The sequence below is a fragment of the Paenibacillus sp. EB106-05-06-XG162 genome, from assembly GCF_058791655.1.
This window is the reverse complement of record NZ_JBYTDT010000029.1, coordinates 1-43,206: the sequence shown is the minus strand read 5'-3', so window position 1 is coordinate 43,206 and position 43,206 is coordinate 1. Positions and strand designations below refer to the sequence as shown.

General features: G+C 46.7%; 31 protein-coding genes and 1 pseudogene. 26 read left to right on the top strand and 6 right to left on the bottom strand.

Features of this window, described 5'->3' with window-relative positions:
- The first annotated feature begins 637 nt into the window (after window positions 1–637).
- The 7 genes from AC3WU2_RS30210 to AC3WU2_RS30180 all read left to right on the top strand — a co-directional run bounded on the left by AC3WU2_RS30210 (window position 638) and on the right by AC3WU2_RS30180 (window position 13,280).
- A complete protein-coding gene (locus tag AC3WU2_RS30210; RefSeq protein WP_492458531.1) occupies window positions 638–1,435 on the top strand; it encodes a phosphotransferase in 798 nt (265 codons plus the stop codon).
- Window positions 1,436–1,899: 464 nt separating this feature from the next.
- Window positions 1,900–2,355, top strand: a complete 456-nt coding sequence (locus tag AC3WU2_RS30205) for a DUF4871 domain-containing protein (protein ID WP_492458530.1) — start codon at window positions 1,900–1,902, stop codon at window positions 2,353–2,355.
- Window positions 2,356–2,820: 465 nt separating this feature from the next.
- Window positions 2,821–4,002 carry an MFS transporter gene (locus tag AC3WU2_RS30200; protein ID WP_492458529.1) on the top strand — a complete coding sequence of 394 codons (1,182 nt, stop codon included), beginning with the start codon at window positions 2,821–2,823 and terminating at the stop codon, window positions 4,000–4,002.
- A 63-nt stretch (window positions 4,003–4,065) separates the two neighbouring features.
- Window positions 4,066–5,289 (top strand): amidohydrolase, encoded by a 1,224-nt coding sequence (locus AC3WU2_RS30195; protein ID WP_492458528.1) that lies wholly within the window; start codon window positions 4,066–4,068, stop codon window positions 5,287–5,289.
- Window positions 5,290–5,472: 183 nt separating this feature from the next.
- Window positions 5,473–7,536, top strand: a complete 2,064-nt coding sequence (locus tag AC3WU2_RS30190; RefSeq protein WP_492458527.1) for an alpha-galactosidase — start codon at window positions 5,473–5,475, stop codon at window positions 7,534–7,536.
- A 241-nt stretch (window positions 7,537–7,777) separates the two neighbouring features.
- Complete coding sequence (locus AC3WU2_RS30185; protein WP_492458526.1) at window positions 7,778–10,873, top strand: discoidin domain-containing protein; 3,096 nt, start codon at window positions 7,778–7,780, stop codon at window positions 10,871–10,873.
- Between the two features lie 88 nt (window positions 10,874–10,961).
- Complete coding sequence (locus AC3WU2_RS30180) at window positions 10,962–13,280, top strand: glycoside hydrolase family 95 protein (protein ID WP_492458525.1); 2,319 nt, start codon at window positions 10,962–10,964, stop codon at window positions 13,278–13,280.
- A gap of 89 nt (window positions 13,281–13,369) precedes the next feature.
- Here the strand turns inward: AC3WU2_RS30180 and AC3WU2_RS30175 are convergent, their stop codons facing one another.
- Window positions 13,370–14,263 carry a carbohydrate ABC transporter permease gene (locus AC3WU2_RS30175; RefSeq protein ID WP_492458524.1) on the bottom strand — a complete coding sequence of 298 codons (894 nt, stop codon included), beginning with the start codon at window positions 14,261–14,263 and terminating at the stop codon, window positions 13,370–13,372.
- 20 nt (window positions 14,264–14,283) lie between these two features.
- Window positions 14,284–15,255, bottom strand: coding sequence for an ABC transporter permease (locus AC3WU2_RS30170; protein ID WP_379349577.1), 972 nt, complete (start codon window positions 15,253–15,255; stop codon window positions 14,284–14,286).
- A 178-nt stretch (window positions 15,256–15,433) separates the two neighbouring features.
- Between AC3WU2_RS30170 and AC3WU2_RS30165 the strand changes: the two genes are divergently transcribed.
- The 4 genes from AC3WU2_RS30165 to AC3WU2_RS30150 all read left to right on the top strand — a co-directional run bounded on the left by AC3WU2_RS30165 (window position 15,434) and on the right by AC3WU2_RS30150 (window position 22,641).
- On the top strand, window positions 15,434–16,984 hold the full coding sequence (locus AC3WU2_RS30165; protein ID WP_492458523.1) for a response regulator: 1,551 nt from the start codon (window positions 15,434–15,436) through the stop codon (window positions 16,982–16,984).
- The gene (locus AC3WU2_RS30160; RefSeq protein WP_492458522.1) at window positions 16,962–18,722 is read left to right on the top strand and encodes a histidine kinase; all 1,761 of its coding nucleotides are present in this window, start codon (window positions 16,962–16,964) and stop codon (window positions 18,720–18,722) included. Before AC3WU2_RS30165 ends, AC3WU2_RS30160 begins: the two co-directional genes overlap by 23 nt.
- Before the next feature lie 146 nt (window positions 18,723–18,868).
- Complete coding sequence (locus AC3WU2_RS30155) at window positions 18,869–20,488, top strand: ABC transporter substrate-binding protein (protein WP_492458521.1); 1,620 nt, start codon at window positions 18,869–18,871, stop codon at window positions 20,486–20,488.
- A 47-nt stretch (window positions 20,489–20,535) separates the two neighbouring features.
- On the top strand, window positions 20,536–22,641 hold the full coding sequence (locus tag AC3WU2_RS30150) for an alpha-galactosidase (protein WP_492458520.1): 2,106 nt from the start codon (window positions 20,536–20,538) through the stop codon (window positions 22,639–22,641).
- A gap of 36 nt (window positions 22,642–22,677) precedes the next feature.
- On the opposite strand, the gene AC3WU2_RS30145 is transcribed toward AC3WU2_RS30150, so the two are convergent.
- Window positions 22,678–23,571: an AraC family transcriptional regulator gene (locus tag AC3WU2_RS30145; RefSeq protein ID WP_492458519.1), complete on the bottom strand. Its 894-nt coding sequence runs from the start codon at window positions 23,569–23,571 to the stop codon at window positions 22,678–22,680.
- A gap of 163 nt (window positions 23,572–23,734) precedes the next feature.
- Between AC3WU2_RS30145 and AC3WU2_RS30140 the strand changes: the two genes are divergently transcribed.
- From AC3WU2_RS30140 to AC3WU2_RS30120, 5 genes are all read left to right on the top strand, one after another.
- A complete protein-coding gene (locus AC3WU2_RS30140; protein ID WP_492458518.1) occupies window positions 23,735–27,064 on the top strand; it encodes a DUF5107 domain-containing protein in 3,330 nt (1,109 codons plus the stop codon).
- A gap of 15 nt (window positions 27,065–27,079) precedes the next feature.
- Entirely contained in the window at window positions 27,080–28,021 is a 942-nt protein-coding gene (locus tag AC3WU2_RS30135; RefSeq protein WP_492458517.1) for an aldose epimerase family protein, read from the top strand.
- 275 nt (window positions 28,022–28,296) lie between these two features.
- A complete protein-coding gene (locus tag AC3WU2_RS30130; protein WP_492458516.1) occupies window positions 28,297–29,799 on the top strand; it encodes a UDP-N-acetylmuramoyl-L-alanyl-D-glutamate--2,6-diaminopimelate ligase in 1,503 nt (500 codons plus the stop codon).
- Between the two features lie 419 nt (window positions 29,800–30,218).
- Window positions 30,219–30,767 carry a sugar O-acetyltransferase gene (locus AC3WU2_RS30125; protein WP_492458515.1) on the top strand — a complete coding sequence of 183 codons (549 nt, stop codon included), beginning with the start codon at window positions 30,219–30,221 and terminating at the stop codon, window positions 30,765–30,767.
- 101 nt (window positions 30,768–30,868) lie between these two features.
- Window positions 30,869–31,384 carry a GNAT family N-acetyltransferase gene (locus tag AC3WU2_RS30120; RefSeq protein WP_492458514.1) on the top strand — a complete coding sequence of 172 codons (516 nt, stop codon included), beginning with the start codon at window positions 30,869–30,871 and terminating at the stop codon, window positions 31,382–31,384.
- A gap of 416 nt (window positions 31,385–31,800) precedes the next feature.
- Here AC3WU2_RS30120 and AC3WU2_RS30115 read toward each other — a convergent pair whose 3' ends face one another.
- Both AC3WU2_RS30115 and AC3WU2_RS30110 read right to left on the bottom strand, forming a co-directional pair.
- Window positions 31,801–32,772, bottom strand: coding sequence for an S-layer homology domain-containing protein (locus AC3WU2_RS30115; protein ID WP_492458513.1), 972 nt, complete (start codon window positions 32,770–32,772; stop codon window positions 31,801–31,803).
- Between the two features lie 244 nt (window positions 32,773–33,016).
- The gene (locus tag AC3WU2_RS30110; RefSeq protein ID WP_492458512.1) at window positions 33,017–33,694 is read right to left on the bottom strand and encodes a hypothetical protein; all 678 of its coding nucleotides are present in this window, start codon (window positions 33,692–33,694) and stop codon (window positions 33,017–33,019) included.
- A gap of 382 nt (window positions 33,695–34,076) precedes the next feature.
- Here AC3WU2_RS30110 and AC3WU2_RS30105 point away from each other — a divergent pair.
- From AC3WU2_RS30105 to AC3WU2_RS30085, 5 genes and pseudogenes are all read left to right on the top strand, one after another.
- A pseudogene (locus AC3WU2_RS30105) lies at window positions 34,077–34,220 on the top strand (helix-turn-helix domain-containing protein); the annotation flags it as partial.
- Window positions 34,221–34,232: 12 nt separating this feature from the next.
- The gene (locus AC3WU2_RS30100) at window positions 34,233–35,132 is read left to right on the top strand and encodes a tetratricopeptide repeat protein (RefSeq protein ID WP_492458511.1); all 900 of its coding nucleotides are present in this window, start codon (window positions 34,233–34,235) and stop codon (window positions 35,130–35,132) included.
- Between the two features lie 2 nt (window positions 35,133–35,134).
- Window positions 35,135–35,905 carry a CPBP family intramembrane glutamic endopeptidase gene (locus AC3WU2_RS30095; RefSeq protein WP_492458510.1) on the top strand — a complete coding sequence of 257 codons (771 nt, stop codon included), beginning with the start codon at window positions 35,135–35,137 and terminating at the stop codon, window positions 35,903–35,905.
- A gap of 15 nt (window positions 35,906–35,920) precedes the next feature.
- Window positions 35,921–36,847, top strand: coding sequence for an alpha/beta hydrolase family protein (locus tag AC3WU2_RS30090; protein WP_492458509.1), 927 nt, complete (start codon window positions 35,921–35,923; stop codon window positions 36,845–36,847).
- Between the two features lie 280 nt (window positions 36,848–37,127).
- Entirely contained in the window at window positions 37,128–38,027 is a 900-nt protein-coding gene (locus AC3WU2_RS30085; protein WP_492458508.1) for a copper amine oxidase N-terminal domain-containing protein, read from the top strand.
- A 315-nt stretch (window positions 38,028–38,342) separates the two neighbouring features.
- Here the strand turns inward: AC3WU2_RS30085 and AC3WU2_RS30080 are convergent, their stop codons facing one another.
- Window positions 38,343–39,542 (bottom strand): IS110 family RNA-guided transposase, encoded by a 1,200-nt coding sequence (locus tag AC3WU2_RS30080; RefSeq protein WP_492458507.1) that lies wholly within the window; start codon window positions 39,540–39,542, stop codon window positions 38,343–38,345.
- Between the two features lie 396 nt (window positions 39,543–39,938).
- Between AC3WU2_RS30080 and AC3WU2_RS30075 the strand changes: the two genes are divergently transcribed.
- The 5 genes from AC3WU2_RS30075 (at window position 39,939) to AC3WU2_RS30055 (ending at window position 43,023) form a co-directional block, all read left to right on the top strand.
- On the top strand, window positions 39,939–40,283 hold the full coding sequence (locus tag AC3WU2_RS30075) for a VOC family protein (RefSeq protein WP_492458506.1): 345 nt from the start codon (window positions 39,939–39,941) through the stop codon (window positions 40,281–40,283).
- A 176-nt stretch (window positions 40,284–40,459) separates the two neighbouring features.
- Window positions 40,460–40,726 (top strand): hypothetical protein, encoded by a 267-nt coding sequence (locus AC3WU2_RS30070; RefSeq protein ID WP_492458505.1) that lies wholly within the window; start codon window positions 40,460–40,462, stop codon window positions 40,724–40,726.
- Window positions 40,727–41,027: 301 nt separating this feature from the next.
- A complete protein-coding gene (locus AC3WU2_RS30065; RefSeq protein ID WP_492458504.1) occupies window positions 41,028–41,579 on the top strand; it encodes a GNAT family N-acetyltransferase in 552 nt (183 codons plus the stop codon).
- Between the two features lie 171 nt (window positions 41,580–41,750).
- On the top strand, window positions 41,751–42,470 hold the full coding sequence (locus tag AC3WU2_RS30060) for an SDR family NAD(P)-dependent oxidoreductase (RefSeq protein ID WP_492458503.1): 720 nt from the start codon (window positions 41,751–41,753) through the stop codon (window positions 42,468–42,470).
- Between the two features lie 175 nt (window positions 42,471–42,645).
- Entirely contained in the window at window positions 42,646–43,023 is a 378-nt protein-coding gene (locus AC3WU2_RS30055; RefSeq protein WP_492458502.1) for a hypothetical protein, read from the top strand.
- Window positions 43,024–43,206: the final 183 nt, after the last annotated feature.

The window sequence follows — 43,206 nt, the reverse complement described above, 5'->3', positions numbered from 1 at the left end:
AAATACGGCGTCGTGAACTGATGCCCCCCCCCCCCCCCAAACATTTTAAGGCATCCGGATTCTTGATGGGTGCCTTTTCTCAGCAAATAGGCAGTTTAATGCATATGTCGGTATCTCATTAAGTGCCACGTAAATCGCGGCTTCTTTGGGTTTAGTGGAATAAAGTTGTTGTCGGGTTAGAGATTAAACTAACGGGCAGAATACTTGAAAACTAAGTTATGTGAGGTTTTGAAAAAATGGGTTATTCGTTATCCTCGTGCAGGTCTAAGAGTCAGCTGCGACCAAGATAATGATGTTTTTGAGCGGTCTTTTTTGATTTTTTCAACTAAATAGCAAAATAATAGTCTTTTCTTAGTTGGTAGCCCCTGGTAATATCTAATTTAGAGATGTAAAGAGAGGGGAATCTATACTTATGTGGAATACCTTGAAATGATTATTTAATTGGATAGAGACAGTGGCGGTCCTTGGTTCTTAAGGATGCGTTTATTTGTCTATCTTAAATCATTCAAGAGATACATGGTGTGGACAATTAATTTCCCATTGCCGAGCAGATACCTTTGTATATCTACTTTTATTTATGGGAAAAAATACATCTCTATTGACACAATCATAGAGTCCCGAAATTGGGGGAATTTTAATGAAAAGCCAGTACGAAAAAGAAGAAGCACTAACTGGAGGGAATGTCTCCAGTGTATATCGTTTGGGAGATACGGTTCGACGAGAATTAAAGCCTGATAGTGTTAAAATTCATACATTGTTAAAGCACCTTGAAAGCAAAGGCCTACATGGCGTGCCAAAGTTTCTAGGTATTGATGAAAAAGGGAGAGAGATCTTATCCTTTATCGAAGGAGAAGCTGGCAATTATCCGTTAAAAAAATACATGTGGTCGGATGAGTCTTTAAAAGAGATCGCAAAAATGCTTCGTCTCTATCATGATGCGGTGAGTGATTTTCCAATGGAAGAACGTTGGCAACCCATTGATAACACCCCGCAGCCATTTGAGGTGATGTGCCATAATGATTTTGCCATCTATAATATTATTTTTAATCGCGAAGAACCAGTAGGTGTGATTGATTATGATTTGGCTGCTCCTGGTCCAAGACTTTGGGATATCGCCTATACGCTTTACACTTGCGTTCCTTTAAGTAGGCTTTATCATACGGAAGCAGGCGAAGCCATTTATTATGATTCGTTAAAGGATGCTGAGCGAATCAAACAAAGGGTTAAATTGTTTTTTGATTCCTATGGTATGGAGGGAATAGATAAAGGGTTTTTAGAGATGGTATTGCTACGAGTAGAAGGATTATGTAAAACTATGCAAAGGAAAGCCAAAGAAGGCGATATGGCGTTTCAAAAAATGATCGACGAGGGACATTATGATCACTATCAAGAGGAACTTCGATTTATTCGTGAACACGGAAAAGAGTGGAATTAAGAGACAAGTCTTGGTGAACCAACGGAGTGTAAGCGTGAAAAAAGAGACCATCTTTTGAGAGTCCACTGAAAAGTAAAACGTGAGGCCTTCCCCGACTTTCAGTCGGGGAAGGCCTCACTGTTTTTGTGTATGGTTGTATCAACTTAAGGTGGTGTGTCTCTTGCTTCCAAGCCCTGGTGAACAAATACGTTAATCCAGTCCTTATTTCGTTATCTATGATATTGTGGTGCTTAAAGACAATGTGCTTCGTCAAATCAAAGAACTTGTAGATTTCAGTAAGCACCTATTCGATTGAACTAAAGGGACACGTTAGTAAACGAAACAAGGAGTAGATTGCCGCGGCAGCTGCTCCTTGTTTTATTAAGCTATTGGGCAGGTTAGTTTAACAAATACTAAAATAAATCTCCTCTTCGAAACCATAAATGGTAAGATTAAGTAAATGATTCGAAAGGAGATTAGTTGAAATGATTTATCCTAAAATTGTATTGATGGCAGTATTGTTGTTACTGGCAGGATGCTCAGCAGAAAAACCTATTCCCGAGAACAAGGATTGGAAAGTCAGCCATCTGTTTAAATCAGGTGCCTATACGATGATTGGACAAGAAGGAAAATTGGGGTTTATTTATGATGATGGTGAAGTAGTCCGTTTTTACCCGAATAAAAAACAAAAATATATGTGGCACTTCTGGGGAAAACCTGAAGAACTACAAGGTTCATTAAAAGTAATGGGTATTAGCAAAGAAACAGGAGATAAAATCACTGTAATTGAAGCCTTAGCATTAGGTGGACCTAATAATGGAGCTGACGAACACACTCCTTCACAAATGACATTACCATCACCTGGTCTTTGGAGATTAGATGCTTATATCGGTGAAAAACTTTTTGACAGTATTACGGTTCAAGTACACGATCAAAAATGAAGAATATCGTTACGCTAACGGGACACGTTAGTTGAACAGGGCGAGGAGCAGTTTGCTACGGCAGCTGGCTCCTTGTTTTTATTAAGCTAAAGGGCAGTTTTGCATGGGCGGGTGTTGTTGAGAACAGATTGGTTGAGGCTATTCCTGGTTATGAGTTAATACGCCTCTGGTTGTTTCTGATTGTAAAAGCAGTAAAGACATGATCTTGAACAAAATACAGAAACGCACCGAGCCACTGTAAAATATCTTTAATGGCGCTAGCCGTTTCTCATTTGATCGGGCGTCAGACTTAGATGCTTACGGTTGTAAACGAATAGAAACCAAAAACTGTCGCATTTGCGGCAGTTTTTGTTTCACGCATCTAGTATATGAAAAACATTCGTTTCTTAAAGCTTTTACATATTTCCCATACCGTTCGGATGTATGTTAGCATGGACTTGGCATTAGAAGGAAGGAGCTCTCATCATGGTATCGAAGTCAGCATTCCCACTATTACTACTCAATATGTTTCTCGCAAATTTAAGTATGGGTCTCGTTATTCCCATTCTCCCCGAGCTCCTTACATCGTTTCAGGCAGGTGGACAAGCGGCTGGATACTTGGTTTCCTGTTTTGGACTAACCCAATTTCTGTTCTCGCCGGTTGCAGGCAATTTGTCAGATCAACGCGGGCGAAAACCTATGATAATTATAGGGTTGATTCTATTTGCTTTCTCGAATCTATTAGCCGCCTTAGCTGGCGATCTATCCTTATTGTTCGTCTCAAGATTGATTGGCGGAATCGGTTCAGCAGCGCTTATTCCAGCCATTATCGCGTACGTTGCAGACATTACGCCGGATCAAGAGCGCAGTAAGGCGATGTCTTGGTTAGGGGCATCCATGACATCGGGATTCATCATCGGACCCGGGGTGGGCGGATTACTGTCTGAGCTAGGCATCAAGGCGCCATTTTATGCTTCTGCGCTGGTCGGACTGATCGCCATGATTTGTAGTCTGCGGATGCTGCCAGAATCGTTAACGCCAGACATTCGCCGGTTGCGCCAGCAAGCGAAGGAGAATGTCTTTCAGCAAATTGGCCGATCCATTCACTCACGCTATTTCATTTTATTACTTATTGTTTTTGCGATTTCCTTCGGCTTGACCCATTTTGAAGCGATATTCCCACTCTTCGTCGTGCAGAGCTACGGATTCACGACACGTGACATATCGATCCTGCTGACCGTATGTTCGTTAATCGCTACCGTCAACCAACTTGTGCTTACAGAACGAATCGCCCGTCGATTCGGGGAGAAACGGGTCATTGCAGCCATGCTCATGTTGTCCGCAGTAACATTAATCGGTTTGATCTTCTCAGGTAATTTCTTGTATGTCATGATCGTGACGATGTTATTCTTTACGTTCAACAATATTCTGCGGCCCATGATGAACAGCATGCTGTCCAGGGAAGCAGGGGATGAACAAGGTTTCGTCGCGGGTATGAACAACGCCTATACGAGTCTTGGCACCATCTTCGGACCGATGCTCGCAGGAATTCTATTCGATGTTCATATCAATTTGCCTTACCTATTCGGTGCCTTCGTCTTGGTGCTGAGCTGCTTCGTGTCGTTAACACGACTTCGTAGTCAAAGTTATCGCACATCGCACGAATAGGGTACGAGGCTGGGATTACGCAAGGTGAAAAAAAGCGAATCTAACCATGGAGGGACAACAATCATGCAAGAGATGTATTGGCTTACCAATGTGAGATTAGAAAATGGACACATCGTTCAAGAGGGCAACGTCGTAGGAACGAAAACGGAGTTGTACCATTTGCAAATTCAAGCGGGAAAGATATCGAACATCTTGCCTGCGACAGAACCTTTACCTAATGATGAAGGGCCTCGGAAGGATGCGAAAGGCTTGCTCGCATTGCCGTCCTTCATAGAGAAGCATTGTCATCTAGACAAGACGCTGCTTGGCGACCGCTGGCGCCCCGTTCAACCGGCTGCTTCCATTATTGAGCGATTCGAAATGGAGAAGAATACGATTCCTACGCTTGCAACGACGATGAAGGAACGTGCCGAGGCGTTGCTTCACGTTCTACTCCAAGCCGGGTCAACCCATGTCCGCACGCATGTTGATATTTATCCCGAGGTCGGACTGCGTCACTTGGAGACGATCCAAGAAGCGTTCGCTGCATTCGATGGCAAAATGTCTTATGAAATCGTTGCTTTTCCTCAGCACGGACTCCTGCGGACACAATGTTATGATCTCATCAAAGCTGCGGTACGTCAGGGCTGTGGCCTGGTCGGAGGCGTAGATCCGCATCATGTAGACGGAGACATGGAAAAATCACTGCATCAGATGATGGAGCTGGCTGTCGAAGGAAATGCCGATATTGATCTGCATCTGCATGACGGAGGACGGATCGGGTTAGATACGATCAAACGGCTGGCACAGCTGACGGAGCAAGCAGGATGGCAAGGACGCGTATCTATTAGTCATGCATTTGCACTAGGCGATATGGAAGGACAAGAAGCAGATGAACTCGCCTATCTATTAGCTGAGAATGGTATGACGATCATTACAAGCGTGCCGCTTGCCAGAACGATGCCGCCGGTTCCTTTTCTTCACCAGCATCGTGTGCCGGTAGCCGTAGGTTGCGATAATATTTTTGATTCGTGGTCTCCTTTTGGCAACGGGGATGTGCTTGAGCGTGCCGGCCGATTGGCAGAACGGTTCGGAAGCAGAACGGAGCTGGATTTGGCACGAACACTACATTTTATTACTGGAGGCAAGACCCCATTAGATGAAGAAGGTTATCAAGTATGGCCTAAAATGGGTGATGAAGCGAGCATCGTATTTGTCGAGGCAAGCTGCTCGGCAGAGACGATCGCTAGAAGATCGAAACGCCCAGCCGTGATGTATCAAGGCAAGATCGTATCTGGATCGTTGTAGGCATGGGATCATTTATAACACATTTAAGCTCGTCAAAGCGCACAAGCTGTTATTATACCTCCTATAACTTCGGCGCTTTGCGCTATCAATCGAGACATTGTTGCATGGAGTGTATGCTATCCCTCTCTTATACTGTTCGTAGATAGGTTCAATCTAGCTACACACAAGGAGGCAGACAGTGGCATGAAGTGCAGCAAGGAGAATACCGTAAGTTGGAGCAATGAAGTGAACAATGTCTATGTTGCGGATAACGGGCGCATCCGTGTCGAGATCGACTTGGCGCATGGAGTATATGCTTGTATGCGGCCAGGTTTTTTTGAACTTAGCGAGGTATACAGCGCCTTTCGTTGGCAGGGTCGGGAATATCATTCCGGGCTTTATGACCGCCATGTGCTTCAAGCTGAGCCCCAGGCGATTGAAGATGCGTTCGGCCGAGGCATCCATTGGACGATTCGGCATGAGTCGTCAACGATTCCAACGATGGAGCAGCATTTCTATGTATACGAGGATCATGCGTTTTTCTTGACGAAAGCTGTTATCGCGAGTACAGAGGAGACGCAGGTTCGGCGCATTTCAGTCTTGAAGACGAACAAGTTGACGGCAGCGCAGCCATCCTCGCCGCAAGACGAGCTGCATGTGCTCCGCGTGCCTTACGACAATGACAAGTGGGTGCGTTATACGGCAAGACCGTTCCCGCTGGAGACGGAAAGCTACGAGGTGACGGTCTTGTTCCGCCCCGCGTGCCGGAACGGGCTTCTCATCGGTTCGATTACGCATGATGTCTGGAAATCAGGCATTCGAATCAAAGGGGAACACGCAGGTCAGGTCGATGAGCTTGAATTCTATGGCGGAGCGGCCGGTGAAATGACGCGAGACGTGCTGCCTCACGGTTATGTGATCGGCACGCGCATTGAATCTCCACTTGTGCTGGTCGGCTTTTATGAGGATTACCGGGATGGCCTCGAGGAGTATGGATGGGCGAATACATGCGTTACGGCTCCGCTGCCTTGGGCTGGCGGTGTACCGTTCGGATGGAATAGCTGGGCTGCGGCCATGAGCAATCTGGATTATGACTTGTATACTTCAACGAGCGACTTCTTGAAACATGAGGTGCAGCCGCTAGGGTTCGAGAATGACCAGACGCTCTATATCAATTTCGACGCATTCTGGGATCGGTTCACCAAGGAGGAGATGGAGGATGCGCTGCGAAGAGTCCGGAACAATGGACATTTAGCAGGAACCTACTGGACGCCTTTTGCGTTCTGGGGCAGCGTGACGCAATTCCAAGACACCGTCGAAGGAACGAATGGGCAGTATACCTATGCAGATATCCTGCTGAGGGATGATGCAGGGGAAGTCGTCGCGGACATAGCAGGCGGGCTCGCGATCGATCCGACGCATCCAGGAACCCTTGCGCGAATCGACTGGTTCACGCAGAAGATGATTGCCGAAGGCTTCTCCTACGTGAAGCTTGATTTCATGGCACATGGTGCGCTGGAAGGCAGGCACTACCATCCGGAGATTACGACTGGGATTGCCGCCTATAATTACGGGCTCTCGCATCTAGCGAAGAAGCTGTCACCGGAAGCCGCAGGCCGAGACATCTTTGTTAATCTATCGATTGCGCCGATGTTCCCTTACGCCTACGCGCATAGCCGGCGAATCTCCTGTGACGTGTTCGGGACGATTCAAGATACGGAGTATCTCTTAAATTCCGTCACGCATGGTTGGTGGATGAATCAGTCGTTGTACCGCTACAATGATCCCGACCATGCGGCCATTTACCGAAGCTGCAACCAGGAGCCGACGTCATGGCATGAAGGGAGAAGCCGGTTTACGGCATCGGTGATCGCCGGCACGGTACTGCTTCTTGGCGATGATTACCGCAACCCGGAAGCCGCAGAGCGGGCGAAGGCCTGGCTTGGGAATCGCGAGATTAACGGGCTTGCGCAGTTAGGTAGAACGTTCAGGCCGGTCGAAGGGAATTTCGGAGATCGCGCTTCGGATGTCTTCGTGCTGGATCGATTAGAAGATTCATCCGTCATCTATCTGGCGGTGTTCAACTTCAGCGACAAGGAAGTCGCGCATAAGTCGATATCGCTAGAGCGGGTTGGCTTGGAGTCGAATCAATCCTATTGTGTTTGGGATATATGGGAAGGCGTGGAGCAAGAGACGGCGAAGGTGCTGCAAATAACTTTGGAGCCTGCCGAGTCTAAAATCTATAAAATTACGCAAAGCAAGGCATGACGGACGAATTCATCTGAAGCTGAAAAGACCATTTCCCGCAGTGGGGAATGGTCTTTTCCTTAGATGCAGCTAAGATCGAAGTCGATCCGGTTACCGGATTGGATCGCTTCCTCCATGGGCATTGTTGAGCAAAAAAATCTATGAAAGACGTTTTCAACTATGAAACGTAACTATGCGTTATAGATCGTTCGGACATGGCTCCTTACAATAGGACGTAAGTACAGTTCGAGGAGGCAATAGGATGATCAATCGGATTCAAACGAGGTATTTGGCCATGCTCCTGATTATGGTATTAGGCAGTTCATTATGGCCTGTATGGAGTTCTGCGGAGTCTGCAAGTGCGCAATCTGAAGCTCTTTTCACGAACAAGAATAAGAAGGTAAAAGTCACTAACGGCAAATATGAACTGAGTTATGATCTTACGACGGGTACAGGCGATTTCTCGTGGTCTGGCACGACGATGGTCAGAGGATTTCATTCGGAAGTGAAGCTAGCGGAGCGTGAAGAGCGATTAAGCTCATTAGATGCCGTGACCCGCACCGCCGAGTGGAGTTCACTTCAGAATGATGCTTACGGGAAGCATGGGAAGAAGCTGACGGTGATCAATACGTTCGCTTCCGGCATAACGATGGATGTGAACTTTTACGTCTATCCGAAGTCATCTTACATTCTTGTCGATATGCAAGTTCATGATGACAATCAGCTAACTGTCGAGATCCTGGAACCGATTACAGCCGATAACCTGGATATCGGCGCAGGTAAGGACAAGCGGATCTTCACGACGCCGTATACGAATAACTTCGACTTTGGGGTAGCACCCGTCGATCAATTCGGTCACAGTCAGAATGGCGCGGACCGCTTCCATGGCGAGGAATTGACATGGGAGAAGTTCAATGGGATTAGCCATTGGGTCGCATCGATGTTCGATAACACGGACAAGCAAGGCATCGTTGCGGGCGCGGCGACCGTGAAGCAATGGAAGAGCAGCCAGAAGCTCGGGGAAGCGGCGTCGAAGAATGGCGCGTTAACCGCGTTCTCCTTGTATAACTGGGGCGGATCAATTCACGGCAAGACCGTTGCTTCGGACAAGTTCTTCCTTGGGTTTTATGAGGATTATCAACAAGGCTTAGAGGAATACGGAAGCGTATACAACATGGGAGAACCGCATATGGAATGGCAGGGTGAAGTGCCGATGGGGTACAACACCTTCTATTCGCACGACAGCTACGCAACCGCCGAAGCGATGTATCCGATGGTCGATTATGTGGCAGAGCATTTGAAGCCGCTTGGTTATCAATACTTCAATTTGGATGGGGGATTCCAGCCTGAAGGCGGAATGCCGTTCGAGGATGCGATGGCCAAGTTCGCCGATTATGTTCACGCCAAGGGATTGAAGGTCGGAGGCTATTCGACCCCGTTCACGATTTATGAGGGATGGCTGGACTTGCCGGTGGAAGGCTCGAATTTGACCCATCGGGATATCTGCCTGCGCGATGAGCAGGGCAATTTAATCAAGACCTATTTGAATACCTACGCGCTGGACGCAACGCATCCTGTCGCGCAGCAAGTGATTAAGCGCAACGCCCAACAATATATTGCATGGGGCTTTGACTATTTGAAGCTGGATTTCATCGATATGGGCATGTATGAGGGCAAGCACTACGACCCATCAGCCAACGGCATGCAGAATTATCGCATCGGCCTCGGCATTATCCGCGATGCGGTGCTCGCAGCGAACCGCCCGATCTACATTAACGAGTCGATCGCACCGCTGCTGCCTGCCGCATTCGCCCATGGCCGACGTACCGCTTGCGATACATCACTCGGCGTAGCGAGCTACTCGGGGATCGAGCGGCAAGCGATGAACAGCGCTGCTTCCTGGTGGACGAATGGAACGCTGTACGCCTACAACGACCCGGATATGTACCTGCCGGAATACGTAATTCAGGGCTTCTGGCACAAATACAGCCAGCGGGACGCGCAACTCCTGGCGACGACGGTAGCACTCGGTGGCGGACATTGGCTGCTCGGCGATAATCTGCCGTTTGTCGCGGATGACCGATGGAAATGGGTGGAGAACAAGGAGCTGTTAGCGCTGGTGAAGCAGGGTAGAGCAGCAAAGCCGGTGAGCATGACCAATTTCTATCATCAAGAGGAGCATTCGCCATCCGTTATTTATACGACCGATGCCGAAGACAATCGGATCGTCGGGCTGTCGAATTGGACGTCGGAGGAACAGAATATTACGGTGAAGTTCGAAGATCTCGGACTAAAGCCAAATCACAACTATGCCATTACGGAATTATATAGCGGAGATCAACAAGGAACAGCAAAGGGCAGCTATACATATAAGCTCCCGGCCAAAGGGACCGCGATCTTGCGCATCACGAAAGGCAAGGGGGCAGTCGAGGCTGATACACCCGTCAATCTAGCGCTGGGCAAGCCGGTACTAGTCTCCTCCACTTGGGCTGATCCAGGTTATGATGCCGCGCGCATTACGGATGGCAATGAAGCAACACGTTGGAATGCCGCGGATGGACAAGTGAATGATCAATGGGTTGAAGTGGATTTCGGACAGGACACGATGCTGAATCAGGTCGTCATCCAAGAGTTTAGGGATACGAATTTCCGAATTGCGAACTATGCTCTGCAATACTGGGACGGCGCGAATTACAAGGATATTACGAAAGGGTTTACGGTAGGCGACCATCGGAAGCTGACGTTCCCGGCCTTAACGACGTCTAAGATCCGGTTGATACTGAAGACGAATTATGGCGTGCCTTCGATTAACGAAATCGAGGCTTATCATATACTGGATGCGGGTGGGCAGCGTATCGATCAAGACAGCAGTGGGGGCGAGTACAACTACTATTCGGATATTCGGGCAAATGTAGAGCGCATGCAGGTCTTTACGCTGGAGCATTCCGACCTGCCGAAGCTGGACATCTACATCTATGAGAGCTATGTCAATGCAGTGCCCAAAGATGCTTATTACTTCGATCTCGTGATCTTGGACGATGCAAATAATCCGGTGGATACGATCTTCTCCGCATCGCTCACGCCTTATAACATACCGGGATCCGTGTCTCCATATTCGATTTATCCGAGACTGAAGGGGCTGGAGGTAACGAAGAAATATGGCCTCATCTTGAAATCTCCTCGATCCACATATACGGAAAGTACGGATAACAACTACGGCTTCGCATATCGTGATGACAATCCGTATGCGAAAGGAATGGCTCGATTGTCGCTGGACGGCGGCCAGACATGGACAAATGAAGAGCAGCGAGATTTGCTATTTACGGTCTATACGGCGAATCCATGGAATCGTCCGTAGCATGCAAGCATGAGCAAGGCGGTTCCGGATGATCGGAGCCGCCTTTTCACTAGCTACATCAGATCATGAATGAGAAGGAGAATGAGACATGAGTGGAATGAAACTGTGGTATAACCACCCTGGCACGGAGTGGTCGCAAGGACTTCCGATCGGCAACGGAAGAATCGGCGCGGTGATTTATGGAGGCACCGATGCGGAGACCTGGAGTGTGAACGAAGTGACGTTCTGGTCGGGCCAATCCGAGCCAGCGGTAAGTGAGTCGAATGGAAAAGCTGATTTGCAGGCGATGCGGGAGCATTTTTTTGCAGGCGACTATGCGGCAGGAGATCGATTGGCGAAGCAGATGCTGCAACCAAGGAAGCAGAATTACGGCACGAACCTGCCGCTCATGGATGTATTGTTCCGGTTCGCAGCATCGGGCAAGGCGGAACAGTTCAGCCGAGAGCTGCAGTTAGAGCAGGCGATGTACCAAGCGTCCTACAACGTAAATGGTAAGAAGATCATGCGTGAGGTGTTCGCAACCCATGCGGATCATATTGTTGCAGCACGTCTTTGGGGAGAAGAATCCGGGAGCATTTCCTTCCAGCTTGGTGTTGCAGGACGAACCGCATCATTCGCAGCAGAGATCGTGAACGAGGATACCATCGCCTTCCGATGCCAGGCAACGGAGCAAGTCCACAGTAATGGGACATGCGGTGTCTGGAGTGAAGGACTTATCAAGGTGATCACGTCTGGCGGCACGTTGCACGAAGAAGCGGGGCAGCTCGTCGTCACGGGCGCCGATGAGGCTTGGATCTACTTGGCGGTGAACACGGACTATCGTGCCGAGGGCGGAGCGTGGAAGCAAGCTAGCCCGAAACAGATCGAACGCGCAATCGCGAGTGGATATGACGCATTGCGGGTCGATCATATCAAAGATTATCGCCGTCTCTATGACAGAGTTACGATTCAGCTTGGCGAGTCAGAGCATCCAAGTCTCCCGACGGACGAACGTCTGCGGTTATTGAAGACGGGACAAGCTGATGACCCCGAACTGTTCGCGTTATTTCTGCAATACGGCCGTTACTTGATGATCGCCGGTTCGCGGGAGGACTCGCCGCTGCCATTGCACCTGCAGGGCATCTGGAACGATGGGGAAGCCTGCCGGATGGGATGGAGCTGCGACTATCATCTGGATATTAATACGGAGATGAACTACTATCCGGCGGAAGTGACGAATCTTGGGGAATGCCATCAGCCATTAATGCGTTATATCGAAGCGTTATCGCAGGCAGGACGCGCAGCAGCTCGCGATTTCTACGGCAGCGAAGGCTGGGTAGCGCATGTCTTCTCCAATGGTTGGGGATTCACGGCTCCGGGCTGGGAGACGTCTTGGGGGCTCAACGTGACGGGCGGATTATGGATTGCAACGCATTTGATGGAGCGTTATGCCTATAGCTTGGATCAAGATTTTCTAGCGCAGCGTGCTTATCCCGTCTTGAAGGAAGCGGCCGAATTTTTCTTGGATTATATGACGGTCCATCCGAAGCATGCTTGGCTCGTCACGGGACCTTCGAATTCACCGGAGAATCACTTCTACAGCGATGATCGGAGGCAAGGCGTGCAGCAGCTGTCTATGGGATCGACGCTGGACCAAGTGCTCGTACGCGAATTGTTCACCTTCTGTCTGGATGCGGCGGATCGGTTGCAGAGTGACCTTGCCCTCCAAAAGCAGTTAAGGGAGGCAATCGCGCTCCTGCCGCCGCTGCAAATCGGTAAGAACGGCCAGCTGCAAGAATGGCTGGAGGATTATGAAGAAGCGCAGCCGGAGCATCGGCATCTCTCGCACCTGATGGCGTTGTACCCGGCTCATCAGATAACCCCGGAAGGGACGCCTGAACTCAGCGAAGCAGCTAGAGTCAGCCTGGAGCGGCGAATGGCGCAGGATGAGCTGGAGGATATTGAATTTACGGCAGCGCTCTTCGGGCTCTATTTTGCACGGCTACAGGACGGGGAGAATGCGTACAGACACGTCTCCCATCTCATTGGGGGCTTATGCTTCGAGAATTTGCTGTCGTATTCAATTCCAGGCATTGCAGGCGCGGAGACGAATATCTTCGTCATTGACGGGAACTTCGGCGGAACAGCCGCCATCGCCGAGATGCTGCTGCAGAGTCAGACGGGAAGCATTCATGTACTGCCGGCATTGCCGAGGGTGTGGGGATCGGGAACGGTGACGGGACTCCGGGCAAGGGGAAATGCGGAAGTCGATATCGAATGGCAAGAGCACCAACTGGTTCGTACGACGATTTACGCATATGCCGCAGGGAACATCACGGTGCAGTATGGAGGTAAGAAGGTGTCGCTGGATGTCGAAGCAGGCGGGGTATATCGATTGGATCACGCCTTAGATGCTCTGCACGAATAATCAGCTCATGATGAACAAGCGAAAGGGGCGATCCTTGGTCTAAGAGATAGACCAGGGATCGCCCCTTCTTGTTCTCGAATGAAGTTGGATTAACTCTTGATCGCGCCCATCATCATCCCTTTGACGAAATATTTCTGTACGAACGGATAGACGAGGACGATTGGCAGCGTCGCTACCATTGTGACTGCCATCCGAATGCTCTCACTGGATACCGGGACGCGGGAATTGCTCTTCGCCAGCTGCTGCGCATCGGACATCATGCTCGCAGTCTGGAATTGATTCAGAATTTTGACCAGGACGGCTTGCAAAGTTTTCAGCTCCGGCTTGTAAGTGTAGATGTACGAGTCGTACCAGGAGTTCCAGTGCCCAATGGCCAGGAACAGTCCGATCGTCGCGAGCACAGGTACGCACAGCGGCATGACGATGCGGAAGAAAATCTGCAGGTCGTTGGCGCCATCGATCTTCGCGGACTCTTCGATCTCGCCGGGCAGCTGTTCGATGAACGTACGGACCAGAATCATGAGGAAGACGCCAATCAGTCCCGGGAAGATGAAGACCCAGAAGGAGTCGATTAATCCTAGCGATTTGATGACCATGTACGTCGGAATCAATCCGCCGCCGAAATACATCGTAAAGACGAAGAAGAACGAGAAGAATCGCCAACCGATCAGATGCCGCTTACTCAGCGAGTAGGCGAGCATGGAGATACAGAAGATCGAGAGCGATGTCCCGATGATCGTACGCAAGAGCGTGACACGAATGGCGCTCCAGATCTCTGGATTACGGAAGATGGTAAGATAACTGTCGAAGGTTATTTCCCGCGGCCAGAAGTATAACCCGCCCCGCAGCGTATCGGTCGCATCATTTAACGAGATGACGAGAATGTTCCAGAACGGGTAGAACGTGACGATGAAGATGACCGTGAGGAACAGATAGAGTGCTGTGTCGAACATATATTCCGCAATGCTTTTTTTGCTTTTCATGATAGTCCCTCCTCGTTGCCCTAGAATAAGGATTGCCCGTTAACTTTTTTGGCGGTGAAATTGACGATGCAGACGATGATAAAGGCTACAACCGAGCTGAACATGCCTACGGCAGAGGCGTACGAGAACATGCCGTTCTGAATCCCGTAGCGGAACGAATACGTCGACAAGACGTCGGAGTAGTCTTTGGTCAGTTCATTGCCGAGCAAGAAATGCTGGTCGAAGCCGGCATTCAGAATGCCACCGAGTGCTAGAATCAATAGAATGACGATGGTTGGCTTCAGGTGCGGTAGCGTAATATAGCGAATTTGCTTGAACCGATTGGCCCCGTCGACCTTGGCAGCTTCATAGAGCTCTGGATTGATCGCTGAAATCGCTGCCAAATACATGATCGAACTGTACCCCATATCCTTCCAAGTGTTGCCGATCGCGACGATCCACCAGAAGTACTTGCCGTTCTGCAAGAACAAGATGCTCTCATCGGTAATATGGAAAAATTTAAGAATTGCATTTATGGCGCCATCCGATGACAGTAGAGTTACGATAATATTCGCCGCGATAACCCACGAGATGAAATACGGCAGATAGGATGCGGTCTGTACCGTTTTCTTGAAGCGGACACTCTTGATCTCATTGATGGCGATGGCGATCAGGATCGGCATCGGAAAAGAGAAGCACAGCGTAATTAACGTGGATGCCAGCGTATTACGCAATACGATCAGGAAGTCGCCGTTCGTGAAGAAGTACTCGAACCAATCGAAGCCTACGAACTCGCTATGGAACAAGGTTGTCCAGAACCCGCCTAGGTTCGGCTGGTAATTCACGAAGGACATGTACAGGCCGACCATCGGTGTATAGGCGAACAACAGGGCCCAGATCAAGGCGGGCAGCATCATGAGGAAAAGGTATTTCTGCTCTTTGAAGACCGTCCAGAGCTTCCGACGAGGAATCGTGAGCTCTCGTCCATCGTGTACGTTCATGTTTGTTTGCATGTATGACACCTCGCAGTTTCTTGTGATAAGAAAATTATAAGATCACGAAAAAATAGATGTCGATATGACAATGTTCCGAATGATGCTTGAAAATAACTTACATTTTGAAAAGGGATTCAGAAAGGCATGCCAAGGAAGCTATAATAAGTTAAAAGTCAGCGAACAAGGAGTGGTCATCATGTACAGCATATTTCTAGTAGACGATGAAGAGATAGAATTAGAAATGATGCGCGACATCATTCGTTGGGAAGAGATGGGGATTTACGTCGCGGGCACGGCCATCAACGGAAAGGATGCGTTGGAGAAAATCCAGACGATCCAGCCGGATATCGTGTTAACGGACGTTCAGATGCCCATCATGAACGGCATTGAACTCGCGAAGCAGGTGACGGAGCAGTTCGATTGGATGAAGATTGTTTTCTTGACGGGACATGATGAATTTACATATGTGAAGTCGGCACTCAATGTCGGCGCCGTCGGTTATCTATTGAAACCGCTGGATCTAGAAGAGATCGGAAGCGTGATGACGCGCGTCAAAGAGAAGTGTGAAGAAGTACGGTTGAAAAATAGATCGATTCAAGTGACCAAATCGAACATCTTGAAGGAACTGATCTATGAGAAGAACGAGGATCGCAAAAGCAACTTGATGGAGAGCTTCGAGCGGTTGGAACGAAGATCCTATCAGGCGGATTATACCGTGGTTCTGGTCTCCATTGACGACCATGTCGAGGAGCGGGAGATGTTCATTGAGGATGCGATGAATCAGATTCGTACGTTCATGGGCCATTATTTCTTCTCGTGCCAGCTGTCCTGGAACGATGTCTCGCTACGTGAAGGGGAGATGCTGATCCTGATGGACAGTCATCCCCGCGTGATGCAGCGCTTGTTCTGGGCCGAGCTTGCGCAGGCAGTGAAGCAAGCACTGCCTTTTATGGTCACGTTAGCCGTCACGGAACAGGTTGGACCACTTGCGCAAGTCCACGCGTTGTATGATCATGCGAGGAAGGTGTTAAGCGAACTCTTTTATACGGGGTACGGCAAAGTGATTTTCGCACAGGATATGCGCATGAATATGGACAGCGATCAGTTGCCGCCTTTTGCAGAGAACGAATTGCTCGTAGCGGTTCAACAGATGGAGGAGGAACGGGTTGTCTGGATGTTGCAGGAGTATTGTACGCGGCTAGTGACACTGCGGGTGCGCAAGAAGTTCATTCATGATTGGGCGCTGGATCTTGTGGGAAGAATTCAGGACCAGCTTCGCAGTAATCCTTCGGATACAAATACGGCGGAGACGCGGGCAAATGTCTACCATGCGATTTATGATTGCCAGACGATCCATGAAATTGAAGAGGCCGTCAGTCAGATACTGAGGCATATGATGGATTCGATGAAGGATCGCTTCACGGATAAGAACTTGAAGCTGGTGCACCAAGTGAGTTCCATTATTCAGCAGACCTATCATGAGCAGATAACGATTACGAGCCTTTCCAGCCAAGTCTACCTGTCACCGAATTACTTGCGGTCGATTTTCAAAGAGAAGACCGGCGTGACGATTCATGATTATTTGACGCGGATTCGGCTCGAGAAGGCCAAGCAGATGCTGTCGGATCCTTCGCTGAAAGTCCAGGATATTGCGCAAAAGGTAGGCTACGAGAGTACTTCATACTTCATTTCCCTATTCCTGAAGCATCAAGGAGTCACACCGAATGAATACCGAAAAAACCTATAAGAAGCTGCGTTTCTGGCAAACGATCGCCCATCGGCTGTCGTGGATGACGGATTTGAAACTGCGCAACAAGTTTATTTTCATTTTTCTGCTATCGATCATCCCATTCTTCGGCATGATTTATTATTCCTATACCTCGACCCGGGATCAGATTACGGAGCAGACGTATGCGAGCTTGAGCGGCACGCTGAATCAAATCAACACGAATATCGAGAATCGATTGGACTACTATCATCAGTTATCCAACATCATGTACATGGACTCGCAGCTTCGCAATTACCTGTCGAATGATTATGAGCAGGCGTTCTATTATTTGGATGCCTTCGAGTACATCAATCGGCAGTTCTCCGCGATGCTCGCACTCAACACGAATATACAGGGGATCACTATTTATACGGATAATAAAACGCTGTATTCGGACGGCGAATATATTCGATATACGGAGGAGCTTCCTGAGGCGGTGCGGCAGATGGCCATTGAAGCGGCGGGCGACACGGTCTATACCCAGATGGACGAGCATACCTTGATTCTGGCGCGCTCGCTGAGCTACTTCAGCCTGACACATCCGTACGGGATCTTGATTATCCAGATTAGCGACGCGGAGCTCTACTCCCTCATTGAGAAAGAGAACAATAACAAAAGCGTCTATATTATCGACCATGCTGGCCGCGTCATTACAACATCTGACAAGAATCTGGCGTCGAAGAAATTATACGATACATTTCCGATCGCGGATGATCTTCAGTCGACCTCCGGCAAGTTCGACAAGCAGGTGAACGGGGAGGATCGGTTCTTCACGTACAAGGCGTTGAGCAACGGATGGAAGACCGTCATCACCGTCCCGTATCATGAGCTGCTCGAGAATACGAATAAGGCGACGGCACGCATCGTATGGGTCGCGGTGATCGCCTTCGCGGCATCGATCCTTTTGATCTATGTGACGACGAAGGTCATTACGAAACGGATTGAGAAGCTGCTTCTCTATATTCGCAAAGTGGAAAAGGGGGATTTCCAGGTCTCCATCCAGTCCATGGGGCATGATGAGATCGGGCAGTTATCGTTCGCTTTCAACAAGATGGCCTCCAAGATTCAAGATTTGATTGAAGACGTGTACGTGAAGGAAATATCGACGAAAGAAGCGGAGTTAACGACGATGCAGGCCCAAATCAATCCGCATTTTCTATACAATACGCTCGCCTCGATCTCCTCGCTTGCATTGAAGGAAGGCGGCACCAAGGTCTACGAGATGGTGAACTATCTCGCGAAATATTACCGAATCTCCTTGAACAAGGGCAAGCGGATTATCCTCGTGAATCAAGAGATTCAACTGGTAAAGAACTACATTGCGATTCAAGAGATTCGATTCCGGGGCATGCTGCATATGCATTATGACCTCGACGAAGAGCTGTTCAAATATACGACGATCAAGCTAATTCTGCAGCCGTTCATTGAGAATTGCATTAACCATGCCATCTGTCACGAGTCGGGCATTAATATCATTGTGAAGCTCTATGCGGATGGCGAAGATATCGTATTCCAAGTGATCGACGATGGCGCGGGGATGCCGCCAAGGAATCTGGAGGATGCCTTCCAGACGGCGAATAATCTATCAGGTTACGGGATTAAGAACGTCAATGACCGCATTCAGCTGACCTATGGCAATGCGTACGGCGTCGATGTCTTTAGCCGGCTGGGCATTGGGACGACAGTAACTGTGCGCATCCCGAAGCATCACAGCTAAGAGATGACCTAGCCATTCAATGATGAAAGACGTTTTCCACTATGAATAATAACATTGCGTTATAGATTATCGAATCAAGGCTTCTTACAATTAATCTTAGATTCAGTAGGCAACCATCAATACGAACTTCAGAGAGGGGTTAATGTATGAAGAAGGTAAACTTAGTTGTATCGGCGGTATTGGTTCTGTCTTTGCTGGCTGGCTGCGGTTCGAATTCGGCTTCCAATGAGACAGGTTCAGGAGCAGGATCGAATTCGGCAGCGAACGATACAGCTCCGATCAAGCTGACATGGTTCGATAAGAATACGGGCGATGCGTTCACGAACCCGGTAGCGAAGGCGATTACAGAGAAGACAGGCGTAACGGTGGAGATCCAGCAGCCGACAGGGAACCCGCTCGAGAAGCTGAACTTGATGCTCGCGAGCAACGATTTGCCGGATGTTCTCATGCTGGATCGTGGAAGCGATATCATGAACAAGTACATTGCTTCGGGGGCGATCATTCCACTGAATGACCTGATCGACCAATACGGCCCGAACATTAAGAAGATGTACGGCGATACACTCAAGAAGACGAGAAGCGCTGACGGGAAGAACTACTATTTGGCAAACTGGTACGGTCTCGAGAAATACCCGGTATTCGGCTTCTTGATGCGGATGGATATGCTGAAGGAGCTTGGCGTCGGCGATAAGGTGAATAACGGTGAACCGTTCACGGCGCAAGAATTCGAAGATTTGCTCGTGAAATTCAAAGAGAAATATCCGACGATCGACGGCAAGCCTTCCATTCCGATGACGCTCAATGGGGAAGATATGGGCAGCGTGCAGTGGACATTCAAGGGGATGTTCGGCATGAAGACCTATTACGAAACGAATGGGGAGCTGAAGAAAGATATCCGCGATCCACGTTACCTGGACATGATGAAATTCATTAACTCCCTGTATAACAAAGGGTTGATCGATAAAGAGTGGGCGACGATGAAGACCAAGCAGTATGAACAGAAGATCGCCGCCGGCAACGTGTTCGCCACAGCGAATGCTTCGTGGAACGTAGGGGCTCCGAATACGCTGCTCAAGGCAGATGCGCCGGAAGGCACGAACAAGGAAGAGCGTCAGCTCTATCAATACAAAGTGCTAGGGCCGAACATTGCGGCCGATCAGACGACATATGGACCGAAGAGCTCCTTGGGCTGGGACGGAGTAACGATCTCGAAGACGAATAAAGATCCGGTGCGTACGATCAAAATGTTGGATTTTTTAGCTAGCGAAGAAGGCCAGTATTTGCTAATGTGGGGATTAGAAGGCAAGGATTGGGACATGAAGGACGGGAAGCACGTTCCGCGCCAAGAAGTGCTGGATGCTTTTACGAAAGATTGGAATGAAGCTTCCAAGACAACGGGCATTCGCAAATGGACATGGATGATCAAGAACGGTCCGGGTTCGGACGGTACGCCTTACGATCTGATCGGACGCTATAAATCGGATCCAACGACGGATCTCGCGATCAAGAACTTGGCGGATACGGCTTACGATACGGCACCTTACGACAATCTGGGTCCTGCAGGCGGTACGCCGGAAGCGATCATGGAGCAGAAGGTGGGCGAGACGATCAACAAGTATTATCTCAAAATGGCGCTTGCACCGACAGAACAGCAAGTTACGGATATGTACAACCAGATGATGAAGGAAGTGGAAGCTGCCGGACTTGCAAAGCTCGAGAAAGTCTACAACGAGAACTATCAGGCACGATTGGAATTGTGGAAGTAACGGGGCAATAAAACATCACGAAATCGTTGAGAGCAGGTGGATAGCTAGTGATTCAGTATCAAGAACAGCATCGCATATTCGCAATTCAGACGAAAGGCTCCTCTTATGTATTCGGTATTAACGCGAAAGGCATTCTGCAGCATCTGTATTGGGGTACACCCGTAGACGTGGAAGATTGCATTCCGCTGCTTACGAACAGGGGCCATAGCTCCTTTGATATGGAACTGGAAAGGGAGATCGAAGAATACAGCTTCTGGGGAGGACTCGTCTACAGCGAGCCTTCCTTGAAGGTCATCTGGCCGGATGGCGTACGCGACCTCTGTATGGATTACGCCGGGCACCAGATGACGGAGCAGGACGGCAAAGAAACCTTGATCATTACGATGAAGGACCGCGCTTATCCGATTGAGGTGCATTTAACTTATGCAGTCATCCCGGCGTTCGATCTCATTGAACGTTCTGTGAAAATCGTCAATACAGGCCAGCACGACATCGTCTTGGAGAGCATGCAATCTGCGGCATGGAGCCTTCCAGCCTTACCCGATTATCGGTTAACGCATGTCACGGGCAAATGGTCCGGGGAATTCCAGCTGCGCAATACCGTTCTGTCGGAAGGGAAAAAAGTGCTCGAATCCCGCAGAGGCTTCACGGACGGTCATGCGAATCCATGGTTCGCCGTGGATAGCGGGCAGGCAACGGAAGAGCGCGGACAAGTCTGGTTCGGCGCGCTGGCATGGAGCGGCAACTGGAAGATCACCGCCGAGAAATCGTCATTCAACCAAGTCCGGGTGAGCGGCGGGATCAATGATTTCGATAGTGAATGGATCCTTGGTCCGGGGGAGAGCTTCGATACGCCAATGTTCGTCGGCGGGTATACGGAAGGCGGATTCGGCGAAATGAGCCGGCATCTCCATCATTATCAATACCAGTATATTATTCCGAGCCAAGAGCCGCGGAAGGTATTGTATAACTCTTGGGAAGCGACTTATTTCGATGTGAATGCGAAGGACCAGATGGCGTTGGCGGAACGTGCGGCGAAGCTAGGGGTAGAGCTGTTCGTCGTCGATGACGGCTGGTTCGGCGCACGCAACCATGATCGAGCGGGGCTTGGGGATTGGTTCGTGAACCAGGAGAAGTTCCCCAAGGGATTGAATGAACTGATCGAGAAGGTGCACGCGTTCGGCATGGAATTTGGCATTTGGGTTGAGCCGGAATCCGTCAATCCGGACAGTGAGCTGTACCGCCAGCATCCGGATTGGGTCTATCACTTCCCGACGCGGGGACGGACAGAGCTGCGCAATCAGCTGCTGCTCAACATTTCGAAGCCGGAAGTGAAGCAGTATATTTTAACGTTCATGATCGATCTGCTATCGAAGCATGACATTACGTTCATTAAATGGGATATGAACCGTACGATCACAGAGCCGGGCATGAAGGATCATCCGATTCATCGTCAGAAGGAAGTATGGATTCGCCACGTACAGACACTGTATGAGATTTGGGCCGAGCTGCGCGAGCGCTTCCCGCATGTCGCCTTCGAGACGTGTGCTGGCGGGGGCTCACGGATTGATCTTGGTATCCTTCGCTATGCGGATCAATCGTGGCCGAGCGATAACACGGATGCCTTCGATCGCCTGAGCATTCAGGAAGGATTCTCGTATGCGTATCCGCCGAAACTCATGACCTGTTGGGTGACGGAATCGCCTAGCGGCATGAATAAGCGAGTGACGTCACTGGCGTACCGCTTCCACAGCGCCATGATGGGGACGCTCGGGATCGGGTCGAATCTGAACGAATGGAGCGATGAGCTGATCGAGCAATCGGCTGCCTTCGTACAGCAGTACAAAGACATTCGCCCGGTGATTCAATACGGACAGCAATACCGGCTGCCAGCCTTGAAGCATAAAGGCGTTACAGCCGTACAATATGTGAGCCTAGACGGCTCGGAGAGCGTCCTATTCGGGTTCCTGCATTCCCAGCTTCTTGGGGAACCGCTGCCGCGACTTCGTCTGCAAGGGCTTCAAGCCGATCAATCTTACCGGATCGATCAGCTCGAAGGCACATGGACGGGTCGGGCGCTGATGAACATTGGTATCGAGCTGCCGCTGCGAGGCGATTTCGATAGTCTGATGTACCGCATACAGCGAGTCTAAGCCGGAATAATCATTGATTTTACTTCGTTAGGGAAGTCATCCCTTCCGCGTATCTCGGTACGCGGAAGGGGACTTCCCTATTATTTTTTTGAAGATACGGGAGAAGTAGTAGGGATCCTGGAAGCTGAGCTGAAGGCTGATTTCCTTGATGCTCTGATCCGTTAAGTCAAGATATTGGCACGCCCGCTGGATTTTGAGCCGTAGAAAGTAATCGATGGGCGAGTATCCCGTCGCATCCTTGAACAGCATCGAATAATGAGGTACGGATAGCTTCGCTTGCTCCGCCAGCTCTTGCAGCGTCACCTGCTGTTCTATGTGCGCGCTCATATATTGCAAGGATTCCTCAATATCGTGTTTGTTCTGCCGCGACTTCGGCATCTTCGGCTGCTGCTGCGAGAATCGTATGAGCGCGGCGAGATGGCAGGCCAATTGCGAGACATAAATAATATGATTTAACGAGTATCCTTTCTCTAGAAGTTCATAGGATTCATGGAACAGCTCAATGATTTGCGTCGATTTCTCCACCGAGACTTGCGATGGCGCCGTGAATGAATCAATGCCCTCGAAGAAAGCAGGTGCATTCTCGCCCCGCATATGAAACCAATAGATAGTCCATGGGTGGGATTCGGATGACCCGTAGGCATGGGGCGTGTTCGCTGGGATGACGATGATCGATCCTTTGTGCATCTGATGCAGTCTGTTTTGATTTAACCGAACCCATCCTTCACCAGCGATGCAATACATGATGATGTAGGACGGGCTGCCCTCGGGACGCTCGCGATAGTGATGCATCGCCTGTGGGAAGTAGCCGATGTCGGTGATATACAGGGACCGGATCAGCGGATGTGCTGCATACTCCGCCAGGATATGTTCCGGCAGAACGATTAATTTTTGCGACATGAAGCCGTCTTGTTTTTTGATCGTATCCATGCTTCAACTATGCTTCTTCCTATCTGAAATGTCAATGAAGAGTGTTGGGTTACAATCATAAAATAGTCCATCACAATCATGCGATAGTCAATGGTGTTCATGGCCGGAAGCTCGTAAGATGGGGGTATCACAATGAATCTATTGCATTAGGAGGGTACAGACCATGACAACGTTAGTAGAGAGCGTGAAAGTATGGGAAGAGACGATTGACATCCCAACATATGAAGTAGGGGAGCCGGACAAGAACCCCATGTTCCTAGAGAAGCGGGTCTATCAAGGCAGCTCGGGCCGCGTCTATCCGAATCCGGTCATTGATAAAATTTACGATGATAAAGTGATGAAGCCGTATCAAGTGGTGTTCCTCGAGAATGAATATGTTCAGATCCAGATCATGCCGCAAATTGGCGGTCGTGTCTATCGTGCGATCGACAAGACGAATCAATATGATTTCGTCTATCACAACCAAGTGATTAAGCCCGCGTTGGTCGGCCTTACCGGTCCTTGGATCTCGGGCGGCATCGAGTTCAACTGGCCGCAGCATCATCGCCCGAATACGTTCGGTCCCGTGGAATATCGCATCGAAGATAATCCAGACGGCAGCAAGACGGTATGGGTCGGCGAGATCGACCGCATGTACGGAACGAAGGTGACGACTGGATTTACGCTTTATCCGGGCAAGGCGTACCTTGAGATTCATGCACAGATGTATAACCGTACATCCGAGCCGCAGACCTTCCTCTGGTGGGCGAATCCTGCGGTAGCCGTCAATGATCATACGCAATCGGTATTTCCGCCGGATGTGCATGCGGTATTCGACCATGGCAAACGTGACGTATCGAAATTTCCGATTGCGACGGGAACGTACTATAAGATGGACTATTCCGAAGGGGTTGACATTTCGAAATATTCCAATATTCCCGTGCCGACATCGTATATGGCGTACCATTCCGATTACAATTTCGTCGGCGGTTATGACCACCAGCTGGAAGTCGGCATTCTGCACATAGCGAATAAGCATGTTTCGCCGGGCAAAAAGCAATGGACATGGGGCCATGGCGAGTTCGGACAGGCATGGGATCGCAACTTGACGGACGAGGACGGCCCGTACATTGAACTCATGACAGGTGTGTATACCGATAATCAGCCGGATTTTACATGGCTTCAGCCGTATGAAGAGAAGAGCTTCAAGCAATATTTCATGCCTTACAAACACCTTGGCATGGTGAAGAATGCGTCCATCGATGCGGCCGTGAATTTGGAAGTGACAGATCAGTCGATCACAGCTCATGCGTATGCGACGTCAGTCTTCGAGGATGCGCACGTTAGGCTTAGAAGTACTCGGGTCACATACGTTGACAAGAGGATAACGATGTCACCGACGGAACCCTTCACCATCACAGCGGAGCTGGATCCGGAGGATCGTGAGGAAGATCTCGTGCTGGCCGTATTCACAGCAAGCGGAAGAGAACTCATCTCGTATCAGCCAAGGCCGAAGAAAGTCGAACAGACGCCGGATCCGGCCAAGGCCATCGGTGAACCGGAGGAATTAGCCAATACGGAAGCACTCTATCTCGCAGGGCTGCATCTGGAGCAGTATCGTCATGCGACGTATGAACCGGATGCCTACTATCTGGAAGGGCTTCGCCGTGACCCGGGAGATATTCGACTCAACAACGCATATGGCCAGCTGTTGTTACGTCGGGGGCTGTTAGAACAAAGTGAAGCTTATTTCAGGAAAGCGATCGAGACGCTGACTCGGCATAATGCTAGACCTTACGACAGCGAGCCCTTCTATAACCTCGGAAAAACGCTCAAGCTGCAAGGTCGGCTCGACGAAGCCTTTGCCGCATTCTACAAATCGGTGTGGTCGGCAGCATGGCAGGCGGCAGGATACTTTGCGCTCGCGCAAATCGCCTGCGAGAAAGAGGCGTATGAGGAAGCGTTAGAACTCCTGGACCGCTCGCTCTGCATGCAAATGCGGAACTATAAAGCCCGCAATCTGAAGAGCTTGGTGTTACGCAAACTGAACCACCTCGAAGAAGCGGCGCGGTATACGGAGGAGACCATCGCGCTGGATCCGATTGAATTCGGTTCTCGCAATGAACGCATTTACATGTATGAGCAAGTCGGGGATACCGTCAATGCAGTGAAATGCTTCGAAGAGTTGGAAGGGTTGATGCGAGGCAATGCACATAGCTATATTGCGCTGGCACAGGATTATGCCGACGCCGGTCAATATACGGAGGCGCTCAATGTGCTCGATCGTATCGCTTCACGTTCGGCGGGTCACGTGTACCCGATGATACGCTACTACCAAGGGTTCTACAGCATGAAGCTTGGCTGTGCCGATGAATGCGACGCTTTCTATCAGCAGGCTGAGGCGGCAGATCCAACCTATTGCTTCCCGAATACTGTGCAGGATTACATCGTGTTGAAGCATGCGACGGATGCGCGTGAGAACGATTCGAAGGCGCCGTACTATCTCGGTAATTTGCTCTATGACAAGAAGCGTCACGGGGAAGCCGTAACCTATTGGAAGAAGTCTGTACAGCTGAATGACACGTTCGCTACGGCGCATCGCAATCTTGCGTTAGCTTACTTCAACAAACAAGGGAATCCTGAGGCCGCGTTGGCATCGCTCGAGCAAGCATTCTCCCTGAATCCAGCGGATGCGCGCGTCTATTATGAGCTGGATCAGCTCTATAAGAAGCTTGCTTACACGCCGGAACAGCGACTAAACATGATGGAGAAGCATAAGGCACTCGTCGAAGCGCGCGATGATCTCTATCTGGAATATATTACGCTCTACAATTTGCAGGGCCGTCATGAGGAAGCGATCGGTCTGATTCTGAATCGGCATTTCCATCCTTGGGAAGGTGGCGAAGGGAAAGTACCAGCCCAATATGTCATCGCTCGCGTGGAATGGGCGAAGAAGCTGCTGCAGGAAGGCAGGGTTCAAGAAGCTATTGATCAATTGTTGCTGACGAAGCAATATCCGCTGAACATCAATGAAGGGAAGCTGGAAGGCGCGCAGGAGAACAACATCCATTATTATCTAGGCTTCGCGCATCAACAGTTGGGAGATCAAGATACCGCACAGCATTATTTGGAGCTCGCTTCGAGAGGTTTGGATGAGCCGACGAGCGCGATTTATTACAACGACCAACCACCGCATATGATCTTCTACCAAGGGGTTGCATGGCGTCAATTAGGCAATGAGAAAGCGGCGCGTAGCCGGTTCAATAAGTTGATCGACTTCGGCGAGCAGCATCTATTCATCGAGCAGAAAATTGATTATTTTGCCGTCTCGTTGCCGGATTTCCTCGTGTTCGAAGAAGATTTGAACAAGAAGAACCGCATCCATTGCCATTATATGATGGGGCTTGGTCATCTGGGGCTCGGCAACCAAGAGGAAGCGAAGAAGAGCTTCCAGCAAGCGCTGGCGCTGGATCCGATCCATCAAGGGGCCATGATTCATTTGGCACTGGCGTAGAGAGGAGCTGCTTGTATGACACGATGGGAACGATGTGAGCAGCAGTCGGGTCATGACATATGGGTTGGTCGTAATGCATGGATGGAGATCAAGGTCGTGCCCGCACTCGGCAGCAAAATGATATCGCTCAAGCATCTTCGGACAGGTAGAGAGTGGTTGTCGGAAGCCGCTGGTCCCCTTGGGAATAAGGGGTACGCGACTTCATTCGCAGACAGCGATGGCAGCGGCTGGGATGAGATGTTTCCGACGATCAACGTATGCACCTATCCGAATCATCCTTGGCAGGGGACGGAAATGGCTGACCACGGCGAGGTGTGGTCCATACCATGGCAGGTCGAGATCGCGGATGAGCGACTCAGCTGTCATGTGCATGGCGTGCGGCTGCCGTACCAGCTGAGCAAAACGTATTCGTTCACCGAAGAACAACGCTTGCGGATCGATTATACGGTGTACAATCCCAGCCCGTTCCCCCTCTCGTTCTTGTGGGCGGCGCACCCGTTATTCGCCGTCCATGAAGGGATGGAGATCATCGTCCCATCCGAGCTGAATGAGATCGTCGTTTCATACTCACAGCATGAGAGGCTTGGACAAACGGGAGACGTGCGAAGCTGGCCGATTCCGTTCGAGGATCATCCAGAGATTCGTCTGCATCAAGTTGAAGCGATGACGGCAAGGACTGCGGAGAAGTATTATTTCCGAGGCGAGCTGCCGGAAGGACGGGCAGGACTTCACGATCCGAGCACAGGCGAGTCGCTTACGATGTATTTTCCGGTGGAACAAGTGCCTTATTTCGCGGTGTGGGCGAATTACGGAGGATATCAAGGCGGGTATAATGTTGCGCTAGAGCCAGCAACAGGATTTTTGGATGACTTGTCTTATGCGATGAAGCAAGGGATGGCAGCAACCGTCGAAGCGGGATGCCGTTATCATTGGTTTCTCGAAGTTGAATTAACATGAAAAAGAGGCGCGGAAAGGCGGCAGGCTTGAAATAGAAGGCTTGCTGCCCGACCGGGCCTCTTTTTTATTTGGATGTGGATAACTCAATGCATCCGAGGGATGCTCTCATCATAGCTTTCGGCACCTAATTCCATGATTCTTCCTCGACCCATTCTCATCATCTGTGGTGCGGCGCTTACGCTGAATGTTTAACGAACTGGAAAATGTTAGAGGAAAAATTTATTGATGGGCGAATATGATATATAAAGTAATTTACCGAAAAGGGGCACTTTCAAGTGGAATTAAAAGAATTGATTGATCTTCTAACCATCACTGAAGTACGTGGTAATGTGAATGTTAATATAACTGGCATCAAAATGAATTCACAACATGTAACCCCTGGAGATCTGTTTATTTGTGTTCCTGGTATACCTGGCTTCCAAGAAGATCGTCACTCTTATGCTGAAGATGCAGTCAATGCTGGTGCGGTCGCCCTTATAGTAGAGCGTGATATTAACGTATCTGTACCAACCGTCAAAGTGCCTGATTCTCGATATGCTATGGCAGTGATAGCTTCTCACTTTTATGGTTATCCGAGTAGTGACTTAAAATTGATAGGCGTTACTGGAACAAATGGAAAGACCACTACATGTCATATGCTTGAATCGATATTGGCGCATGCAGGATTTCATACGGGGTTGATGGGGAACCTTGGAACAAAAATTGGTTCAATGACGATGGAAACCGATATCAATACCCAAGAGCCTGCTGTTCTACAGTCAAATTTAAAGAAAATGAAAGATGCTTCCATCGATTATTGTGTTATGGAAGTCACTTCGCAAGGGTTAAATGTAGGACGTGTGCTAGGTTGTGAATTTCGAACTGGAATTTTCACGAACTTAACGCAAGATCATTTGGACTATCATGGAACAATGGAAAATTATTTATCCGCTAAAGGATTATTATTTTCAAGAATAGGAAATTCTTTTTTTCCTGACCTATCTCAACGCAAATTTGCCGTTTTAAATGCAGATGATACTGCATCTACAATATTTCGTAAATTAACTGCTGCACAAGTCTTAACCTACGGAATTGTTAATGAAGCAGATGTTATGGCAAAGGACATACAGTTGAATGCTCAAGGAACTGTATTTAATTTAGTTTCCTTCGCAGGAACGATATCGATTAAATTAAGAATGGTAGGAACTTTTAATGTGTACAACGCGCTCGCTGCCATAACAGCTTCATTAGCCGAACAGATCCCTTTATATGCAATCCAAGAAGGGTTGGATAGCCTTAATACTGTACCTGGCAGAATGGAAGTCATCGATGAAGGTCAGGACTTCCTTGTGCTTGCTGATTACGCTCATACCCCTGACGGATTAGATAATGCGCTCTCGACAGTTCGTGAGTTTGCGAAGAGAAGAGTTATAGTAGTTTTTGGTTGTGGTGGTGACAGGGACCGTACAAAACGTCCGGTTATGGGCAATCTCTCAGTAAAGTACAGTGATATTGTAATCGTTACTTCGGATAATCCACGGTCGGAAGATCCAATACAAATCCTACAGGATATTGAAGTTGGATTAAAAGAATGTGGAGTAACAAATGCCACATATGAACTCATTGAAGATCGGAGAGAAGCAATATCAAGAGCCATTCAAATTGCTGAGTCTGGGGATATTGTACTTATAGCAGGGAAGGGTCATGAAACCTACCAAATCTTAAAGGATCGAACGATACATTTTGACGATCGAGAAGAAGCCAGAAAAGCGATTCAAGAAAAAATGTCGATATCATAGCAGAGATGATTATTGAACTAATGGAACACAAGATAAGGAGCTTGCTTGAAGCGGCTCCTTTTTGATTTGTTGAGGTAAAGGTGTTGGAATAGTAGTTATTTCCTTCTTGGGAGTGCTTTTAGGCGCAAATAGAACTTCTATGTTCTTTTTGACGCTGTCTGATATTCACCTTATCGCGTGTATCGGAGATTTCTCCCCAATACATGTAACCTCCATTTTTAATTTAGAAATAGCAGACCATCCATGTTATAAAAAATGAAATCGGAATCGGAATAATTACTTGTCATTTATCGGTACAAATACTTGTCATCCGACAATATGAGCTAACGGACAGCAGTGGAATGCCTTTACTTTGATTCGCCATTACTATAAGTTTGACTTAACCGAACTACACAAATTGAATTAAAAGGAGTATACATATGGGCGATGGCAAAAAAGAAAAAATTTATTATCAAAGAAGTAGTGAAGAATTAAAGATGAAGAGCATTAAAGCTCAGAAACTGGTTCAAGAATTTAACAGGAGTGACGTTGAAGAATTTGAAAAGAAAGAAAATATTATTCGGGAATTGTTTGGAAGTGTAGGAGAAGGTCTTAGCATCGAGCACAACTTTCATTGCGATTTAGGTTACAACATACACGTAGGAAATAACTTTTATGCAGGTTATAACTGTACGATTTTAGACATGGCAGAGGTAAGAATTGGTGATGATTGCATGATAGCTCCTAATGTTGGGATCTATACCGCTGGTCATTCTGTAGAACCAAAGAATAGAAATAAAAGTGGTTATGGGATACCGATAACTATAGGAAACAATGTATGGATTGGCGGGAGTTGTGTAATCTTACCTGGTGTAAATATTGGTGATAATTCCATTGTAGCTGCAGGTTCAGTTGTCACGAAGGACGTGCCTGCAAATACAATAGTCGCGGGTAATCCAGCAAAAATAATAAGACAAATAACCGAGTAATATTTCAACTCTGTATTTGTGTTATTACGCTAACGGGCAGGTTAGTTCCAATATGTGGTACTGTATAGTTAGAAAAATTTACTTAACGGAGGCCATAAGAATTGTCTATTATATTTCCTGAAATAGAGACAGACAGGTTGAAACTCGCCATTCTTACTTTAGACGACACTAAAGCCGTATTTAGGCATTTTTCAGATGAGAATGTTACAAGATTTATGGATATAAGTCCATGTAAAGATATAGACGAAGCTGAAGAAATCATAAGGTTTCATATAGAGGATATTGGTTGTCGCTGGGGAATTTTTAGCAAGAGCGATGCTCAGTTAATAGGGACTTGTGGCTTCCATTGCTGGTCTCAAGGCGAACCATCTAGAGCTGAAATCGGATTTGATTTAGCGAGGGGCTATTGGGGAAGAGGAATTATGCAAGAAGCATTGAAGCCTGTTATAGATTTTGGCTTCAAAGAGATGAGCTTAGATTTCATTGAAGCTACTGTCGAGCAAGAAAATGAAAAATCAATAAACTTACTTCGAAAACTAAATTTTGAAAGAGAAACAGAATTAAGAGACCAATTGATATATTATTTCTTATTTAGAGAACGTTGGGGATTACGCTAACGGGACACGATAGTTGAATCTAATTAACAGACAATATACAAAAAGTCATACCTAGAACACCTCGCTGCTCTTTTGCTATTGCCTTATTATTTTTACAACGAATTTAGTCAAACCCTCTGAACAACATCTTCCGGTGTTGCACCATGCACAACAAATACTGGATGATTTGTCGACATCCGATTATTAACAGACTGAACGGGGCCCCATGCCAAATCCATGTCATAGGGCCCCGTTGCCTTAGTTGATGTTTAGCTTAGGAGAGTCACTCTGGAAAATGACAGACACCAAGAACGTTTCCGTCTGGATCTTTAAAAGAAGACCCTTTTACATTTCCATAGTCCCGAATCGCAGTAAAAAATGGGTATCCATAAAAAGCAGTGGTTGAATTTCTCAATTCGACCGCTGCTTTCATATTACTACAATATAATTTCAAATGATGATTTAATGTTCTGAACATCCTTAAACATAGCTTTATAATCCTCCATTGACTTATTATCGCTTGGATCATATTGAACATCCGTTGGCGTATGGAAAATGTATGCGTGGTCTCCATACTCACCAACTTTAACGGAAGGAATTTGGCCTTTAATTTCCTCTTCCCTCTCAATCCAATAGTCTTTAGGCCACACAGCTATTGTAAATAACACCCCATATTTTGTTGTTTTGTTAATAAATTTAAGACTGTGATTGGATTGTGGATCTTTAGTATCCACTACCTCAAATTTATTTTCCCAAGTTTTCGGAAAAGTGAGTGTAAAGTGATACTCACTATTATTATAAACCAGCACATTTTCACTTCGATTATACTTTTCTTCTACCGCCGAAATGGGTTGCAGAGCTTTAGAGTCTAATCGCAGACGTTCAATAAATACGACAGCTTCAGTCCTTGACAGTGTATCGTCTTTATAAAATCCTTTTACAGTCCTTGTAGTTTTTCCATTAGCTAATCCAAGATCAAGGAGGTACTGAATCGAATCAGCCACATTGTAATTTTGTCCTGCGGCGTTTGTTAAATATTGAGCGGCCGTCCCCCTAGAAAACGTCTTATTGGTGGGCTTCACTTTCCAACCTATTTTATCAACATAATTTAAATACGGTTCATCCCAGTGTGCTGGATGGGTACCCAGTATGAAATCATTGGGCTGAAAAGCTCTTATAAGCATAGCAAGAAATTCACTTTGACTTACGACCTTGTCTGGCTTAAAAGTACCATCTGGATATCCATCCACTATCTTATTTTCATAAGCCCATTGAATGCTTGCATAACCCCAATATTCAGCTTTCACATCGCTAAAGGAAGTCCCCTTTGCATATGTTGGACTTAAATTTATACATAACATGCTTATTGAAAGAATCACAACGCAAACTTGTCTTTGGTAAAGTCTCATTATTATAGCTCCCTTATTGTTTTCTTAAGTATAGGAATCCACCTAGTTGGCGTGAGGATATCAGCTTACCAGCAAGTCCCTCAAGATTGTGTTAGGTTGAAACGTCATACAGCACTAAAGGAATATCTCCTGCACTCCATTGCAACAGTCATTGTATTAAAAAACTTATCGATAAATAAAAGCCCTGACAACAGGGTGACAGGGCTCATAGAGGTTTTAGTTCGATATATCATTTTGGGATCAATTATTTTTTTAACGGTTCGACACCGATCGTGGTACCTGTATCGCTCGGGTCTTTCATTTTTATATTCGTAATAAACCAACCTTCATGACCTTTAGATGCAAACTTTTGTACGGTGACAACCGCAGAGCCCTTGCCTTTCCAATTGGAAGCAACAAGGCCATAATCGAATGAGAACTGAGTCGTCGTTTTATTCAGAGATTTTGTTTTGAGCTTTTCGATCTCAGACATATGCGGACTGGAGCCGCCCGTTGTCCAGTAGTAATCTTCGAATTCTTTCTTGGTTATGGAACGTAGTTCAGGTGAGAAAACAGCGAATTGCAGCGCTCCATTGCGAGTCTGAATGCCTTTGACCCAAGTATCTAAGGCTTCTTTTGCTGTAGAGGGGACGACCGCCGCTTCCAAACGTTCGATCTGAATCGCTTGTTGAGCGGATTCCGGCAGCGTCACTTGAACTTCATTCTTATCAGCATCGTAGACCGCCTTGCCTTTAAATTCTTCCGCAAGGCGATCGATCGGAACAAGCACTTTGCCGTCTTTGACTTGAAGGTCTAGATAGCTCGTCACAACGCCATGTCCATTGATAAGTAAATTCAATTTAGATTCTGCATAAGCAGAGCCTAAAGCAATCATAGCCCCGATGGCAGTACACAGCATAATTTTTGACAGGGGTTTCATCATATTCACCTCTTCTTCATATAGAAGTATAGACGATTAATCCTGGAAAAAGTTTCCTATGACATAGCGAAAGGGAGCCCGAAGGCTCCTCCAACTAAAGGCAGGATAACTCAATAATTACCAGAGAATATTACCTTTGAGGTGATGTTATGCAGAGATTGCTGCTGCTGCTTCCTTTGTTATTTTTAGGAATGAGTTCGGTAGCATTTTAACGAAAATATACGCTAAGGCCCTGAATCGTCTCTGGCTTAGCGTTTTTTCATACTGTTCAGTGAAAATAAAGTTTTAGACTGTCCCTATTTATCTGTTCGACGAAGGATCGGTGACGTTGATGAAAGAAATCAATCTGGCATCGGTCATTTTGGCCAAACGCAGGTAAAAAGGAATCACGCAGGATGGGCTTGCGGCATATATCGGCGTTTCCAAAGCGTCTGTTTCTAAGTGGGAAACGGGGCAAAGCTATCCCGACATCACATTTCTCCCACAGCTTGCCGCCTATTTTAACATCAGTATAGACGAACTGATGGGCTATTCACCTCAAATGGAACGGACGGACATCGCAAAACTATACATCCAGTTGGCCTCTGATTTCGCTTCCCTGCCTTTTGAAGATGTAATCGCGGAGTGCGCAACCATCATTAAAAAATATTACGCCTGTTTCCCACTCCTTTTGCAAATAGTCAAGCTGTATACAAATCACTTCATGCTGGCGGGAACGCAGGAACGAAAAGAGGCGCTCCTGAACGAATCAGTGAGGCTATGTGAGCGGATTCAGGCAGAAAGTGACGATGTTCAACTTTCCAAAGAAGCGGTTTTATATCAGGCGATTTGCTGTCTGACGCTTAATAAACCGCAGCGTGTTTTGGATTTACTTGGGGAAGGAATCCGACCCATGATACCGGAGGGTCTGTTAATGTCACAGGCTTATCAGGTTATGGGTAACTTCGGCAAAGCCAAAGAAACCTTACAGATTGATCTGTATCAGCATACGATGGCGACTTTTCACGGGCTGCTGAAAGTACTGCAAACAAACATGGACAGCCTCGAAAAAGCGGAAGAAGCCTTTCTGAGGGCGTCAGATATTGCACGAATCTTTAATATGAAGAGGCTAAACCCAAACAATGTCATCCTGCTTTACGCACTGGGCGCTCATATGTATTGCGCGAACAATTTCCTCGAAAAAGCGATTGAATTGCTTGGGAAATATGTTGATTCTTGCGTGGAAGGATTCTTCCCCTTTGAGCTTCATGGAGATTCCTTCTTTGACCAGATTGAACCGTGGCTGAATGATTGCGACGCAGCTACGCCCCGCAGTGAGCAGGTAATAAAGGAAAGCATGATGCGGGATGGACTGATGAATCCAGCGTTCGATTCGTTGCGAGATGACCCTAAATATCTACGAATCGTTCAAAAAATGGAAAATTTTATAGGAAGGCATTGACTATGAAAAAAATCTTCAACTGGAAGCTGTTCTTCCTGCTTATTGTTGTGTGCGCCGTGACAGGCATAATGGTTCTACCGTTTACGTACGCTATTGCTCCGTTGCCAGATAACGCGCCTATGCAGATCATCATACCAGCGCAGATTGCGCAAACAGTGGTGTTAAGTGCGTTGGCGAGCTTTTTCGGATTGATTTTGGCGCGGCGCATTGGGTTTGGCGCACCGATTCTGGAGGAAATTACAGGCGGTGAAAAGCGAAAGGATTATTTGAAGTCTATACTCGGTTCATCCGTCCTTTGGGGTATTTTGGGCGGTTTGCTTGTCGTTTTACTGTGCATCCCGTTCTGGAATATGTCCGTTGAACTGATGAAGGCGGAAATGGCGGTGCCGATTTGGAAATCCGCACTTGCGATTTTCTACGGCGGCACAGCGGAAGAAATATTGTTTCGGTTGTTTTTGATGACGCTTTTGGTTTGGATTACTTCCAAAATCAAAAAGGCGAAAGATGGAGGTCCAACTAAAATCGGCGTGTGGCTGGCCATAATTATAACAGGCGTGATTTTTGGCCTCGGTCATCTGGGAATCACGAACGCGCTGACCGCGATCACCGGCGACGTAATCCTCCGGGCGATATTGCTAAACGGCTCTCTCAGCATTATTTATGGCTGGCTCTACTGGAAAAAGGGGCTGGAGTCGGCTATGATTGCCCACTTTTCCACCGACATTGTGTTGCATATACTCATTCCGCATGTAATAGCGCCATTATTTATCTAATCGGAGGTTATGGACATGAACGAAAAAATAATCATTGGCAGGGGAACGAAATACCCTTTGAATGGGATTTTGTCGTTGCCGGATAATTGTTCTTCAAAGGTTTCGGCTGTGGTACTGGTGCATGGCTCAGGCCCTGCTGATATGGATGAAAGTATCGGCGCTAATAAGCCATTCCGCGATATTGCAGAAGCACTGTCTGCCAAAGGAATCGCTGTGCTTCGCTATGACAAGCGCACAAAGATTTACGGGAAGCAGATGCTGAAAGAAGGCCCCGGCGATGTGACTGTTGAAAGCGAAACAATAGAGGACGCCCTCCTTGCCGTCAAACTGCTTAAAAATGATGGCAGAATTGACCCCGAAAAGGTTTATATTTTAGGTCACAGCCTCGGCGGTATGCTCGCGCCGCGTATTGACGCGGAGGGCGGCGAATTCGCGGGTATAATCATATGTGCAGGCTCGCCACGTATTTTGAGCGATATTTTGCTGAGCCAAAATGATGATATGCTCAGTCAATTGCCTAAATTCCTACAGAAAATAGCGAATAGGCAAATCGCGGGGCTCAAAGCCAAATTCGGAGCCATCCCCGGTATGAGTGAGGAAGAAGCAAAACAGACAAAGATTTTTGGTAAAACCTACGCATGGTATTTCAAGGAGATGGCCGAACATCCCGTTACCAATTATCTGAGCAGAACAGAAAAACCCGTGCTGGTATTGCAGGGAGACAAAGATTTTCAGGTCTCCACGGAAAAGGATTTCGCACTCTATCAGCAAATCTGCATCGGTAAGCCCAATATCCGTTTCAAGCTCTACCCCGGATTGAACCACCTGTTTATGAAGTCGGTTTATGGCAGGGTCAAGGACTTCAAAAAAGAGTACAAAATCCCACAAAAGGTGTCTGCAGAAGTTTTGGAGGATATTGCGGAGTGGATATTGACCAAATAATAAATAGATACCCGTTTATCTTATCGTCTGTCGGTTCCGGTCGATGAACGATGGGGCTTTTACTTCTCGCGCGCATACGTAATCATGGATCGCCATACGGACTTTCCTAAATTGGACTAGATTTATCCATCGTAGAAGTTTTAAGAGAGTGTTAAGAAAGTTTTAAGAAACATTATCGTACTTTTTACGTCAAAATATATCATATCCATCTTTAGGTATTTGGAGTATCTTTCGAAACTGACCTACTTGGATGAAATTAGATACAAATGGAGGAATCATAGTGAAAAAACCGTTTATTATTTCCACATTCTTATTGTCCGTTCTTGTCGCAGCGCCCACACCGATATTTGCAGCAGCACCGGCAACACCATTGAACGTTTATATGAATGGAAATCAACAGGAAAATGTACTCGTATTACAGGGTCGCACATTTGTGCCATTGACTGCATTTGATGATCCAGCTCAGCTTACTTATAGCTATGATGCAAAGTCTAAGACAGTCAATATTACCAACAAAGTCAATCAAGTGAGCATACAGTTAAATGGCGGGGCGCAGGAAGCAACTATTAACGGGAAAAAAGTAAAAATCGATGCGCAAGTAACCATTAAAGGTGGTCGTACCTATGTACCCTTGCGTTTCTTGTCTGAGAACCTAGGAGGAAGCGTTAATTATGACAAAGTAGGCAATAAAGTTATAGTTCGTACCCCTTCTGAGCAAGAACGATACAAAACATTGATGAGCGGAGACTTGACGGAAGCACGTAAAATTGCCATTAGCCTTCCTCTCATATACGGAAAAGATGCCCTTCAACCACAAGGCGAAGGATTTTCTATCAAATACACTTTTCCTAAGGGAGAAACTCTTCGTTATTATCGAGAATATAAAGGACTAGTGAATTATGTAGAAATTAATGCGGATGGACTTGCCGAAGTAAAATGGCAAGGAGACAATCCTGAAATGGAAGTAAAGCTCCGCGAGAAAGGGAACAAACCAGCCAAGCTAGGGGAAGCCGTCTATTTCATTGACAGCGTCATGTCCGATTATACTTACTATGGTATGATCGACAAATTAGGAAAGTCTACCGAGCTAGGGCAAATCGACCGAGCAGTAGAAAACAATAAAGGTAAGCTAATTCTACCAATTGATGATGAAAAAAGAACCGATGCACGAAAAAGCTAGTCATCAAAATCTTCAGTACCATCTTGAGTAAAAATGCTCTATGGCGGAGAATACGATGAAAATAGGACCGCGATCTTATAAAATAAAAGAAAACGACAGCTTTTGTTCAAATAGCGGGACACTATAGCTTAATAAATAACTAATAAGCGGCTGCCGAGATGGATCGGCAGCCGCGTTGTGCTATTCTAGCCAATAGTTTGTCAATATTTAAAACTTAATGGATTCAATCGCCGGTGGTATACTGAAAAATGAGTACAGCAAATAACCCTTCCCGCAGTGGTGGGAAGGATTTCCTGAGAAGGTGAGAATTTCTTTCTAACTCAATTGAAATGCTTCTTTTTTAGTAAGAATCGCGTAAATCCAGTGGATCAGCTTGTTTACGCAGGCAATTACGGCTACTTTAAACGGCTTACCCTCGGCACGTTTTTTATCGTAATAGGCTCGGAGCTTCTGGTTACGCGAACTGCGCAGACCACAACGTACAGCCAAATATAAGGTGGTTCGAAGTCTTCTGGAACCACGTTTGGTAATCTTGTTTCGGGTAGCTGTAAACTTGCCGGAAGAGAAGACGCTTGGGTCGACACCGGCAAATGCAACGAGCTTTTTTGCATGATCAAATCGATCGATTTCCCCGACCTCAGCCAGAATTGTTGCAGCAATTCTGGTATTAATGCCGGGTATCGATTGGATCAACTCATATTCATGTAATTCTGCAGCCAGAGCATCTATCGACTGTTCGAGGTTGGCCAGGTGCTCCTGGTACTGTAGAAGCAGATTAATGAGCAGTTCCAGTGAGATGAGATGGCTTGAAAAAGCTGTTTCTTTAAAAGGATTTCGCTTAGCAGAAGCCACTAATTTCAGCGCTCGTTCAAGCGCCCAATCGGAATTTTTCCGACCGGAAATTGATTGAATAGTCGCTGTAATGTCATTCAGAGACCTGGAAAGCACCGAGGAAGATGTAGGATGAAGAGCTAGAAAACGAAGTGACACCTTCGAATACAGGTCTCCAAACACACCACGGTATTCAGGAAAGACCTGATCAAGAACCGCCTGAAACTGCAACTTCGCTTGCACATACATATCCGTTAAAGAGTCATGTTGCCTTGTCAGATAGCGCAGATTCATCATGAATTGTCCCCGTTTTTTGTATGGTTCCAACTCTTCTTTGTAGAATAATTCCCCTAATTGGTAGGCGTCAGCGATATCCGTTTTCACCTTGCGCAAGTTGGTTTTTTTGGCCTGATGTGAAATTAACGGATTAATGACAATATACAAATACTGATGCTCATCTAGAAACTGAATGACAGGACTATGGTAGTGTCCGGTTGCTTCTAACACCACTGCCGGACGTTGTGCTGTAAAGGATTCAAGATCCTGTAAAAAGTTTAGAAAAGTCACCAGGCCCTCCAGATTATGCTCAAATCGAAGGACCTTTCCGTATGGGGCACCTCGATCCGTAAAAGCTTGAGCATGGCTTTCTCCTTTGGAAACATCAAGTCCAATGACAGGATTCATATAACCACTCCTTGTTCTATATTCGCCAGTAACCCCTAACCTTCTTGTCGTCCACATTATCGCATGTGATTCGGGGTCAAAGCCCCAACTAGCCTAATCATGGTTTAACAAGTAGGGGGGATGAACGGAATAGCTCTCGGGATCAGAGTCCCACGGGCAGAAACGTTCGATCCCCGGCTACCTCAATTTTATGATCACACAAAAAGGAGGTCGACCAGTAAGTTCTGGTGACCTCATATTACGAACGGGCAGGATAGTTTAATGATGTTTTTTTGCGTGATACGGATCACTATGCGATATAGAAAAATATTCCAGCATCAGGTACTATGAAAATTACTACATGAATAGAGAGATTTAGATACAAAACAAATTAAGTAGAGAAGGAGTTCTGAATAAATGAAGACTGTTTTGGTACTTGTTAGAATCAATGTATCTGATGTGATTAAATCGGCTCAATGGTACGAAGAAATATTAGGGTTTGAAGTTTCTGTTCGATATCCCAACGAAAAACCATATTACATAGGATTTGAATCAAAAGGTGGAGCAGATTTCGCAATACAAGAAGATAAAACATATCCATCAAAGGGAAGATTTAATTTTCAAGTACCGAACTTAGAAAAACTTTGGGAAGAACTAAAAGATAAAGTAACCGTTATTGAGGAACTGCATACTACGCCTTATGGTACTACTAAATTTACAATTGCCGACCCTGATGGTAATGAACTTGGATTTATGTATTAACAGGAACGTATTAAATCATAAGTAGAAGTACGGATCATTCAACTATCGGAGAACGTGAGCGAGGAGCAGTTTGCTACGGCAACTGCTCCTTGTTTTTATTAAGCTAAAGGGCAGGATAATTCAGCCATTTCGCCGAATAATTATTATCAATAAACGGAATGGAGTAAGAATTTGAGATGTTGAAAAAAGTCATACGGAGAACAGTTTTGATTTATACTATTTTTGGTTTGATTATTGGTATTGGATTACTGATAGCTTCTTTCTTTACGAATGAAATAGTTTTTCAAAACGGCGAAAAAGTAATTGCAAGTGGCATCAAAGCAGGTATGATAAGCGTTCCAGCTTCCGTATTAGTTGCGTCGTTTATCGGACTCATGCACGCCATAGTTTTGTGGTTTCCAATTGTCTATATTTATAAGAAATTATCCAATAGGAAAAGTTAATACTCTTTAAGACAAAGGTCAGAAGACATTCGGATAAATGTTCAACTAACGGAGAACGATAGCTCAATAAATAGACTAAAACACGGCTGCCCGCATGAATCGGCAGCCGTGTTGCGCTAACGGGCAGAATTCGTTAATCCAGCAACCGAAAATACATATAAACAAGCGACTGAACATGTGCTACAATTTTCCATAAGAAAGGGATGAGAACTATGTAGTCGAAAATAATCCTGATCCTCAAGCAAGATCTCCACCCTTCATGAAAGGGGTAAAAAGGAAATTAAACTTTAGGAGGATCAATATGAGTAGTTACGTTTGGGCTGGTTTAAAAGTTAGGTTGCGTCCGGTATTAACCACCGATTGGGAAAAGTTCCATAATAATGATCTTGATTCGGAGAACGCAAGACTATGTGACGAGATACATTTCCCAAGATCAGAAGAAGGTACAAAGGCGTGGGCTGAACGCAAATCCGTTAATGCCTCAAATGGTGATAACGTCTTCATGGCAATACAAACGCTCGATGGATTACTCGTCGGGAGCATATCCACAAATAACTGTAATCCTCGCTATGGAACCTTCAAATATGGGGTTTCGATATTTCGTGAGCATTGGCGTAATGGTTACGCTTCTGATGCCATAAAAATATTACTGCGATATTACTTTGAGGAATTACGATATTGTAAGGTTAACGCTCATGTATATGCATTTAATGTTGGTTCCGCAGCATTGCAAGAGCATCTTGGGTTCATTCAAGAGGGAAGAATAAGAAATATGGTCTTTACTAAGGGCCAACATTACGACGAATATATTTATGGCCTTACTAAAAACGAATTCGCAAAAGTGCATATGTAGTTACGACATCTGACTGCCCTCGGGCAGTCTTTGTCGTTCAACTGTAGTTCAATCACAACACGGCGGCGGCCGGCGCGATCGGCTGCCGTTGTCCGTTGAAGTAACTGGCAGGATAATTGCAAAGGTATGGTATAATATTTGATCAAAAAATGAAAGGAAAAAACAACTTCCATGAAGAATTTTATTATTATTGGAGCGAGCAAAGGATTAGGTGATGCCTTTGTTAAAAGATTGCCAGAAATCGGTGATAATGTATGGATAGTTTCTAGGAGTTATCCTACTAGTTTAAACCTTAACGATGGAATCAATAGATATTGGATAGAAGCTGATTTATCGAAAACTAATGCATACAATCTGGTTGCGAATACAATAAATGGCCACATCATAGACGTATTAATATTTAATGCAGGGATATGGGAGAGCAACGGATTTAGAGAAGACTATGATTTTGAGAAAGATGACCCAGATGAAATTTCAAGAATCATAAATGTGAATGTAATTGCCGCAATTACATGTATACAAAAGCTTATACCGAATTTAAAAAAGTCGGCTAACGCAAAAATTGTTTTAATTGGTTCTACTGCAGGACTTGAGAATAATGATTTTACACAAGTTTCATTTGTAGCGTCTAAGTTCGGTTTGCGAGGTATTGCCAATTCCATAAGGGAACATGTTAAAAAGTTTGGAATCGGTGTAACTTGTATAAACCCTGGTGAAATTGCTACCCAAGTTCCTTTAGAGGATGGAATTGAAAAAGTCTTGTCAGCCTACAATTATACACAAATCCCCCTTCAAGATATCGTTTCATTAGTTAAATGCGTCATAAGCCTTTCCAAAGCTTCTTGTGTAAAAGAAATAAATATCCCAGCAATGTTTGATGCGAATGCATAGTCAATTATGTTTAATTAAGTTAACGGGACACTATAGATCAATAAACATCAGGACGAGGCTGCCGGCATGCAACGGCAGCCTTGTTGAGCTAACGGGCAGGTTAGCTGAAGAAAGGTGTATTGAATACCCTTATAGAATATGTAATTAAAGAAGCACAGCAGTTGGGGGGATGTAAATGCATAAAAGCATTCATTGGCATGCGTTTTTCAAAGTGAATACAGAGGAAAAGGCTCGGAGATTACTCTCAAGATTTGAAGAGGTTTGTGAGACGAATGCCACCCTTACATCCTGTGAACGTTATTGGAAGGATTCCGCTTTATTTGATGTTGCTTTTAGCACAACCTTAAATAAGGAGGATATTTCTCATGCCGTTTTCTCAACCCTAGTAATTGCTCACAAATTGGCTTATGAATGGCAGATTACTGGTCCTTCCAATTCGGAATCGGAAATATGGGAATTTTGTGGACTAACCACTAAAACAAAAGTTACAGGTATCGAATGGATTCAGTTTAGGATAGAAACCGAACCATTATTCACTAACGGGAAACTATAGCTTAATAAAATAACTAAAACGCGGCTGCCGGCATGGATCGGCAGCCGCGTTGCGCTAACGGGCAGCATTCCTATTATGAAGAAATACGAGGTTTGAGAAATAAAAAGACTCCTTGGTATGATGTTTATGGGTCCCAGATGCTGGCCAGCGTCGGATCCAAAAACAAACCAAGGAGAGACTACA

Bases quoted from the DNA above. Each gene is read 5' to 3' on its own strand.
- AC3WU2_RS30155 (WP_492458521.1), top strand. From the start codon at position 18,869: ATGAAGAAGGTAAACTTAGTTGTATCGGCGGTATTGGTTCTGTCTTTG.
- AC3WU2_RS30180 (WP_492458525.1), top strand. From the start codon at position 10,962: ATGAGTGGAATGAAACTGTGGTATAACCACCCTGGCACGGAGTGGTCG.
- AC3WU2_RS30135 (WP_492458517.1), top strand. From the start codon at position 27,080: ATGACACGATGGGAACGATGTGAGCAGCAGTCGGGTCATGACATATGG.
- AC3WU2_RS30195 (WP_492458528.1), top strand. From the start codon at position 4,066: ATGCAAGAGATGTATTGGCTTACCAATGTGAGATTAGAAAATGGACAC.
- AC3WU2_RS30090 (WP_492458509.1), top strand. From the start codon at position 35,921: ATGAACGAAAAAATAATCATTGGCAGGGGAACGAAATACCCTTTGAAT.
- AC3WU2_RS30095 (WP_492458510.1), top strand. From the start codon at position 35,135: ATGAAAAAAATCTTCAACTGGAAGCTGTTCTTCCTGCTTATTGTTGTG.
- AC3WU2_RS30185 (WP_492458526.1), top strand. From the start codon at position 7,778: ATGATCAATCGGATTCAAACGAGGTATTTGGCCATGCTCCTGATTATG.
- AC3WU2_RS30115 (WP_492458513.1), bottom strand. From the start codon at position 32,772: ATGAGACTTTACCAAAGACAAGTTTGCGTTGTGATTCTTTCAATAAGC.
- AC3WU2_RS30070 (WP_492458505.1), top strand. From the start codon at position 40,460: ATGTTGAAAAAAGTCATACGGAGAACAGTTTTGATTTATACTATTTTT.
- AC3WU2_RS30100 (WP_492458511.1), top strand. From the start codon at position 34,233: ATGGAACGGACGGACATCGCAAAACTATACATCCAGTTGGCCTCTGAT.
- AC3WU2_RS30170 (WP_379349577.1), bottom strand. From the start codon at position 15,255: ATGCAAACAAACATGAACGTACACGATGGACGAGAGCTCACGATTCCT.
- AC3WU2_RS30140 (WP_492458518.1), top strand. From the start codon at position 23,735: ATGACAACGTTAGTAGAGAGCGTGAAAGTATGGGAAGAGACGATTGAC.
- AC3WU2_RS30160 (WP_492458522.1), top strand. From the start codon at position 16,962: ATGAATACCGAAAAAACCTATAAGAAGCTGCGTTTCTGGCAAACGATC.
- AC3WU2_RS30145 (WP_492458519.1), bottom strand. From the start codon at position 23,571: ATGGATACGATCAAAAAACAAGACGGCTTCATGTCGCAAAAATTAATC.
- AC3WU2_RS30055 (WP_492458502.1), top strand. From the start codon at position 42,646: ATGCATAAAAGCATTCATTGGCATGCGTTTTTCAAAGTGAATACAGAG.
- AC3WU2_RS30200 (WP_492458529.1), top strand. From the start codon at position 2,821: ATGGTATCGAAGTCAGCATTCCCACTATTACTACTCAATATGTTTCTC.
- AC3WU2_RS30060 (WP_492458503.1), top strand. From the start codon at position 41,751: ATGAAGAATTTTATTATTATTGGAGCGAGCAAAGGATTAGGTGATGCC.
- AC3WU2_RS30205 (WP_492458530.1), top strand. From the start codon at position 1,900: ATGATTTATCCTAAAATTGTATTGATGGCAGTATTGTTGTTACTGGCA.
- AC3WU2_RS30190 (WP_492458527.1), top strand. From the start codon at position 5,473: ATGAAGTGCAGCAAGGAGAATACCGTAAGTTGGAGCAATGAAGTGAAC.
- AC3WU2_RS30210 (WP_492458531.1), top strand. From the start codon at position 638: ATGAAAAGCCAGTACGAAAAAGAAGAAGCACTAACTGGAGGGAATGTC.
- AC3WU2_RS30165 (WP_492458523.1), top strand. From the start codon at position 15,434: ATGTACAGCATATTTCTAGTAGACGATGAAGAGATAGAATTAGAAATG.
- AC3WU2_RS30075 (WP_492458506.1), top strand. From the start codon at position 39,939: ATGAAGACTGTTTTGGTACTTGTTAGAATCAATGTATCTGATGTGATT.
- AC3WU2_RS30125 (WP_492458515.1), top strand. From the start codon at position 30,219: ATGGGCGATGGCAAAAAAGAAAAAATTTATTATCAAAGAAGTAGTGAA.
- AC3WU2_RS30175 (WP_492458524.1), bottom strand. From the start codon at position 14,263: ATGAAAAGCAAAAAAAGCATTGCGGAATATATGTTCGACACAGCACTC.
- AC3WU2_RS30065 (WP_492458504.1), top strand. From the start codon at position 41,028: ATGAGTAGTTACGTTTGGGCTGGTTTAAAAGTTAGGTTGCGTCCGGTA.
- AC3WU2_RS30080 (WP_492458507.1), bottom strand. From the start codon at position 39,542: ATGAATCCTGTCATTGGACTTGATGTTTCCAAAGGAGAAAGCCATGCT.
- AC3WU2_RS30110 (WP_492458512.1), bottom strand. From the start codon at position 33,694: ATGATGAAACCCCTGTCAAAAATTATGCTGTGTACTGCCATCGGGGCT.